The organism is Nostoc sp. FACHB-152, assembly GCF_014697475.1.
Classification (GTDB): Bacteria; Cyanobacteriota; Cyanobacteriia; order Cyanobacteriales; family Nostocaceae; genus Nostoc_B.
The window spans coordinates 1-53,730 of record NZ_JACJRV010000049.1 but is presented as its reverse complement, the minus strand read 5'-3'; the positions used below and the strand labels follow the sequence as shown (position 1 = coordinate 53,730).

At 46.6% G+C, this 53,730-nt stretch carries 42 protein-coding genes and 1 pseudogene; 28 read left to right on the top strand and 15 right to left on the bottom strand.

Going from position 1 to position 53,730, the window contains the following annotated elements; genetic code table 11:
• Nucleotides 1-102: 102 nt before the first annotated feature.
• The 22 genes and pseudogenes from H6G76_RS24580 to H6G76_RS24475 form a co-directional block, all read left to right on the top strand.
• A pseudogene (locus H6G76_RS24580) lies at nucleotides 103-5,865 on the top strand (AAA family ATPase); the annotation flags it as partial.
• A gap of 8 nt (nucleotides 5,866-5,873) precedes the next feature.
• A complete protein-coding gene (locus H6G76_RS24575) occupies nucleotides 5,874-6,503 on the top strand; it encodes a response regulator transcription factor (protein ID WP_190706887.1) in 630 nt (209 codons plus the stop codon).
• A gap of 203 nt (nucleotides 6,504-6,706) precedes the next feature.
• On the top strand, nucleotides 6,707-7,273 hold the full coding sequence (locus H6G76_RS24570; protein ID WP_190706884.1) for a thioredoxin domain-containing protein: 567 nt from the start codon (nucleotides 6,707-6,709) through the stop codon (nucleotides 7,271-7,273).
• Between the two features lie 241 nt (nucleotides 7,274-7,514).
• Nucleotides 7,515-7,982, top strand: coding sequence for a VOC family protein (locus tag H6G76_RS24565; RefSeq protein ID WP_190706881.1), 468 nt, complete (start codon nucleotides 7,515-7,517; stop codon nucleotides 7,980-7,982).
• A 183-nt stretch (nucleotides 7,983-8,165) separates the two neighbouring features.
• Nucleotides 8,166-9,101 (top strand): NAD(P)-dependent oxidoreductase, encoded by a 936-nt coding sequence (locus H6G76_RS24560; protein WP_190706878.1) that lies wholly within the window; start codon nucleotides 8,166-8,168, stop codon nucleotides 9,099-9,101.
• A gap of 124 nt (nucleotides 9,102-9,225) precedes the next feature.
• Nucleotides 9,226-9,540 (top strand): hypothetical protein, encoded by a 315-nt coding sequence (locus tag H6G76_RS24555; protein ID WP_242056504.1) that lies wholly within the window; start codon nucleotides 9,226-9,228, stop codon nucleotides 9,538-9,540.
• A 53-nt stretch (nucleotides 9,541-9,593) separates the two neighbouring features.
• Nucleotides 9,594-10,364: an SDR family oxidoreductase gene (locus H6G76_RS24550; RefSeq protein ID WP_190706876.1), complete on the top strand. Its 771-nt coding sequence runs from the start codon at nucleotides 9,594-9,596 to the stop codon at nucleotides 10,362-10,364.
• 248 nt (nucleotides 10,365-10,612) lie between these two features.
• Nucleotides 10,613-11,056 carry a cupin domain-containing protein gene (locus tag H6G76_RS24545; RefSeq protein WP_190706872.1) on the top strand — a complete coding sequence of 148 codons (444 nt, stop codon included), beginning with the start codon at nucleotides 10,613-10,615 and terminating at the stop codon, nucleotides 11,054-11,056.
• Nucleotides 11,057-11,596: 540 nt separating this feature from the next.
• Complete coding sequence (locus H6G76_RS24540; protein WP_190706869.1) at nucleotides 11,597-12,463, top strand: oxidoreductase; 867 nt, start codon at nucleotides 11,597-11,599, stop codon at nucleotides 12,461-12,463.
• Nucleotides 12,464-12,651: 188 nt separating this feature from the next.
• Nucleotides 12,652-14,346 carry a GMC family oxidoreductase gene (locus H6G76_RS24535; RefSeq protein ID WP_190706866.1) on the top strand — a complete coding sequence of 565 codons (1,695 nt, stop codon included), beginning with the start codon at nucleotides 12,652-12,654 and terminating at the stop codon, nucleotides 14,344-14,346.
• A gap of 152 nt (nucleotides 14,347-14,498) precedes the next feature.
• Nucleotides 14,499-15,209 (top strand): SDR family NAD(P)-dependent oxidoreductase, encoded by a 711-nt coding sequence (locus tag H6G76_RS24530; protein ID WP_190706863.1) that lies wholly within the window; start codon nucleotides 14,499-14,501, stop codon nucleotides 15,207-15,209.
• Nucleotides 15,210-15,290: 81 nt separating this feature from the next.
• A complete protein-coding gene (locus H6G76_RS24525; RefSeq protein WP_190706861.1) occupies nucleotides 15,291-15,620 on the top strand; it encodes an NIPSNAP family protein in 330 nt (109 codons plus the stop codon).
• 138 nt (nucleotides 15,621-15,758) lie between these two features.
• Nucleotides 15,759-16,829: a nitronate monooxygenase family protein gene (locus H6G76_RS24520; RefSeq protein WP_190706858.1), complete on the top strand. Its 1,071-nt coding sequence runs from the start codon at nucleotides 15,759-15,761 to the stop codon at nucleotides 16,827-16,829.
• Nucleotides 16,830-17,145: 316 nt separating this feature from the next.
• Nucleotides 17,146-17,835: a VOC family protein gene (locus H6G76_RS24515; RefSeq protein ID WP_190706855.1), complete on the top strand. Its 690-nt coding sequence runs from the start codon at nucleotides 17,146-17,148 to the stop codon at nucleotides 17,833-17,835.
• 243 nt (nucleotides 17,836-18,078) lie between these two features.
• Nucleotides 18,079-19,068, top strand: coding sequence for a nitrilase-related carbon-nitrogen hydrolase (locus H6G76_RS24510; protein ID WP_199337516.1), 990 nt, complete (start codon nucleotides 18,079-18,081; stop codon nucleotides 19,066-19,068).
• Nucleotides 19,069-19,111: 43 nt separating this feature from the next.
• The gene (locus H6G76_RS24505) at nucleotides 19,112-20,203 is read left to right on the top strand and encodes a thioredoxin family protein (protein ID WP_199337515.1); all 1,092 of its coding nucleotides are present in this window, start codon (nucleotides 19,112-19,114) and stop codon (nucleotides 20,201-20,203) included.
• Nucleotides 20,204-20,252: 49 nt separating this feature from the next.
• Complete coding sequence (locus H6G76_RS24500; RefSeq protein WP_242056503.1) at nucleotides 20,253-21,020, top strand: NmrA family NAD(P)-binding protein; 768 nt, start codon at nucleotides 20,253-20,255, stop codon at nucleotides 21,018-21,020.
• Nucleotides 21,021-21,137: 117 nt separating this feature from the next.
• Entirely contained in the window at nucleotides 21,138-22,169 is a 1,032-nt protein-coding gene (locus H6G76_RS24495) for a transposase (RefSeq protein WP_190706893.1), read from the top strand.
• 46 nt (nucleotides 22,170-22,215) lie between these two features.
• Nucleotides 22,216-22,389 carry a hypothetical protein gene (locus H6G76_RS24490; RefSeq protein ID WP_199337513.1) on the top strand — a complete coding sequence of 58 codons (174 nt, stop codon included), beginning with the start codon at nucleotides 22,216-22,218 and terminating at the stop codon, nucleotides 22,387-22,389.
• Between the two features lie 6 nt (nucleotides 22,390-22,395).
• Nucleotides 22,396-23,448 carry an alpha/beta fold hydrolase gene (locus H6G76_RS24485; RefSeq protein ID WP_190706850.1) on the top strand — a complete coding sequence of 351 codons (1,053 nt, stop codon included), beginning with the start codon at nucleotides 22,396-22,398 and terminating at the stop codon, nucleotides 23,446-23,448.
• Between the two features lie 32 nt (nucleotides 23,449-23,480).
• Complete coding sequence (locus H6G76_RS24480) at nucleotides 23,481-24,875, top strand: epoxide hydrolase family protein (protein ID WP_199337512.1); 1,395 nt, start codon at nucleotides 23,481-23,483, stop codon at nucleotides 24,873-24,875.
• Between the two features lie 142 nt (nucleotides 24,876-25,017).
• The gene (locus H6G76_RS24475) at nucleotides 25,018-26,367 is read left to right on the top strand and encodes an NAD(P)/FAD-dependent oxidoreductase (RefSeq protein ID WP_190706847.1); all 1,350 of its coding nucleotides are present in this window, start codon (nucleotides 25,018-25,020) and stop codon (nucleotides 26,365-26,367) included.
• A 237-nt stretch (nucleotides 26,368-26,604) separates the two neighbouring features.
• Here H6G76_RS24475 and H6G76_RS24470 read toward each other — a convergent pair whose 3' ends face one another.
• The 3 genes from H6G76_RS24470 to H6G76_RS24460 all read right to left on the bottom strand — a co-directional run bounded on the left by H6G76_RS24470 (nucleotide 26,605) and on the right by H6G76_RS24460 (nucleotide 29,107).
• On the bottom strand, nucleotides 26,605-27,819 hold the full coding sequence (locus H6G76_RS24470) for an acyl-CoA dehydrogenase family protein (RefSeq protein ID WP_190706843.1): 1,215 nt from the start codon (nucleotides 27,817-27,819) through the stop codon (nucleotides 26,605-26,607).
• A gap of 33 nt (nucleotides 27,820-27,852) precedes the next feature.
• Nucleotides 27,853-28,290, bottom strand: a complete 438-nt coding sequence (locus tag H6G76_RS24465) for a cupin domain-containing protein (protein ID WP_190706840.1) — start codon at nucleotides 28,288-28,290, stop codon at nucleotides 27,853-27,855.
• A gap of 145 nt (nucleotides 28,291-28,435) precedes the next feature.
• The gene (locus tag H6G76_RS24460) at nucleotides 28,436-29,107 is read right to left on the bottom strand and encodes a DUF2808 domain-containing protein (RefSeq protein ID WP_190706826.1); all 672 of its coding nucleotides are present in this window, start codon (nucleotides 29,105-29,107) and stop codon (nucleotides 28,436-28,438) included.
• Nucleotides 29,108-29,467: 360 nt separating this feature from the next.
• Here H6G76_RS24460 and H6G76_RS24455 point away from each other — a divergent pair, with 360 nt between their 5' ends.
• Nucleotides 29,468-33,130, top strand: a complete 3,663-nt coding sequence (locus tag H6G76_RS24455; RefSeq protein WP_190706823.1) for an NB-ARC domain-containing protein — start codon at nucleotides 29,468-29,470, stop codon at nucleotides 33,128-33,130.
• 18 nt (nucleotides 33,131-33,148) lie between these two features.
• Here H6G76_RS24455 and H6G76_RS24450 read toward each other — a convergent pair whose 3' ends face one another.
• The 9 genes from H6G76_RS24450 to H6G76_RS24410 all read right to left on the bottom strand — a co-directional run bounded on the left by H6G76_RS24450 (nucleotide 33,149) and on the right by H6G76_RS24410 (nucleotide 43,929).
• Nucleotides 33,149-33,310: a hypothetical protein gene (locus tag H6G76_RS24450; protein WP_190706820.1), complete on the bottom strand. Its 162-nt coding sequence runs from the start codon at nucleotides 33,308-33,310 to the stop codon at nucleotides 33,149-33,151.
• A gap of 83 nt (nucleotides 33,311-33,393) precedes the next feature.
• Nucleotides 33,394-33,546, bottom strand: a complete 153-nt coding sequence (locus tag H6G76_RS24445; protein ID WP_190706817.1) for a hypothetical protein — start codon at nucleotides 33,544-33,546, stop codon at nucleotides 33,394-33,396.
• Nucleotides 33,547-33,647: 101 nt separating this feature from the next.
• Nucleotides 33,648-35,114 carry an ATP-binding protein gene (locus H6G76_RS24440; protein ID WP_190706814.1) on the bottom strand — a complete coding sequence of 489 codons (1,467 nt, stop codon included), beginning with the start codon at nucleotides 35,112-35,114 and terminating at the stop codon, nucleotides 33,648-33,650.
• A complete protein-coding gene (locus H6G76_RS24435; RefSeq protein WP_190706812.1) occupies nucleotides 35,114-37,831 on the bottom strand; it encodes a TnsA endonuclease N-terminal domain-containing protein in 2,718 nt (905 codons plus the stop codon). Before H6G76_RS24435 ends, H6G76_RS24440 begins: the two co-directional genes overlap by 1 nt.
• A gap of 287 nt (nucleotides 37,832-38,118) precedes the next feature.
• Complete coding sequence (locus tag H6G76_RS24430) at nucleotides 38,119-39,108, bottom strand: transaldolase family protein (RefSeq protein WP_190706809.1); 990 nt, start codon at nucleotides 39,106-39,108, stop codon at nucleotides 38,119-38,121.
• A 186-nt stretch (nucleotides 39,109-39,294) separates the two neighbouring features.
• On the bottom strand, nucleotides 39,295-40,605 hold the full coding sequence (locus H6G76_RS24425) for an IS701 family transposase (RefSeq protein ID WP_190706806.1): 1,311 nt from the start codon (nucleotides 40,603-40,605) through the stop codon (nucleotides 39,295-39,297).
• Nucleotides 40,606-40,817: 212 nt separating this feature from the next.
• Nucleotides 40,818-41,324 carry a cupin domain-containing protein gene (locus H6G76_RS24420; protein ID WP_190706804.1) on the bottom strand — a complete coding sequence of 169 codons (507 nt, stop codon included), beginning with the start codon at nucleotides 41,322-41,324 and terminating at the stop codon, nucleotides 40,818-40,820.
• Nucleotides 41,325-41,346: 22 nt separating this feature from the next.
• On the bottom strand, nucleotides 41,347-42,843 hold the full coding sequence (locus H6G76_RS24415) for an FAD-binding oxidoreductase (RefSeq protein ID WP_190706800.1): 1,497 nt from the start codon (nucleotides 42,841-42,843) through the stop codon (nucleotides 41,347-41,349).
• A gap of 78 nt (nucleotides 42,844-42,921) precedes the next feature.
• The gene (locus H6G76_RS24410) at nucleotides 42,922-43,929 is read right to left on the bottom strand and encodes an alpha/beta hydrolase (protein WP_190706797.1); all 1,008 of its coding nucleotides are present in this window, start codon (nucleotides 43,927-43,929) and stop codon (nucleotides 42,922-42,924) included.
• 215 nt (nucleotides 43,930-44,144) lie between these two features.
• Here H6G76_RS24410 and H6G76_RS24405 point away from each other — a divergent pair, with 215 nt between their 5' ends.
• On the top strand, nucleotides 44,145-45,065 hold the full coding sequence (locus tag H6G76_RS24405; RefSeq protein ID WP_190706794.1) for an AraC family transcriptional regulator: 921 nt from the start codon (nucleotides 44,145-44,147) through the stop codon (nucleotides 45,063-45,065).
• Nucleotides 45,066-45,348: 283 nt separating this feature from the next.
• Here H6G76_RS24405 and H6G76_RS24400 read toward each other — a convergent pair whose 3' ends face one another.
• Complete coding sequence (locus H6G76_RS24400) at nucleotides 45,349-46,524, bottom strand: hypothetical protein (protein ID WP_190706791.1); 1,176 nt, start codon at nucleotides 46,522-46,524, stop codon at nucleotides 45,349-45,351.
• Between the two features lie 235 nt (nucleotides 46,525-46,759).
• On the opposite strand from H6G76_RS24400, the gene ssb reads away from it, so the two are divergent.
• The 4 genes from ssb to H6G76_RS24380 all read left to right on the top strand — a co-directional run bounded on the left by ssb (nucleotide 46,760) and on the right by H6G76_RS24380 (nucleotide 49,765).
• Nucleotides 46,760-47,143, top strand: coding sequence for a single-stranded DNA-binding protein (gene ssb, locus H6G76_RS24395; protein ID WP_190706789.1), 384 nt, complete (start codon nucleotides 46,760-46,762; stop codon nucleotides 47,141-47,143).
• Nucleotides 47,144-47,216: 73 nt separating this feature from the next.
• On the top strand, nucleotides 47,217-47,636 hold the full coding sequence (locus H6G76_RS24390) for a hypothetical protein (protein ID WP_190706786.1): 420 nt from the start codon (nucleotides 47,217-47,219) through the stop codon (nucleotides 47,634-47,636).
• Between the two features lie 138 nt (nucleotides 47,637-47,774).
• A complete protein-coding gene (locus tag H6G76_RS24385) occupies nucleotides 47,775-48,569 on the top strand; it encodes a ParA family protein (protein ID WP_190570473.1) in 795 nt (264 codons plus the stop codon).
• Nucleotides 48,570-48,778: 209 nt separating this feature from the next.
• Nucleotides 48,779-49,765, top strand: a complete 987-nt coding sequence (locus H6G76_RS24380; protein ID WP_190706783.1) for a ParB/RepB/Spo0J family partition protein — start codon at nucleotides 48,779-48,781, stop codon at nucleotides 49,763-49,765.
• A 56-nt stretch (nucleotides 49,766-49,821) separates the two neighbouring features.
• Here the strand turns inward: H6G76_RS24380 and ppsA are convergent, their stop codons facing one another.
• Both ppsA and H6G76_RS24370 read right to left on the bottom strand, forming a co-directional pair.
• On the bottom strand, nucleotides 49,822-52,440 hold the full coding sequence (gene ppsA / locus H6G76_RS24375; RefSeq protein ID WP_190706780.1) for a phosphoenolpyruvate synthase: 2,619 nt from the start codon (nucleotides 52,438-52,440) through the stop codon (nucleotides 49,822-49,824).
• A gap of 103 nt (nucleotides 52,441-52,543) precedes the next feature.
• Nucleotides 52,544-53,116: a dihydrofolate reductase family protein gene (locus H6G76_RS24370; RefSeq protein ID WP_190706778.1), complete on the bottom strand. Its 573-nt coding sequence runs from the start codon at nucleotides 53,114-53,116 to the stop codon at nucleotides 52,544-52,546.
• Nucleotides 53,117-53,730: the final 614 nt, after the last annotated feature.

The following is a 53,730-nucleotide window of genomic DNA, read 5'->3' as shown; positions in this document are numbered from 1 at the left end:
TTAAATAGAGCTTATTGCGAATAAATGCTCTTTTTCTTTTACCACAAATTGCTACACTCTTTGTAAGATAAGCATTCTAGACCATTTTGTCCCCCCGCAAGTATCAAGGCATACAGCCAGCAGGACTATCAACGCACTCTGGTGATTATCTTAGAAGATTTTGGAGGAGAGTCCCTAGAGCAATGGATGCACAAGCGCCCAGATATCTTCTGCCCCATGCCTTTATCCACTTTTCTAAGTCTGGCGATCGCCCTCACCGAAATTCTAGGCAGAATCCATGCAGCCAATATCATTCATAAAGATATCAACCCTGGAAACATAGTCCTCAATCTGGATACTGGCGTTGTCAAAATTATTGACTTCGGAATTGCCACCCAATTTAACCGCACGAATCCGACTTTTAAGAACCCTCATGTTTTAGAAGGCACACTCGCCTACTTATCTCCAGAGCAAACAGGGCGGATGAACCGTTTGCTCGATTACCGCACCGATTTTTACTCTCTTGGTGTGACGTTCTACGAACTGCTAACCGGACACCTGCCATTTCCAACAACAGACATCCTTGAGCTAGTCCATTGTCATATTGCTAAACAGCCACTTCCACCTCACCAACTGAATGCAGCGATCCCTAAAGCCGTTTCAGATATCATTTTGAAATTGATGGCGAAAAACGCAGAGGATCGTTATCAGAGTGCCTGGGGCATCAAAGCAGATTTAGAAATCGGTCTTCACCAGTTCGCACAAACCGATAAAATCGATAGCATTCAACTGGGTCTTCAAGACATTTCGGATCGGTTTCAAATTCCTCAAAAATTGTATGGACGCGAAGCAGAGATTGAAGCATTACTAGCAGCGTTTGACAGAGTAGCAGCAACGGGGAATGAAGAATTGAGAGTGAAGAATCAAGAAAATTCTCAATTCCAGGTTGAGATGATGTTGGTATCTGGCTACGCTGGGGTTGGCAAATCAGCGTTAGTACAAGAACTCTACAAGCCCATCACTGCAAAGCGTGGTTATTTCGTCTCTGGTAAATTCGATCAATTTGGGCGCAATATTCCCTATAGCGCGATCGCAGATGCTCTGCAAAAATTGATACAACAGTTGCTCGGTGAACCAGACGAGCAAGTGCAAAAATGGCGATCGCGCTTGCTAACGGCTTTGGGAACCAACGGACAAATTATCATTGATATCATCCCGGAAGTTGAATTAATTATCGGCAAGCAGCCGCCTGTATCAGAAGTTGGAGCAACTGAAGCTCAAAATCGCTTCAATCTAATTTTTCAGAAGTTTGTGCGGGTGTTTTGTTCAGAATCACACCCGCTTGTGATTTTTTTAGATGATTTGCAATGGATAGACTCAGCAACCCTGAAGTTAATCGAGCTGATGTTGCTTGATGAACAAACCCAATTCCTATTTTTAATTGGAGCCTATCGAGATAATGAGGTAAATCCAACTCATCCGTTGATGTTAACGCTAGAGAGACTGCGAAAACAAAGGGCAGTGCTTCAGGAGATCATCCTCTCTCCATTAACGCATGAGCCACTGAGCCAATTGATTGCCGAGACGCTACATGAGAATGCAGACACCGTTTGTTCCTTAGCTGGTTTAGTACTGCGTAAAACCGAGGGCAATCCTTTCTTTGTCGGTGAATTTTTGAGAATGCTGCATAGCGAAAATCTGCTGACATTTGATGCTGAACACTTATGCTGGGAATGGAACATTGCTGATATTCAAGCCCAGGATATTACCGATAATGTGGTGGAGTTGCTACTGAACCAGTTAAATAAATTACCAGAAAACACACAGCAAATTCTTCAGTTAGCAGCTTGTATCGGCGCTGAATTTAATTTAAATACGTTAGCGATCGTTTCCGAAAAATCTCCTCAAGCAATTTCTCTAGATTTACTAGTAGCCATTCAAGGTGGATTAATTCAACCTATATCTGAATTAGACGAAAACCTATTAGTTCAAGAATATAAGTTTTTGCACGATCGCGTACAGCAAGCTGCATACACCTTAATCGATGAGTCGCAAAAACTTGGGGTACATCTGCAAATCGGCCGCAATTTACTCGAAAAGACTTCACCAGAGCAGATAGCAGAGCGGTTGTTTGAAATTGTTGACCACCTGAATTATGGAACCGAGTTAATCACTGAGCAATCCCAACGGAATGAGATTGCCAAACTGAATTTGCAAGCAGGTCAGAAAGCTCTAGCAGCGATGGCTTATGAAGCAGCATTCAAGTATTTTAATACAGGGCTTAAACTCCTTGATGTGGAAAGTTGGCAGGGTGAGTATGACCTAACATTGGCGTTGCATTCCGGGGCAGCAGAGGCAGCATACCTCAGTGGTCACTTTGATGAAATGGAGCAGCTTGTAGAAGAAGTACTCAACCGTGCGAAGACGGTACTCGATAAAGTGAAAGCTTACGATAGCAGAATTCAAGCATGGCTGGCACGAGGAAACCCTAAAGAAGCGCTAAAAGCTGGTTTGGAAGTGCTGCAACTCTTGGGAATTAGTTTAGTAGAAGCCCCAAGTCACTTAGACGTTCAAGCAGGATTGGAGGAAACAGCTTCACGATTGGCTGGGCAAAAAATCGAAAATTTGATCGATCTGCCAGAGATGACTGAACCTGTGCCACTGGCAGCAATCCACATTTTAGTAAGCACAATAGGCGCGGCTTTTAATGTGTCACCGCCTCTGATGGTGCTGATTGTCTGCAAAATGGTAAATTTATCGATCGCTCATGGAAACTCTATCTGGTCGCTTCTCGGTTATGCTGCTTATGGCATGATGCTATGTGGTGTTGTACAAGACCTTGAATTAGGCTATCGATTTGGCAAACTATCCTTAAATTTAGCGAAAAGATTAAATAACAAGAGAGGTAACTGCAAAGCATTGCTGATGGTGAATTTCCATATCATTCACTGGAAAGCCCACCTTAAAGAAACGTTCCCCGCTTTAGCAGATGCTTATCAAAGCGGGATAGAAAGTGGAGAGTTTGAATTTGCAGGTTATTGTGCATTTAGCTTATGTTACTGCCCCTTTTTTGCAGGACAAGAACTGAGCCAACTGGAACAACAAACAGCGATTTATCGTAAAGCCACCAATCAAATTAGACGAGAGACTGTTTCCACTTGGCTCGCAATGTTGCAGCAAACGATCCTTAACCTGCGAGGTCAATCTGAAAATCCAAGTCGCTTAGTAGGTTGTCTCTATGACGAAGAGCAAGCACTATCACAGGCGATCGCAGTCAACGATGGAACTAGCCTTCACTACTTTTACTTAAATAAGCTGATCTTATACTATCTGTTCGGGGAGTATGAGCAAGCTGCAAAAACGGCTACTTTATCAGAACAGTATTTAGGCGCAGCCACAGCAATAATCTCTGTACCTCAATTTTATTTCTATGACTCTCTAATATTTCTGAGCTTGTTGGCGGATGCTTCAAACTCTGAAAAAGCAGCTTGGTTGAATCGCGTTAACGCCAACCAGGAAAAAATGCAGAAATGGGCACACCATGCCCCCATGAATTTTTTGCATAAGTTTCATCTAGTTGAGGCAGAGAAAGCACGAGTTTTGGGTCACTTTTTTGAGGCAGAGGAGTTTTACGAACAAGCAATTCAAGGTGCTAAAGAAAACGAGTACCTTCAAGAAGAAGCCTTAGGCTATGAGTTAGCTGCTAAACATTACTTGGCTCGTGGTCGAGAAAAATTTGCTCAACTTTATATGAAGGAAGCCCATTACTGCTATGAGCGGTGGGGAGCAACCGCAAAAGCCAAAGATTTAGAAACTCGCTATCCACAGTTTTTTCCTGAGTCGCTGAATGTGCCTCCTACACAAGTTCACACCACTGCTGGAACTACTTCTAACACCTCACATATTGCTTTCGATTTAGCAGCAGTAATGAAAGCATCTCAAGCAATTTTAAGTGAGATTGAGCTAGAACAGTTACTTCATTCTTTAATGCAGATCCTAATTGAAAATGCTGGGGCACAAACTGGATGTCTGCTTTTAGAAAATGCAGGTGAGTGGACTATTGAGGCAGCTTGCGAACTTTGTGATGGGGAAAGCGTTTGTGCTACGCAAGTGCTGCAATCGACTCCGATGACAAATCGCTTATCTGAATCCATTGTTCAATATGTCATTCGGACTCATGAGCCAATCATCTTAAATGATGCAATTAGCGAAGGTAATTTTATTAACGATCCCTATATTCAACACCATCAAACTCAATCGGTTTTGTGTTTGCCACTACTGAATCAAAGCAAGCTTGTCGCTGTGTTGTACCTAGAAAATCAATTAGCAACTGGAGCATTTACACCGGAGCGATCGCAACTTCTAAATCTACTATCTACTCAAGCAGCAATTGCGATCGAAAATGCCAAACTCTACTCAAAGCTACGCACTAGCGAAAGTCAGATGGCTCAATTTCTAGAAGCGATTCCAGTGGGAATTGGCATAATCGATGCGCTGGGTCGCCCTTATTACGCCAATCAACGGGGTATCCAGCTAATGGGCAAAGCGATTGATCCTTCCGTACCACCCGATCAAATCGCTGAGGTTTATCAGTTCTATGTGACCGGAACAAATCAAATCTATCCAACAGAGAGACTGCCAGCCATCCGGGCGTTGAGCGGCGAACGTACCAAAATTGATGATGTAGATATCCGGCAGAACAATACAACCATTCCCATTGAGGTATGGGGTACTCCTGTGTTTGATGAACAGGGCAATGTAGTTTATGGAATCGTTGCCTTTCAAGACATTACCGAACGCAAGAAAGCTGAACAACTACTTGCTGATTATAATCGCACCTTAGAACAACAGGTTGCAGCACGGACAGCAGCTTTACAGCAAAGCGAAGCAGAACTGCGCGAGCGAGAACAGGAATTACGAGTGATTACGGATGCTCTACCTGTTTGTATCACTTATGTAGATGCCAACCAGCGTTATCGGTTTGCCAACCGCACTTACGAGGAATGGTTTCACCGTAGCCCAGGTGAAATTCTGGGCAAGCATGTTTGCGAAAACTTGGGTGAAGCGTCTTATCAAGTTGTACAACCATACATCAATCAAGCATTGGCAGGGCAAATCACAACCTATGAGGCAGAAATTCCTTGTGTATTTGGCAAGAAATATATCAGTAATTCCCTCATCCCTGATTTCGATGGCAATGGTCAAGTGAAAGGATACTATGGTCTAATTGCAGATATCAGCGATCGCAAACGTGCTGAGGAAGCTTCAATTTTGGAAGAACGCAACCGTATGGCACGAGAAATTCACGATACATTGGCGCAGGCTTTTACAGGCGTTTTGCTCCATGTAGGATCTGTAACACAAATGCTGGTAGATGATTCGGGTTCTGCTCAGATATATCTGGAAAGGCTAGAAAAGATTGATGAATTAGCTCGAACTGGACTTGCTGAAGCTCGTCGTTCAGTGGTAGCGCTCCGTCCCCAGTTGTTAGAAGAGAATACTTTACAGAGCGCTCTGCATCGCCTTGTGACTCAAATGCGGTCAACTACCAAGACCACCTTAATCTACGAAAGCAAGGGTATAGTTTACTCTCTGCCAACTGAAGTGGAAAATCATTTACTACGGATTGGGCAGGAAGCTTTAACAAACGCCATCAGATACGCCAATGCTAGTACAATTCTGGTTGAGCTAGTGTACAACGATGCTCAATGTCTTTTGCGCGTTAAAGATGATGGGCAGGGCTTTGGGCTTGGTAGTATTTCATCACCTAATGGCTTTGGTTTGCTGGGAATGAGCGAGCGAGCAGAACGAATTGGCGCACACCTGGCGATTCAAAGCCAACCTGGACAAGGAACAGAAATTGTTGTTATTGTCAACTGGGAGTAAAAATAACCATGAGTCAATCCACCAAAATTCGGGTTCTGATTGTTGACGATCACTCCCTCGTTACAGAAGGATTGGCAAACATCATTAACTATGATCCAGAAATGACAGTGGTTGCTCAAGCGGAGGACGGACAACAGGCGATCGACCGTTATCGTGAACATCAGCCTGATGTCACCCTCATGGATTTAAGAATGCCGAAAATGGCAGGGGTTGAAGCCATCACTGCGATTTGTGCTGAATTTAAGTCAGCTCGAATTATTGTGCTAACAACCTATGATGGCGATGAAGATATTTATCGAGGATTGCGAGCAGGCGCTCAGGGCTATCTGCTTAAAGATGCAAAACCAAATGAACTTTTGAATGCGATCCGCATCGTTCATAATGGTCAACAGTATGTTTCTCCGACTGTGGGAAGAAAATTGGTAGAACGGATGAACAGCCCAGTACTCAGTGAGCGAGAGCTAGAAGTACTCCGTTTAATGGCGCAGGGATTGAGTAATCAAGACATTGGAACTGCTTTAAATATTGGTGAAAGCACTGTTAAATCCCATGTGACTCGTATTTTGAGCAAACTGGGAGTTAGCGATCGCACGCAAGCCGTCATTGTTGCTGTTAAACGTGGGCTTGTTAATTTATAGGTTTCATGTTAGTTGAGGCTTGGATTCCGACTTTAGTTGGAGTCAAGCTACTGCTTTTGACGGATTACTTCGTCCATCCTTATAATGTGCCAAATTATGGACTTTCAGTGGATGACATGTAGGAGTCAATTACCTATATTAAATTCATGCAAACGCTAACCAACTTAGTTGCAGGGTTTAAGTTTGCTTGACAGGTCTGAAAGATGGTTGACGATCGCGAGCATCATTCCTTGTTTGTCCCGCCTTTAATTCAAGATCACATTCAAGGTGTGCTAAGTGCCAGTGTTGTACTCATCATGTATGGAGATTATGAATGTTTTCAAAGTGCAAACGCCTATAGGTTGATTAAAGCCGCGCAACAGCAGTTAAGTCCTTCTTTTGCGGAGAATGATGTGTGTTTTATCTTTCGTCATTTTCCCCAGAAACAGATTCATCCTCATGCTCAACGGGCAGCAGAAGCAGCAGAAGCAGCAGCAATGCAAGGTCAGTTTTGGCAGATGCATGAGATGCTCTTTATCTATCAACAAGCGTTAGAGAACGGATACCTTGTGGAATATGCAAATCATTTGGGACTTGACATCCCTCGATTTTTGCAAGACTTATCCAAAGGAGTTTATATCGATCACATCATTGCAGACATTCAAGGTGGATATCGAAGTGGGGTAAAAGCTGCACCAGCTTTGTTTGTGAATGAGATTCGTTATCGCGAACGTTGGACTATTGAGCAATTAATAGTAACCATTATGGCAGCAATTAACGAACGTTTTTGATGTTTATCGCAACAAAGGTTTTCATAGAGAGCGTGCCGCTTAATCGGCGAATGATGCGATCTTTCACTGAAGCATATTAAATCTAACTTCTTCCGGCTGATTTCCTGCTACTTACTTCCAATGTCGAACGATTAAATTACGTTTTAACTCAAAGAACTTGAGTGGTGTAAATTGGGCGATCGCAGAACAATAAAAAGTAACCAATCTGAATATCAAATCTACCAACCCAAAGGAGAACAAGATGACTACCAATCAAGTAAACAGTCAAAATATGAAACTCGAAGTTGTGGTGATACCCGTTGCCGATGTCGATCGCTCCAAAGACTTCTATAAAAATTTGGGATGGCGACTCGATGCCGATTTTGTCACCGATGAAAACTTCCGGGTAGTGCAATTCACTCCTCCTGGATCGGAAGCCTCAATCATCTTTGGTAAAGGAGTGTCGTTAGCCGAGCCTGGTTCAGTTCAAGGTTTATATCTAATTGTTTACGACATTGAGGCAGCCCATGCCGAACTTGTGGATCGGGGTGTCGAGGTGAGTGAAATATTTCACGACATCGGCGGGATCTTCCACCACGCCGGAACTGAGGGACGGGTTCCGGGCCCCGATCCGAAACGTCGAGACTATGCCTCCTATGCCTCGTTCAGCGACCCAGATGGCAATGGTTGGATACTCCAAGAAGTCAGGGTGCGGCTTCCCGGACGGTAACAGGATATCGATCGCTTAAGGACAGAAGCGAATTTCACAACAGAGAGTATGACAACCAAATGGGTGGAGAAGTAAAGAAGTGGAGGACTAGAGGAGCTACTATCATTCCCTCTACCCCCTTCCCCTTCCGCCATCAACGCAATGTAGTACCGTACTAACCAACAAGTTTTGGAGGAGTCACAAATGAAGATTTTTGTTGCCGGGGGAACAGGAGCGATCGGTCGCCCGCTACTCGACCAATTGCTTGCCAAAGGACACAACGTTGTAGCGATGACTCGCTCCCAAGAAACAGCACAGTCATTAACGGCACAGGGAATCGAACCGGCGATCGCCGATGTATTCGACCCAGATTCAGTCAAAGTAGCGATCGCCCACGCTCAACCGGAAGTGGTGATCGAACAACTGACCGCCCTACCCAGGACTTACAGCCGCGAATCCATGAGTGCAGCAGCACCTCTGAATACGCGCATTCGGTTAGAAGGCGGAGCAAATGTGCTGGCGGCAGCACAGGCAGCAGGGGTGCGCCGTTACCTGAGACAGTCGATCGCCTTCTGGGGAATTCCTGGTGCTGGATTGGCAGATGAAGAAACACCGTTATCGCTTGATGCCTCGCCCGCCGTTGCCGCAGATGCTCGCCTCGTGACTGAGATTGAACACCGTTTATCGGAATCCAATCTCGAAGGAATTGCCTTACGCTATGGCTTCTTCTACGGGTCCGGCACCTGGTTCAATCCAGATGGCGATGTAGCACAACAGTTGCGGCAGCAACAGTTTCCCATTGTGGGCAATGGGGAGGGCGTATGGTCGTGGTTACACATTGAGGATGCAGCGATCGCCACTGTTGCAGCCGCAGAGCAGGGCAATCCTGGTGTTTATCTAATTGTGGATGATCAGCCTTTAGCGGTGCGCGACTGGCTGCCTGCGTTTGCTCGATCGCTGAATGCTCCACCCCCACCGCAAGTATCCGTTGAAGATGCTCTGAAAATGGAGGGCGGTACGGACATTGTTTACTACCAGACTCAGATGCGAGGCGCATCGAATGCCAAAGCAAAACGCGAACTGAATTTTCAGCCGCGATCGTTGGAATGGATCGTTAATACCACCGTTGCTCTTGGTTAAAAGGAAACCTGCCACCTGCCTGAGCAGCATAGTTCCATCGCAACTTGGCTGCGTCTGGGTATGAAAAAGTTTGACTAATAGATTTCAACAACACAGTACATTTCAACAACATTGGAGAACAATTATGTCTCAAGCAAATACGGCTGAAGCAACTATGTCTCAAGCAAAGCCTCCTGCTGATCCCACCCCTGCCACCCTGGAAGGAAAACTGGCTCTGTTACGGAAGTTAAGGGATGAGTTGGGCAGTGGTGATACGATTCGTCGTCTCTTCTTTGGCGACCTGGAACCCATTGCCCTGCAACCCGGAGGAGCGAATACCGTAGTTCATCTTTACAACAAAGCCAATGATGTCACGATCGCCTATTGCACTTCCTACGATGTCTTTCTGGCTGCCCGTCCGGGACGAGTGACCGAGTTTGACCCGGCTGAGATCAAATAAGCGACTGGCTCAAAACTCAACAACCTGTTCTTTAAATTATCAGAGGTTTTGTCATGAAAATTGTTGTTGTTGGTGCCAGTGGGCGGCTTGGTAAGAAGCTTGTCAGCAAGCTACGTGAACATGGACATGAGGTGGTGGCAGCGTCCCGTTCTTCAGGTGTCGATGCTGTCACAGGTGAGGGACTGGCTGAGGCGTTAGTGGGCGCTCAAGTTGTTGTCGATGTAACGAGTTCACCCTCCTTTGAGGATGCGGCGGTGTTGGAGTTCTTCGAGAAGTCAACCCAGAACCTGCTGGCGGCGGAGGTAGATGCGGGTGTAGGTCATCACATTGCAGTATCAATTGTTGGTGCCGATCGCATTCCTGATAGCGGCTATATGCGTGCGAAAGTCGCTCAGGAAAAGTTGATCCAGTCCGCAGCAGTACCCTATACAATCGTTCGCGCTACGCAGTTTTTTGAGTTCATCGAGACGATCATCGCTCAATTCCCCAGCAATGGACAAACGGTTCACTTGCCCCCTGCCTTTATCCAGCCCATCCTCACAGATGACGTTGCAGATGCGTTAGTCGATATCACACTGGGAGCGCCAGTCAACGGCATTATCGATTTAGCAGGCCCAGATCGGTTCCGTTTCGAGGAAATCATCCGCCAATTCCTGAGCGCAACTCACGACTCACGTCAGGTAGTTGTAGACAGTCACGCCCGTTACTTTGGTGCAGCGTTGAACGATCAGCTCGTTCCACAGGGCAACTCGCTCATTGGCTCGACCCGTTTCGAGGACTGGCTCAACCGCTCGATCGCTCAAAGATCAGTAATGAGAATTTAGTGCTGACATCGGTTGAGGAGCCAGTGCGTTGCGGAGCCAGTCGCGTGGGCGGGCTTCCCCCCGTTATAGTAACTGGCGTTTGAGAACACAAAGTTCAACATCCCGCAACTGCTGAGTTTTGCAACACTCAACTCAACCTACCCCTGTCTAATCTGCGATCGGCTTGATTCAGCATGAGAACACATCGAACGGATGATTTTTATTCACCAATTCGTGTTCACTTTTGTATTCACGCAAGGAGAACCCAAATGTTTACTAGATTTCTTCGCGGATTTGCATTCGCAGCACTCTCCATATTCGCAGCTTTTTCCGTATTCACAGCACTCCCCGTATTGCCAGCTTCAGCCAGTGTGTTGGGTGAAAAGGTAACGTTGGTCTTTGATCGTGCCCTTCCCAATGTGCCCGGCAAGAGCATGAAAGTTCAGCTGGTCGAATATGCGCCAGGTGTCTCGTCGATCCCTCACACCCATCCAGACTCGGCTTTCATCTATGCAACAGTCCTGGAAGGTGCGGTTCGTAGCAAAATCAATGATAATCCGGAGCAGGTGTATCACGCGGGTGAGAACTTTTTTGAATTACCTGGCGATCATCATCGTGTCAGCGCCAATGCCAGTGATACTGAACCTGCACGCCTGCTAGCAGTGCTTATCGCCAATACCAATGAACAGAACCTGGTCATAAACGAAGAGTAAGACCCAAAATTGCAAGGATTTTCATGTATCGACACTACCGAAGTTTGAACCGGAGACACTGTAGAGCTAGTGAGTTGGGATGATAACAACATCACCGTTGCCGATATCACTCAACTTTATGTTCGTGAGTAGGACAATCCAGAATTACTTCATCACGCAGCTCACAGCCAAGCATATCAGGTGTGAAGAAGGCAGAAGGCAGAAGGCAGAGGGCAGAGGGCAGAGGGCAGAAGGACTGCAATGCAGTGTAGGCTTCAGACCTACACTGATTGCAAGACACCAAATTAAAAATTTTGGTGTGGGGCTTAAACCCTTACTCCCTTTGGTCGTAGTAGAAGACAGGAACCAGAATTTCCTTTTGCCTTCTGCCTCCTGCCCTCTGCCTTTCTTGCTAACAACTTCCCTTGCTGCTTTCCTCCAATCCAAATGATTAAGTCGCGTTTTAACTCAACTAACTTGAGTGGTGTGGATTGGGCGATCGCAGAACAATGAAGTTAATCGAGGTGGGCAGCAAGCTTATCAATACTAAAGGAGAACAAAATGAAAACGCAGAAAGTATGGTTTATTACCGGAGCTTCCAGAGGTTTTGGATTAGAAATTGCTAGAGCAGCCCTGGCAGTGGGTGATCAAGTAGTGGCAACGGTTCGCCAAGAGGCCACACAACTCGCCACATCCCTGCAAAACCACCCGAATCTGTACGTTGTGCAGATGGATGTCACCCAGGAAGACCAAGTACAAGCAGCTGTTAAACAAGGCATTGCCCATTTCGGTCGGATTGATGTCTTAGTTAATAATGCCGGGTTTGGCATGGTTACTGCAATCGAAGAAGCTACGGATGCCGAAGTTCGCAAACAGTATGACACCAACGTATTTGGTTTACTCAACGTGACTCGTGCCGTGTTACCGTACCTGCGCCAGCAAAAGTCCGGGCGCGTGATCAATATCTCGTCGCTGTTTGGCTACGATGCAATTCCGGGCTGGGGATTATATGGATCTACTAAATTTGCGGTTGAGGGTCTCTCGAAAGGGTTAGCGGTGGAACTAGCACCGCTCGGCATCCACGTTACAGTAGTGGCTCCCGGCCTTTTTAGTACCGACTTCCTCAGCGCTGAATCCTATGTGGCCGCTAAGACCATCATCGACGATTATCAGGAAACGGTAGGGCCGATGCGGAGCGGAGCCGATGCGCTACACGGACAGCAACCGGGTGATCCGAAAAAGTTTGCTCAGGTGATTCTTCAACTCGCTAATACAGAACGCCCTCCAGTACATTTGCCCGTTGGCAAGGACACGATCAACCTGTACCAGAGCAACGCCGCGAAAATGGCACAGGAAATTGAAGCATGGCTGCCAGTCGCTACCAGCACCGACCATGACCACCGCATCATGGCTTCGAGCATAGCCTGAACAGCAACCACATAATCTCCTTTGGAGATTGTGATGAAACTAGAAGATAAGAAGGCACTGATTACTGGCATTAGCTTGGCGATCGCTTGATTCATCTTCGTTAACGCTGGTATTGGCGGGGCTACACCTATAGGAAACACTGACGAAGCAACCTACGCTAATTCGATTTTGAAAGTGAGGTAGGCACAATGAAGACGAACTTTGAGAACAAGTCCTTTGAGGATGGTGACAACTATCAACGTGGCAATGATAGCCACGATATCTTCGCCGAGCTTGTCCGCAGCAACCAGCACAACCTCACTTCCCAGCTAAGGCACCAGTACGATTTTATTGTTTGCGGATCTGGATCTTCTGGTTCGGTGGTTGCCCGCAGACTCGCTGAGAATCCGGATGTCAGCGTTCTGTTACTGGAAGCTGGAGGCACTGATGATGTGCCAAGTGTCATGGAAGCAAATCAATGGCCGATAAATCTTGGAACCGATCGCGACTGGAGCTTCGCAGGTCAGCCGAATCGATATGTGAACGGTCGTTCGATTCCGTTCTCTATGGGCAAGGTACTAGGTGGTGGATCGAGCATCAACGTCATGGTTTGGGCGCGCGGACACAAGCATGATTGGGATTTCTTCGCATCCGTTGCCAACGATCCGGCCTGGAGTTATGAATCCGTCTTGAAGATTTATCGCCGTCTGGAAGATTGGCATGGCGTACCAGACCCAATGTATCGCGGAACGGGAGGGCCAGTATTTGTCCAGCCCGCGCCAGAGCCAAACCCGATCGCACCCGCAACGGTTGAAGGAGCGCGGCTGGTGGGTATTCCTACTTTTGAAAATCCCAACGGACGGATGATGGAAGCAGCTAAGGGCGCTTCTATCACCGATGTGCGAGTCCGCAATGGCAGGCGTGAATCAATATTCCGTTCCTATGTCTTTCCTTATATGGATCGCCCAAACCTGACGGTTCTTAGTCATGCACTGGTCACACGGCTGACGTTCCAGGGGAAGCGGGTCACTGGTGTGGAGATATCTTATCGGGACGCGATCTATCGCATTGGTGCAGCAGTCGAAGTCGTGCTGTCGCTCGGTGCGATCCATACGCCGAAAGTGCTGATGCAATCTGGTATCGGCGATGAGGCAGAGTTACGGCGATTTGGAATTCCTGTCGTGCAGCACCTTCCCGGTGTGGGGCAAAATTTTCAAGACCACGTTGCATTCGATTGTGTCTGGGAATATGAAGACGCTCTCGAACCAAGAAACAATATGTCCGAGGCAATCTTTTTCTCGACAAGCCAGTCCGGGCTTGACAGTCCAGACTTATTTGTCTGTCAGGCTGAGGTGTCAAAATCCAGCGCCGAGAATGCCATCCGCTTTGGGCTGCCTAATGCAGGCTGGACGTTATTTGGGGCGATCGCCCATCCTAAAAGCCGAGGTCGCCTGCGCCTGACGGGAGCCGATCCATCCGACCCAATTCTGATTGATGCCAACACGCTGTCTGACCCAGATGATCTCAAAACCGCGATCGCCTGCGTAGAACTCTGCCGCGAAGTCGGGAACTCTGCTCCGCTTCGTCCGTTCGTTAAGCGCGAAGTGATGCCAGGTAATTTGAAAGGAGCCGAACTCGAAAGCTTTATTCGGGATGCTGCAACAAGTTTCTGGCACGAAACCTGTACCGCGAAGATGGGTCGGGATGAGATGTCGGTGGTGGATAGCAACCTAAGAGTGTATGGAATCGACAATCTCCGGATCGCTGATGGATCGATTATGCCGCGAGTAACGGCTGGTAACACGATGGCTCCCTGCGTGATCATCGGGGAGCGGGCGGCGGAAATTCTACATCTCGAACATCAGCTGCAAACTACTGTAAAAACAGACTCAGGCAGGCAATAGACCACCACACTTTTCATTAGTTGGTTCAAATATCTTATTTTTCACAGCTTTTATCACGCAAATACAGTTTTGTCAATTGCAATTGCACTGTGCCGTTCAATAGATTCGTCCGTCGTTTCACCAACCCCTCAAAAGCATAAAGGAGTTTTATTATGGGCATTGAACAGAAAGTCGCTATTATTACCGGCGCATCACAGGGCATCGGCGCAGCCCTCGTCAAGGCGTACCGCGATCGCAACTATCGGGTAATTGCCACCTCGCGCTCGATCGAGCCGTCAGACGATGAGGCAATTCTCACTGTACCTGGTGACATTGCCGATCGCAAAACTGCCGAGCGTGCTATTTTTGAAGGCGTGTCCCGGTTCGGGCGCATCGACACACTCATCAACAACGCGGGTATCTTCATCGCCAAGCCATTTACCGAATACACCGAGGCTGACTATGAGGTATATTTGGGTACTAACATCACTGGCTTCTTTCATATCACGCAACTGGCGATCGCCCAGATGGAAAAGCAGGGTAGTGGTCATATCGTGCAGATATCGACGAGCCTGGTTGACAACCCGATTGCTGGCGTACCCTCCGTACTCGCGTCGCTGACAAAGGGCGGACTGAATGCCGCAACCAAATCACTAGCGATTGAGTATGCCAAACGCGGTATCCGGGTGAATGCGATCGCGCTAGGTAACATCAAGACACCAATGCACTCTGCCGAGACCCATGCACAGCTCGCTGCCATGCACCCAATTGATCGTATGGGCGAAATATCCGATGTTGTTGATGCGGCTCTCTATCTCGAATCAGCCAACTTTGTCACGGGCGAAATCCTTCACGTCGATGGTGGCCAGAGTGCAGGTCACTGACACCACCTCGCGCTAAGAAGAATGACTCTGACGCTCTCAACCAGAATTGCTCAACCGCTTAACTTTTAAAGGAACACAGGCATGATCTACGAATTACGCATTTATCACGCCATGCCCGGACGACTACCCGCGCTGCTCGCGCGCTTCGAGAACCACACGCTGCGGATTTGGGACAAGCATGGCATCCGCCAAGCTGGATTCTGGACAACGCTAATCGGCGAGAGCGAGAGTAACCAGCTTACCTACCTGCTTGCTTGGGACAGCTTATTTGAGCGTGAGAAGAACTGGAGTGCATTCCTCGCAGACCCTGAATGGATCGCAACCAAGACCGAAACTGAGAAGGACGGCCCACTTGTGCAGAACATCCGCAACGAGTTGCTGACACCGACCGCCTTTTCCTCGGTGAAATGAGCGGTGGGGCGACCTACGGAACTCAAATCTGTAGCATCCGTCCTACAGGCTCCTCCCCACCATCACAAGTGAATCATGCGGAAAGTAATCACTTCAAGTCATATATCTTGCTTCTATTAGCAAGCGTGGGAGATACTTATGTGGCCTAAAACAGAACTGACAGATTTGCTCAAAATCACGCATCCAATAATTCAGGCTCCGATGGTTGGTGCTTCCACACCTGAGTTAGTTGCGGCTGTTTCTAATGCAGGAGGTCTTGGCTCTTATGGTGGAGCGGCCACCGCACCAGCCAAACTTCGCTCCATTATCAGGCAAATTCGAGAACTGACAGATCAACCCTTTGGAGTTAATTTGTTTGCCCCAGCAGTTGAAGCGTATCAACTTACGCCTGAGCAGCAAACACCGATGTCTGAGCTATTAACAAAATGGCACAACGAACTTGACGCTGGGCCTGTACCCGAACCGATACCATTAGTAGGGCCATTCCAAGAGCAATTTACTGTCCTGCTTGAGGAGAAAGTACCTGTTTTTAGTTTCCACTTTGGGCCTGCGCCAATCGAGGCAATTCGGGAGATACACGCTATAGGCTCAATTGTATTAGCAACCGCCACGACCGTCCGGGAAGCAAAAGTTCTAGTCGTTGCAGGAGTTGATGTCATCATCGCCCAGGGCTTTGAAGCCGGAGGTCATCGCGGAACTTTTGCAGTACCTTATGAACAGGGATTGATTGGCACAGCAGCGTTAGTGCCGCAAATAGCTGATGCGGTATCAGTTCCGGTCGTGGCGGCGGGTGGAATCATGGATGCTCGTGGAATAGTTGCTGCATTTGCACTTGGGGCAAGCGGGGTACAGATGGGAACTGCCTTTCTCGCCTGCCCTGAGAACAATATTCCAGAAGTCTATAGGCAGGCGGTACTCAACTCTCAGGATGAAGACACGGTTATTACTGAAGTATTTTCCGGCAAACCCGCCAGAGCAATCCGAAATCGATTTATACGTGAAATGGAGAATCACCGGGATAAAGTACTGCCCTTCCCGGCTCAGATATCTATAGGGCGGATTCTATATCAGACTTCTGCTCAACAATCAAATCCAGATTTTGTCAGTATGTGGGCAGGACAAGCAGCAGCATTAACCGAAGCTCTCCCGGCAGGTGAGTTAATCGAAAAACTCATACAAGAATTTCTTGCCGTAACTGCTTCTTTATAACTCAAATAATAAGTTAAGAGTTCAGAGCAAAGTCTATCTCTGAACAACCGCTCGCAGTGAACCGCCAATTATAAAGCTCAGTGAAACAGGTTTGGCTCCTGAAATGAAACTGTTTCACGGAGGATGGCATCAGTGAATTACTACCTGCTCGCCAACTGATTCTAGGAATGAAATAAATTGAATGCTAAAAGCCCAGGAAGACATTCATCTAAGTTGCGGTTTAACTCAACGAACTTGAGTGGTGTGGATGGGGCGATCGCAGAATAATCAAAAGTAACCGAAGTAGATACAACTCACGAATCTAAAGGAGAACAAGATGAGTAGCAATCACGTAAACAGTCCAAACATGAAACTCGAAGTTGTGGTGTTCAGCGTTTCCGACGTGGAACGTACTAAGGCATTTTACCAGAATCTTGGCTGGCGGCTAGACATCGACATAGCGGAAGGCGACTACCGCAACGTGCATATTACACCACCTAACTCGGAAGCCTCGATCCTCTTCGGCAAAGGAGTAACTCCAAATAATTCTGGTTCAGTGCAGAACCTGGTTCTCGCTGTGGACGACCTCGACGCTGCCCGCGAAGACTTGATCGCTCGCGGTGTCAACGTGAGCGAGATATTCCACTACGCTGGCGGCCCCTTTAACAACGCCGTAGAGAACCCACGCGTCAGTGGGCGCGACCCGCAAGGCCGTTCTTACTTCTCATTTGCCTCGTTTGAAGACCCGGACGGAAACCTCTGGTTGCTTCAGGAAATCACAACGCGGCTTCCTGGTCGTCTGTGGGAGTCGAAGCGAGTAGGAGACCTAGACGTTCCAACCCTGGCAAACCTTCTCCGTGAGACGGCAGAGTACCACGACCATTACGAGAAGACTCACGCCGAGCATCACTGGTGGGATTGGTACGCGCCTTATTTGAGTGCGCGTCAGAATGGCAGTAACCCAGAAGAAGCCGCCGCCATTGCTGACCGTTACATGGAGAAAATTTTTCCTGTTCTTTCCACATGATGCGGTCAGAATAGCAGTTGCCAGGTTGGGTTCTGGACAACCTTTTTCTTGCTGAATTGAGCGATAGGGCGAACACAGAACTTGAACCTATCGCTCGCCCCACCATTACTCAGTTGTGATGCAAATAATACTTAACCTCAGTTAAATCCAAAATGTTAAAAAGTTCCGATCGCTGCGCTGAACCCCATATCAGATTCGGCTGTTACCGAAGATCGTTTTATTACCTGAGATGAACAGTAAATTATGAAAGTTAAAGCAGCAGCCGTGCAGATCAGCCCCGTGCTGTACAGCCGGCAGGGTACCGTCGAGAAGGTCGTGAAGAAAATCCGCGAGCTGGGTCAACAGGGCGTTCAGTTCGCAACCTTCCCCGAAACCATCATTCCCTATTACCCCTACTTCTCATACGTGTTAGCCCCGTTCGCGTTGGCAAAGGAACATCTGCGGTTGCTTGAAGAGTCGGTTACAGTGCCGTCTGCTGAAACCCAGGCGATCGCCGAAGCCGCGAAGGAAGCAAACATGGTTGTTTCGATCGGCGTTAATGAGCGCGACGGCGGGTCTATCTACAATACGCAACTTCTCTTTGACGCAGACGGGACGCTGATCCAGCGCCGTCGCAAGCTGACACCGACTTATAACGAGCGGATACTCTGGGGCCAGGGTGACGGCTCAGGACTGCGCGCCATCAATAGTGCCGTTGGGCGCATCGGACAACTTGCCTGCTGGGAGCATAACAATCCTTTGATACGGTACGCTCTGATCGCCGATGGTGAGCAAATCCACTCGGCGATGTATCCCGGATCGTTCGCTGGTCAGATGTTCGCAGAGCAAGCGGAAATTAACGTCCGCCAGCACGCCCTTGAATCCGCCTGCTTTGTCGTCTGCGCGACCGCGTGGCTGGATGCAGATCAGCAGGCTCAGATTATGCAAGACACGGGTTGCGCGATCGAGCCGATTTCTGGCGGCTGCTTCACCGCCATTGTGAATCCGCACGGACAGATCATCGGCCAACCTCTCAAAGCGGGCGAAGGCGAAGTGATTGCTGATCTTGACTTTGCCCAGATCGATGCCCGTAAGCGGCTGATGGACGCGCGCGGTCACTACAACCGCCCCGAACTTCTCAGCCTGCTGATTGATCGAACACCCACGTCGCACGTCCATGAGCGCACCGCATACCCCAAGGTCGAGTCGATACGTGCGGCTGTCCCAGAGGAGAAGACCTTCGAGGTACTCTAATTCCATTGTACCTATCGGAACGCAGCTACAAGGAGGTCAGTGCGTGTCCAAAACAATCAATCGTAATCGCCGCTACTTTTTAATAACCATGTTTAAAACTATTGCTGCCACCCAGATCGGTATACTCGCCTGCACCAAACAGTCTGCTACGTCGGCAACGGCTGAGTTACCGATTGAAGGTGAACTGCCTTCTCTTGTCGGCGCGATCGCGTGGCTCAATTCACAGCCATTAACGGTTGACGAACTGCGTGGAAAAGTCGTGCTGATCAACTTCTGGACTTATACCTGCATCAATTGGCTGCGCCAACTCCCTTATGTCCGCGCGTGGGCTGAGAAGTATAAGGATCAGGGACTAGTAGTAATTGGTATACATACACCGGAGTTTGAATTCGAGAAGAATATTGATAATGTCCGCCGAGCCTCAACAGAAATGAAAATTGACTATCCGATCGCCGTAGATAACGATTATGCGGTGTGGCGTGCTTTCGGGAACCATTATTGGCCAGCCCTTTATTTTATAGACACGCAAGGACGCATTCGTCATCACCAATTCGGCGAGGGCGAATACGAGCAATCGGAAAGAGTAATTCAACGGCTACTGTCTGAGTTCGGAAATGGTCGTGTCGGTCAGGAAATGGTCGAAGTCGATGCTCGTGGTTTTGAGGCTGCTGCTGATTGGAACAACCTAAAATCGCCTGAAAACTACCTCGGCTACGAAAGAACGGAGAATTTTGCGTCTCCCAACGGCGCGGTGTTAAACAAGCCTCGCTTATATAGCGTCCCCGCGCAATTGCAACTTAATCAATGGGCGCTTTCGGGCGATTGGACAATCACAAGACAAGCCATTGTACTGAACAAGTCCGGCGGGCGGATCGCGTACCGCTTCCATGCACGCGACCTTCATCTCGTCATGGGGCCAGCCGAGCGAGGAAGACCCGTGCGGTTTCGCGTGCTTCTAGATGGACAGCCGATAGTTGCAGCTCGCGGACTTGATGTCGATGTGCGAGGCGAAGGCACGGCTACCGAACAGCGATTGTACCAACTGGTTCGACAGCCGAAGCCTATCAGCGCTCAACAGTTCGAGATCGAGTTTCTAGATTCAGGGGTGGAGGCTTTTGCGTTCACGTTCGGCTGATAACGCAAACAAATACGCTTTCGCAACAAGCGACAAGAAGGTAAATGATATGACGATGAAATCCATACATGATAGCCCAATCCTCGTGACCGGAGCAGCTGGCGATCTCGGTGCGATCGGTCGCAACCTTACCGCAATGTTGCTCGCTAAAGGGCATAAGGTGCGTGCTTTGGTTCGGCGGGAGGATGAACGCGCTCTTGGCCTGCGCCAGCTGGGGGCCGAGGTTGTGCAGGGCGATCTGACCGATCTTGCCTCGATGCACAGGGCGATCAAAGGGGTTACACGCATCTATTTTGGAATGTCTGTCTCGCCGACTTATCTCGAAGCCACGGTCAACGTCGCCGCAGTGGCGCGCCACCACGGGGTCGAGGTCTTCGTGAATATGTCGCAGATGACGGTGACGCAAATGAGCATTACTGAAACTACCCCAAGTCCGCAGCACAAGCTGCACTGGCTGGCAGAACAGGCATTGGCGTGGTCGGGGCTGCCTGTAGTCACGGTGAGGCCGACGGTCTTCCTCGAAGGCTTTTTCCTGCGTCTGGCTGCTGCTGGCATCCGCGACAGCGATGAACTGGCGCTGCCGCTAGGTAACGGCAAGACCTCGCCGATCTCGTCCGTTGATGTGGCACACGCCGTTTCCGTGATCCTCGACGACCCTGCCTCGCACATTGGTCATGTTTACAATCTGACCGGATTTGAGTCAGCCGATCTGAACCACTACGCGCGCGTCTTTTCCGAGGCACTTGGCAGAACTATCCGCTATCGTAACGTGCCGCTCTCTGGGTGGACTGATAAGCTTCTAGAACTTACGCATTGACAAAAGTGGCTAAATGTGTGGAAACTAACGGACGAAATTGAAAATGCGATCGCGAATCAGTAGCGGCAATAAAATGGCAGATAATACTTAATGTTGGGTAGATTTAGGGTTGGGACTATCAGAGCTATTAGTAAGCCATCCACCGCAAAGTGTAACCTCGATACTTACACTCTGTTTTTGTTGGCAGAATCAAAATACCCAGGCTGCACAAGGTTGGCAGAAATAATGGAAGATTTGTCTCATGATAGTGTGAATAGATTTTTGCTGCGTGAGCGGTATGAACCTAAAGATTTATTTGATGAGGTTAAATTAAATATCAACTTGATAGGCGGGACACTTAGTGGAGACGATACGGTAGTTGATAAACCTCATAGCGAGCCAAAAATCACAGAATTAATTGGTTACTATTATTCAGGAAGACATCATCGTGCCGTCAAAGGAATTCAGTTAATCACCTTGTATTATACGGACTTATCAGGTAAGTCTGTACCGATAAATTATCGCATTTATAACAAGCAAGAAGGGAAAACTAAAAATGAATATTTACGAGAAATGATTGCCGAGGTTTTGACTTGGGGTTTAAGTCCAAAAACCATAACTACTGATACTTGGTATTCAAGCCAAAAAAATCTAAAGTTCTTTAAAGACAAAGGATTGGAGTTTTTAACGGGAATAGCTAAAAATCGCTCATGTGCGGTAGATGGACAAAATTTTACTCAAGTCCAAAATATAGAAATTCCCGAATCTGGTTTAATAGTGTATCTAAAAAATTTCGGGCAAGTAAAGGTATTTCGCAGAAGTTTCAAAAACGAGACTTACAGATATTACATTATGTATGTTTCCGAAAAAGATACATTACACTCAATCTCTAGAGCAGAATTCAAGGAATTACATTCAATACATTGGGGAATTGAGTGTTACCACAGAGCTATTAAACAAGTATGTGGTATCGGTCAATTTATGGTCAGAACAACTGAAGCAATTAAAACTCATTTTTTTAGTGCCATACGAGCCTTTACACAATTAGAATTAATGCGGGCAGAAGAGTTAATTGAAAATTGGTATGAACTCCAAAGAAATTTATCTCTTCAAGTAGCTCGTGACTTTATTTTAGAACACCTATCACAGAAGTTGGGCTTGACTGCATAATCTCAATTTTCTGACAATGCGTAAGTTCTAGCTTCGTGAATTTGGGGTGTCAACCCACCTTCTCAACCACCTCGCGGTGATGGCAGAACTTCACGCACAGGGGCGGTATGACCGCATGACAGATGACCTGTTCAAGCTGACTGGCGAGACACCAATGAGCTTGTACGACTTTGTAAAATTGCACGCTGCTGAATTCACACCCAGTAAAGCCACAGTTTGAAGATAAATGTCCGAAAAAATCAACTATCAACGCCGCCGGTTTTTGGGTACTGCGGCCATGACCATTGCGACTACACAGCTAGGCATATTCGGTTCTGCGATCGCACAATCGAGCAAAATAAAACCAGCAGTTCTGTCCACGACTAAGCCGGGGACAAACAAGTCGTTCGGCTCACTCAAGCAGATCGATGCTGGTGTGCTGAATGTTGGATACGCTGAGGCGGGTTCCGCGAATGGCCATCCAGTAATTCTCCTGCATGGATGGCCCTACGACATTCACAGCTATGTCGATGTCGCTCCTTTGTTAGCGTCGGCAGGGTATCGGGTGATCGTTCCATATCTGCGCGGCTATGGCATGACGCGCTTTCTTTCCAGCAAGACGTTCCGCAATGGGCAGCAATCGGCGATCGCTGTCGATATTATTGCACTGATGGATGCGCTCAAGATCGAGAAGGCGATCCTCGCTGGTTATGATTGGGGGGCGCGAACAGCCAACATTATCGCGGCACTGTGGCCAGAACGCTGCAAGGCACTCGTCTCCGTGAGTGGTTATTTGATCGGCAGCCTTGAAGCCAACAAGACACCGCTACCACCGCAGTCCGAACTCGAATGGTGGTATCAATTTTATTTTGCGACGGAGCGGGGCCGCGCTGGCTACGAAAAATATCGGCATGACTTTAACAAGCTTATCTGGCAGCTTGCTTCGCCGCAATGGCACTTCGATGACGCGACGTTTGAACGTAGTGCCGCATCCTTTAACAATCCAGATCACGTCGGTATCGTCATCCATAACTACCGTTGGCGGCTGGGACTAGCCAAAGGCGAGTCGAAGTATGACGAGATTGAGAAGCGGCTTGCCGCAGCCCCGGCGATCGCCGTACCCACCATCACTCTTGAAGGTGATGCCAACGGCGCGCCACATCCAGATGCCAGTACCTACGCAAGGAAATTCTTAGGCAAATACGCACACCGGGTCATCAACGGCGGTGTCGGTCACAACCTGCCTCAGGAAGCGCCACGGGAGTTTGCCAAGGCTGTCATCGAAGTTGACGGTTACTGATTGGGTTTAGCCTAAATTGTGAAACGGGCAATTTGCAGCAAAGAGAAAACACCATGATCATAAAAAAAGTACATTACAAAACCAAAGCCCGCACTGCAAGAGCCTTCGTCCTGTTGCGACTCCTCGTTGCGCTGTTGGCGGCAACGGTGTTTCTAGCATCGCCCGCTCGTGTGCTTGCCCAGCAATTTGCCCAAATCGGCGCACAAGCCCAGGTGGCAGCCAAGGCAAAAGCGACCGAAGACAACACCATCCGTCCTTTCCGCGTCCACGTCCCGCAAGAGGCGATCGTCGATCTCCGCAGGCGCATTGCGGCGACTCGCTGGCCTGACAAGGAGACTGTCGCCGACCAGTCGCAGGGCGTACAACTGGCGACAATGAAGGAACTTGTTCGTTACTGGGGAACGAAGTACGACTGGCGCAAAGCCGAGGCGAAGCTGAATGCCTTACCGCAGTTTGTAACGAACATCGATGGCTTGGAAATTCACTTTATCCACGTCCGCTCCAAAAATTCTAACGCTTTGCCGTTGCTCGTCACGCACGGATGGCCCGGCTCGGTATTTGAACAGCTAAAGATCATCGGCCCCCTGACCGACCCAACGGCCTACGGGGGGCGTGCAGAGGATGCGTTCGACCTGGTTATCCCGTCAATTCCCGGCTATGGCTTTTCTGGGAAGCCGACGGGCATCGGTTGGAACCCCGACCACATCGCGCGAGCCTGGGCCGATCTGATGAAGCGCCTCGGCTACACCCGCTACGTCGCTCAGGGCGGCGATTGGGGGTCTCCCATCTCTAGCGCGATGGCGCGTCAAGCACCAGCAGGATTACTCGGCATCCACATCAACTTGCCGGCGACGATACCGCCCGACGTGGCCGCAGTGCTTGCCGTCGGCGGGCCTGCGCCGGACGGACTCTCCGAGAAAGAACGCGCGGCGTTCGACTCACTCGACAGGTTCAATAAGAAGGAACGAGCCTACGCCGTGATGATGGGTACGCGACCGCAGACGGTCGGGTATGGTCTGACGGACTCGCCGACCGGACTCGCGGCGTGGATGCTTGGGCATCCAGGCTTCGCGCAGTGGACGTACAGAGGCGGCGATTCTCAAAAGTCCCCGACAAAAGACGAGGTGCTGGACGACATCACGCTGTACTGGCTGACGAACAGCGCGGTTTCGTCAGCGCGGCTGTACTGGGAGAACAACAACAGTATCTTGAACGCGGTCGCGCAGAAGACCGCCGATATCTCGCTCCCGGTAGCCGTCACGGTATTTCCCAGGGAGATATATGCAGCGCCACAGACTTGGACACGGCGTGCCTATCGCCACCTGATTTACTTCCATGAGGCTGACAAGGGCGGACACTTCGCAGCGTGGGAGGAGCCGGAGCTATTCTCTGAGGAGATCCGCGCGGCGTTCAGGTCACTGCGTTAGTTTAAAACCAATCGATTCACACCACAAACAGCAGACAAGGAGAATCGGTTGACTCAATTATGATTGGCGAAAAAGCAGCCGATTTAATTAAAGTCCGTCGTACTCAACAAACTGTAATCACCAGCTATCAACAGAGGTAACAATGGAAACAGCAGATGTAATCGTGATTGGAAGTGGTCAGGGCGGAGTTCCGCTTGCGGCTGACTTTGCATCATCAGGTCGAAATGTCGTTTTATTTGAGCGCGATGCTTTAGGCGGCAGTTGTGTAAACTATGGCTGTACTCCTTCTAAAGCCTTTTTAGCGGCTGCCCATGCCGCAGGTCGCGCTCGACAAGCCGCAAAGCTAGGCATACATACACAGGTTGAAGTCAATTTTTCTACGGTGATGGAGCGTGTGCGTGGTATTCGCAGCCAGTTTAACCAGGGTACTAAGCGGCGATTAGAAAGTGCAGGGGTGAGAGTTGTCTGTGCTGAAGCTGCTTTCACCGGAGAGCGAACTGTAAGCGGAGGAGGGGTGACTGTGCAGGCTGCGATCGTAGTCATCAATACAGGAACATCCTCTAATATTCCTAACATTCCCGGTTTAGCTGGAACTCCTTATCTCACCAACCGAAATTTCTTTGATTTGCAGCAGATTCCGCCCCGATTGCTCGTGGTCGGTGGTGGCTATATTGCCTTAGAGTTAGGACAAGGAATGGCGCGCTTAGGAAGCCAGATCGAATTAATTGTCCGGGGCGATCGCCTGCTGGCTCAAGAAGAATCTGATGTCAGTGCTGTGCTTGCTGATGCCTTTGCACAAGATGGAATTGGGCTGCATTTTAACGTGACGGTTCAGCAGGTTGCTTACAGTAACGGTGTGTTTACCCTAACGCTGAATAATGGTAAAGTCCTTGATGGAGAAGCATTGCTGATTGCAACTGGACGCAAACCGAATACTCAGGTATTAAATTCTGCGGTGACAGGGATTGAATTAGATGCACAGGGTTTTATTAAAATCGACGATCAGTTTCAAACGACTTGCCCTGGAATTTATGCGATCGGAGATGTTGCCAAGCAGCCTGCTTTTACTCATGTTTCTTGGGAAGACTATCGGCGCTTGAAAGCAATTTTGTCTGGCGAACACCGGACACGCAACGATCGCGTGTTAGGCTATGCCGTCTACACAGAGCCGCAAGTGGGTCGAGTGGGGATGACACTAGAACAGGCTCAGAAACAAGGTATTGCTGCCCGCGAAGTCACCCTGCCAATGGCTTACATCGCCCGTAGCATTGAGTGGGGACACGATCTGGGGTTCTATCGTATGGTCATTGACACCGACACAAATCTGATTTTAGGAGCAACGCTGGTTGGGTACGAAACGGCTGAACTTGTCCATGTCTTTTTGTCGCTGATGGAAGCTAAAGCAACGTGGCAGCTACTTGAACAATCGGTTCACATTCATCCAACTTACGGTGAGGCATTGCCCAGTCTCGCAAGACTACTCTTTGAATGATAGTATGCCAATCTGTCTCAATATATAAGAAATATCTGAATCGAAAGCTGAAAACAACACACCAATTCACAACAAAATCGTAAGTAATTAGCCGTACTTGATATTACGGCTTTTAAAGCTATTGAACAGTGCCAGGATGGGTCAGGCAATTGTCTTCGATGCAGTTTTATGGAAGCAATCGCCTATAAAGTTCATTGCCAAGAGCGATCGCTGTGCAGAGAAACAAAGATCATTTTATCAAGAGTAAGGTGTGATAGTTGGCACTGTGCCTGTCAATGCCCAGTTGCCGACTTCCCGAATTTTGTAGTCCACAGGATCGTGGAGCGTTGCTGTACGAAGATTTCGCCAGTAGCGATCAAAGTCATAACTCTGTGCTGTGGCGCTTGCACCCATCACATCAAACATTTGTGTTGTAATTGCTAAACCAATTTTGGTGACAAATGCTTTTGCTGTGTAAACAGCGATTGCCGCTTCTCCTCTTTGTTGGGCTGTTAAATTAATGCCCTTTTCGATGGCGGCTTGCAATACTTGGGCTGCTCGATCAGTAAGTAAGGTTGCCGCTTCTAAGTCCATCCAAAATTCACCGTAATGATGCAGAATGTAAGGGTCTTGAATCGCTTGTTCTACCCCTGATGTAATCCAAGGGCGAGTTCTGGTTGTGGTGTAGTTCCGTGCAGTTGCAAACGCACCTTGAACAATGCCTAGATAAATGTTCACTTGATTGAGTTGTTTGAAGACATTGATTAGGGTGGCGATCGGGCTGTCACTTGGATAAATAGAAGTTAGAATTTCATCTGGTGTCACCAAAACTTGCTCAAACGTGACGCTACCTGAGTCAGTTTGGCGTTGTCCCATGTTGTCCCAATCTCCATTAAAGTGAATGCCAGGGCGATCGCTGGGAATAATTGCAATTACGGGCTGTTTAGAATCAGCACTTAAGGCACTGACAATCATCCTGTCTGAAAGGCTTGCTCCTGTAGCAAATCGCTTGATGCCATCGAACTGCCAGCCATGTTTAGTCGGAGTTGCCACCAATCTTGGATCAAGGGCATTGGCTGCATTTGCCCAAAACCAGTTGTGCTGCACTGTATCTAAATAAAGTTGTTCTACTTGTGTTGGATTGCTGATTGAGAGTGAGCTGATAATCGTGGTGTGATTGCCAAACAGTTGACCGATAGAGCCATCAGCTTTGGCGAACTCGCGGATCAAGCCGAAGATTTTGACCCAGGAAGTTTCTCCTAATCCCCCATAAATCGTAGGAATCACCAGATTGAGTAAACCGCTTTGGCGCAACTGCTCAATCTCATGGATAGGACGGTTGCCACCATTGCGATCGCCTTCGGCGCAGCGAAGCTGATCTCGTTCTGCGGCAGTTTTAGTAAATTCCTGGGCAAGTTGATAACCGATAGCAAGGAAATTAAGCGGTTTTGTTGTTTCTAGTAATTGCTGCATATTTAGTTCTCCTTTTTTATTTTTCTCGCTGCCTCATTTGCTTGGTAGATCATCAGGTGATCCCAAAATTTCGTCGCCAATTTCAGCAGAAATACGTTGAGCTAACTCCATATCTGGTATTTCGTTTTCGTTCTGCGTTCCTACCTCTGCAATTAGTCGTGCAAAGGCACTAGGAGAAGCAACCATCAACCCGCGAGCTGGCTTGTCGCTCAAAACGCCGATCGCGTGGGCTGTACCAGGAGGAATCAGGAAGGTTTCGCCAGCTTTCAACACAACCTTGTTTTCATCTGCCCAGACTGTGAACTCTCCTTCTAAGACATAAAGTTGTTCAGAGTAGCGCGTGTGGCGATGAAGAGGAGTTTGTGAGCCTGGTGGAAAATAACCTTCGATCAGATCGTATTTACCTTCGGTTGCAGTGTGGTCTGCAATGATATCCAGGCGAGAGCCAAACAGCCAGAAAGATTGGGTCATGAGATTGCTCCGATTAATGCGTAAGTTATTTTCAGCATTCAACTGAATTTAGCTTTGGTGTACCAAAGGGTGAGATGAATTTAACTGATACCTCTAATCCATTCGATGTCTAATTCATTCATGGAATCAGCTAATGAAAATCTACTTAGTTTGAGTTGCCGTAGAAGTTGATGCGTCCATAGCCTAAGAACTGCCCCAGGCTGTTCTCCCCATCTGGATAAGCAGTAACACCAAACTGATAAACACCACTTCCGATTGGATTTCTTCGAGCTGCAAGTGCTATCGTCACAGTGTTACCAGGCAAAATAGGTTGATCAAACACGATCGTTGCTTCACCGGCGTTAGAAGGCTGATTACCGCCAACACTAGCTAACTGGATTTCAGTACCAGCAGCACGTCGACTGTTAAAGGCTTTACTGTGAGTGACATCAAATTGGACAGTTTCTACGTTAGTTGCTTGCGTGATTGTTACTGCTTTCAAAGGTTGCCCAGCATCTTTAGGAATGGTTAGCGTGAATTCATAGGTAGAAGGTACATACCCTCCATCTGGGAAGGCAGCAGACCGAAGCAGATGTAGCGGCTGTCTAAAGAAGGTTTGCCCAGCTTGATCAGTTGAAATGCTTTTTTGTGACTGGAACTGTGTTGGAGACGAGATTGCTTGAGACTGGGTTGTTTTTAATCCAAGCTGTTGAAGGATGACTTCATACTTAGTTGAAGCATGAGATGCTGATGGCGGGTTAGCAGTAGCTACGTGCTGCTGTGCAGATACGGCAAGGGTCGCCAAGGTTATGCTCATGGTAAATTTTTGGAATTGCATGGTTAATCTCCTTAAGATGTATTCGAGTTTCATGTTTTGAGTGTTAACGTGATTGCTGCTCATCTTGTTCTCTTTTAGATTGGTGAAGCTTCCTGCCCACCTCGATTAACTTCATTCTTCCGTGAGAGTCCAATTTACACCACTCAAGTTCTGTGAGTTAAAACGCGATTTAATTGTTCTTTAGTTGAGTAACGCCACAGCAAATGAGCTAGAAGCAATTAAACCTGGTATACTCTAACCAAAATGGAATCATTTGCCTGTCAATCTGTGTTGCTCAAACTCCTCGTGAGTCATTGATTAAAGAAACGCCCGATATCTTAAAAAAAGATTCGCTCATTCCTTTGCACCATCGGCTGATCTATGGATTCCAACTCATCAAAAACTAAACGAGGTCGCTCCACTTCTGGGCGAGTGCGAGGAGCCATCCTATCGCCTCAAGGGTGGCAAAAGTTTCAGACGGCAAAACAGCAGGTGGAATCCGACGAAACCTGGGGTAAACGCTTCAGCCAGGAAGATCTCAGCGATCGCACCGGACTGTCCCTCAACACCCTCGCTCGCATTTTCAAGCGCGAACTGGGGGTTGATCGCCAGTCATTAGAGTATCTCTTTCGGGCATTTGGGCTGGAATTGACGCAGGCAGACCTGACATCCCCTGCTTCATCCCAAGAGACGGAGAGCCGATGGACAAATCCCCAACAGGACTGGGATACTGCCGTCGATGCCTCGGTGTTTTATGGGCGTGACGTAGAACTGACACAACTTTGGCAGTGGATTGTATCTGAGCGCTGCCGCATAGTCGGACTATTGGGCATTGGCGGCATTGGCAAAAGTACGATCGCTGTCAAAGCGGCGCTGCAAATGCAAGCAGAATTTGAGATTATTGTCTGGCGCTCCTTGGCTAATGCACCACCACTGAATGAACTCCTGTCGAGCCTGCTGAAGTTTCTCATGCCGCTTTTTGGGGAAGATCCCATTCTTCCTACCACGCTCGATCAACAAATATCTAAACTGATGCAATATCTGCGATCGCGTCGGTGTTTATTAATTTTGGATAATACTGAAACCATTTTGCAGCGTGAGCCTGTGGGACAATGGATATCAGGCTACGAAGGTTACGGACAATTGCTCAGAGCCATTGGCGAAGCTTCCCACCAAAGTTGTTTGTTGCTCACTAGTCGAGAAAAGCCACGGGAAATGGTACTGATGGAAGGCGCACAGGCGCTAGTGCGATCGCTGGTCTTGAGTGGACTAACCCCTGATGACGGACGCGCCATCTTTCGGCAAAAAGGAGCGTTTACAGGTTCAGAAGCCGAATGGGAGACTTTGATCCGTCACTACGGCGGCAATCCTCTGGCATTGAAACTGTTGGCAGCCGCAATTGGGGATTTATTTAACGGCAGCATTACTGAGGTGTTGCCCTATCTGAGTCAAGGATTGGCAGTTTTTGAAGACATCCGCGATTTGCTAGACCGTCAGTTCGCTCGCCTATCCGAAGCCGAACAGAAAACACTGTTCTGGTTTGCAATTCATCGGGAGCCAGTCTCAATCTCAGATATTCGAGAGAATGTGGTTGATCCTGCGGCTCAACAAAGTGTACCTAATTTAATCAACTCACTACTGAGGCGATCGCTCATCGAGAAGGCAAAGCCTACGCTCATTGAAAAAAACGATGGGTTATTCCTCTTGCAACCCGTGGTGATGGAATATGTTACAGAACGCTTTGTACAGCAGGTCTGTATCGAATTTGAGACGCAGCAACTTAACGTTTGGCAAACGCACTCCTTACTGCGAGTACAAGCAAAAGATTACATTCGAGAGATTCAGACGCGCTTGATTGTGCAACCTGTGATGGAACAGTTGCTGTCTTGCTTTGGCAGTGTGGCAGCGATCGAGGCGCAAGCAAGACACCTATTAAGGCAACAGGGAAAGAAACCAGGATACACCGCAGGCAACCTAATTAACCTGCTGGTGCAGCTTCAAGTGGACTTACGCGGCTGGGATTTTTCTGGCTTAGTAGTACAGCAAGCCGACCTGCGACAGGTCGATTTAGCAGGAGTCAATTTTCAGAATGCTGACTTAGCGAAATCAATCTTTTCAGAAACCCACAATCTTGGGAGGTCGATCGATTTGAGTCCAGATGGACAGACCATTGCCGTTGGCGATTCTAATGGCAACATCTATCTCTGGAACATTAGCACAGCCCAACTTCTGGACACCTTTTCAGGACACAAAGGCTGGGTTTGGTCGGTTGCCTTTAGTTCCGATGGCAAAACGTTAGCCAGTGGCAGTAGTGATAGTTCCGTGCGCTTGTGGGATATCGAGAGTGGACGATGCTTGCAGGTGCTTACAGACCATGAAGGTTGTGTTTGGTCAGTGAGTTTTAGTGCCGATAGCCAGCAATTAGCAAGTTGCAGCGATGACACAACGGTGCGTTTATGGAATTTGCAAGGGCAGTGTCTCCGTGTCTTGACAGGACATACCCGGAGTGTTTATTCCGTCCACTTTGCGACCGATCAGCAAACCCTGGTCAGTAGCAGCAATGATGCAACCATTCGGATCTGGGATGTACGCGATGGCAACTGCTTGCGTGTTCTGGAGGGACATACCACCGGAGTTCAGTGTGTACGCTACAGCCCGGATGGACAACTGCTTGCTAGCGGTTGTCGTGATGGATCAATTCGACTGTGGCGCGGTCATCACCCTGGCGATCGCTCATCAAAACTTACTTTCACATTGCTGCAAGGACATACTGGTTGGGTCTGGAAAGTTGTGTTTAGTCCGGACGGTCGTTGGCTGGTTAGCGCCAGTCTCGATAGTACGCTGCGCCTTTGGAGTGTTGAAGACGGGCAACTCATCTGTGTACTTGAGGGTCATACCCACGATGTTTATGGACTTGCCATCAGTGCCGACAGTCAACTGTTGGTCAGTGCTGGAAAAGACCATACGGTGCGGCTGTGGCATTTACAGAGCGGACGAAACCTGAAAACGTTGCGTGGATATACTGGCGGGATTCATTCCCTGAGCCTCAGTTCGGATGACCAGATACTCGCTAGTAGTGGTCAGAATGAAATGATTCAGCTGTGGCGTTTACAACCAGGTGGCGATCTGTCATCGTTTCAGCCCTACAAAGCTTTTCCCAGTCGGTTGCGTCAGATTTCATCATTAAGCAACGTCAGCTTCAGTCCCGATAATCAAACTCTCGCGATCAATCGACACGATGAGTCGATCGCTTTATGGAATATCCAAACCGGACACCTTGATCGCTGGTCAGCACACAACGCAGCCGTGTGGACAGTTCTGTTTAGTCCAGGGGGACAAATTCTGGCAAGCAGTAGTTATGATTGCACCGTGCGACTGTGGGATGTGCAAACGCATCACTGTTTGCACGTGTTGCGCGGACATGAGGGCGGTGTTCCCGCGATTACGTTTGACAAGAGTGGTCAATCGTTGGTAAGTGGCAGTTTCGATCACACCATCCGGTTCTGGGATGTGCAAACTGGAGTATGTTTGAAGGTTTTACAGGGACACACAGACGCAGTTTTCGCACTGGCATTTGATGCCAGTGGTCGCCGACTGGCAAGTGGCAGTCTTGACCAAACCGTTCGATTGTGGGATGTAGAAACTGGAGCCTGTCTGAAAGTTTTGCAGGGGCATACAGGAACTGTCTGGACAGTTGCCTATGCACCAAGCGCAGGCTCCGCCAACAGTCCCGACAGTCGATTCTTGGCAAGTGGCGGTGATGACCAAACGATTCGAGTGTGGGATTTGCAAACAGGGCATTGCCTTCACATTTTGGATGAACATAGCGGTTGGGTTCGGTCAGTTGTCTTTAGCTCTAACGGTCAAATCCTATTCAGTGGGAGTGACGATCGCACAATCAAGCTCTGGGATGTGCAGACAGGACGTTGTATCGAAACGTTGACGGTTGATCGTCTGTATGAAGGCATGAATATTCAAGGAGCAACTGGGTTGACAGTAGCTCAAAGAACGACTCTTAAAGCGTTAGGAGCAATTGACCATTGAGGCGATAGGCAGCCAGATTCAGCGTCTTCGCTTGTGTTCAATGGTGTCTAGCAACTGTTGATAGGCGTTGAGCGATCGCGCCATTTCCTCGTTCACGAGTTGGTCAATCTGCTCATCCGAGAGAATTGTGCTTTTACCTAAAACTTGGACAAAGAGGACATGATATAGTTCACAACCCAAGTGGACAAGATATAGTTCAAACCTATAATTCGAGTTTAAAAAACCTAAAACTTAGCTACAGCAGGTAATTTAGCTCAAAAATTTTAACGCCTGCCCCGTTTTTGGGTAGCGTTGCCATTGCAGTTGCTAACAGCAAAACATATCTGCATGAGTACGGCGATGCTCCGCCCCACCTTCAAGCGATCGCTTGAACACCAAATCTCTAACTGAAGTAATAAAGAATCACCTTTTACCAAGTATTACACGGGTGATGTAGTGAAAAAGAGACAGAAACTCCATGTATTACACGGTAGAAGAGGATTGTATAGCTCTGTTTAATACTTAGTTTTTTGATGTTCTACTGTTGTCCTACAGCATCACGTTTAGGTTTGCGTTGACCAACACGCCCCGAAGACTTTTTAGGCGTTTGCGGTTGCTCCGGTGTTTCATCTGTCTTCTGTGCATCCGTGGGAGATGGGGTAATATTTGTTTCCAGTGGTGTCTCACTAAGGTCAGAATCACCTGGTTTTGTCTTCTTACGAGTTTGTTTTTTCTTAGGTGCTGGTTCTATAGAAGTTTCGCTTGGTGTCGTAGAAGCCGTTTCATCATTGCTCTGGGGTGCAGACTTTTTACGAGTCCGTTTTGCTTTTGACGTTGGTTTGTCAGATTTAGAGGGCGATGCAGTTGCAGTCGCCGCGCCCTTGGATAAATCCACCGCCGCTTTTGGTACAGAGGTCGAACCCATACCCATCTGTAGCAAATGCCACAAATGTTCACGGCGACTTTCCATGTACGAGAGTTTTTGTTCTCCCTCAGTCGTATCCAAAGCCATGCGTTCACATTGGGCTAGTGTGAGGGTATGTTCATGCAGTCGTTCTAAACTCAGGGTATCGTGACCATCATGCAATGCCGCCGCCACAGCCCGGATGAGCCAGTCTTTGAGTACCCCAACACAACCAATGGAACGTTCATAAAAATAAAGCCAATGCTGCATTAGCTCTTTTACATCCACATTCATAGGTACTTGCATCAACAGTGCCAGTAATGCGGCTTGAAAATCCTGGCGGTCAAGTTCATTTTGATATAAATAACGCGGAAAATGAATATCCAGTCCCCGCCGAGATGCTTGACCACTTAAATTGCGGAAATTGAGCAGTTCATAAGTCCCAATCAGAATGTGTAGCACTCCCGTAACATTAGTCATGGACTTAATCCAGTCCAACTGGTCTAAAAGCTTACCAGCACTTGCGCCAGTCCCAATCTTCATTAAGTGCTGTGCTTCATCCAAAATCACCGCCCGTACACCACGTTTGGTCATCGCTTCTTCTAATGCGTGACGCAGTTCAGGCGAATCATTAAACTGGGCTGTTTTAGTCCGCCCACGCCCTTTCTTCTCCCAAGTTTGTTCAGCGTCAATATCTATCAGCATCCGCCGCTCATAGAATGGTTCTCCCAAAAGTTTCAGTGCAGTGCGGTAATAATCTGCTCGATTAAACACCCCACCATCCGGTGGTCGTGTTTCTAAGAGCAATAACGGCATTGGGGGCCCAGAGCCGTTACGATAGCTTAAGGAATTAGATACACCCGGTAACTGTTCGGCTACATTTTCATTTAACCTTTTAGCAATCTGCCGTATCATCGTTGTCTTGCCCACACCGCTTGGCCCATACACTAACACATGAGCAAATCCGGCAGGTTCTCGAATCGCACGCATTAACAACATATCTACCCGTGCTAACTGGGGATGTAAAACTGCATACTCCTTAAACTGGGTAAGTCTAGACTGTATTTCGCCGTTTTGATTGCCGGTTAAAAAGTTGTCCATTAACGGTATTCCCCTAGTATCGGCAGTCGTGTGAGATCCAACAGTTCAACGTTGTTTTGCAGTGGTGGCAATGGTTCGTCATCTTGATTATGTGCTTCTATCTCCGGCTCAAGAGTGCTGACTCTTGGGAACTGGGGTACACCTTGGGTATTGGGTGTGACATTCTCTAGCACTCCAACCGCTTCCAAATCTCGTAACCGTTGCAAGAGCAAGGTTTCATGCTCTTGCACCGCCGCGATGAAGTCGGCAAGGCGTTTAGCAGAGATATTTGTACTCACAGCATTACGCTTATCTTGTTGCCTAATTTCTTGGGCAGCTAATAGCACTTCTTTCTCCGTGCGTCCGGCAAAGGTGCTGTAATACTGGGAGATACATTTGACCCATCTTCCCTCTAAGTACGCATAAGCTACACCCATATCAAAAGGGTCATAGCGCACACTGACTTTGGTTTTTTCGACAACCGGATTGCGGAAAGCATCGTTCCAGTAATAAAGATAATTGACTTTTATTCCCTGTCCCGGCTGGACTTTAGCGTTGCCTTTGGGTGTACTAGGGCGTGTTGCCATGAGGAAGTCTTCGTTGTATGCAATGCGGCGGTGTTCCCTTTCCCCTGTGGCAGCGATAGCGTCGGTATAAACTTGTAATGGTGTCTCACCCAAGGAATCATGTACGCTCGTGTCATAAATGTTATATGCCCACTCACACAGGTAGGTATATAAATCTGCCAATGTCCAAACGGCAAGTTGTTTGGGGTCAACAACTTTGGTCAATTGACGCGGTTGTTTACTGGCTTGGGTGTTGCCCAGTAAGTTAAAGATAAATTCTGTATTGGTTGTGCCGAATAATCGCTCAACTACTGAGCCAAAACGGGGTTTAGCACCAGGACGAGTCTTTTTAATGCAGTGGTAACGTGCTAATAAGGTATCAAAGTAAACGCTATGAAATTCCTTACCACCATCTACAACTACAGATTGAGGAAAACGACCCTCACGCTGAACACACAACCGTAGTGCCATCATGCAAGACCTGTAAGAAGGTGGGTCAAAGGTGAGATAAACTGCTAAGATTCGTCGGGAGTAGGCATCAATCAGTAATGTTAGCCAAGGTCGTCCTAAATTACGACCAGAAACTTGAGAGCGTAATTCAATGTCGAGTTGGGTGTGGTCAAGATGGCAGATAGCAAAGGGTCTGTCTCCATGCCTGGGTGTTGTTTTAGCTAGTTCTAAAACAATCGGTTCGGTTGCGTATGCGGCTTTTGCTCCCTGACGTTTTAAAGTCTGCTCATGGATGGGACGCTTTTTTAGACGAGTATAAAATGTGCGTTGACTCAGTGGGGTAACGTTGGCAGCACAGCAGGCTCTTGTATAGGCGCGATAAACGGAAGCGGCGGGAGCTTGTCTTGGTGTCTCGAAGTGTTCGGTAATAAATTGATCTAATAATTTGCTTGCATCCGTTGGTGCTTTGGGTTGGCGATTTCCTCTACTAGCGGTACGCGGCAGCAACCCAACATAACCGCAACCAAAACTGGCTTCGGCTTCACGGAACTGTTGTACCCAACGTCGCAGGGTGCGCGGTTTGATGTTTTTGTAGATATCTGTCTGACCCTGAAAATATGCTTGTACTAGATGGAATCTGTAGTTTGCTTGTTGTAAGTCAGCAGAAGAAGCGGCATCCATCAATAAGCGTACAGTTTCGTTGGTGCTATCGAGTTTCTCTTGTGACTGGATGCTAATACTACCACTTTCTAGTAATTGGAAAAAAAATGCTGTTGGCAACTGTATTGGTTGCCCTGCACATGGTAATAGCGTGGTTGTAGTTTCACCCAAGTTGACTAAAGTCCACAGTCTTGAGTCCCACAAGAATGTTGTGTTAGGTAAGAGCAACGCTTTTGAGATGAACTCCTTTTTGGGTAAGGACTGTTCTACTGCTATTAGTCCATGTGCATCAGCAGTTTGTTGGTCTGGCCACAATTTTACCCGCCAATGTTCCACTAAACCAACCGCATACAAGTCCACGTAAACTTGTTGGGTAGCAATCATAGTGTATACATCGTTGGCTCTGACTCCGCTCACTGATGCCAGCATTGCTGCAATGGTTGTTCCTGGGTTAGTTTTTACCCATTGCTGTATTTTTTCGGTAACGATGGCGGGGATATTGGCGTTAAATCCGAAGTAATCTTCCAAAAACATCAAGTTTTGAGTGAAGACTGGATGCAATTGAGCATCTGTGCGGACACTATATTTTAGTCCCCATGAAGCGGCTACTGCCTCTCCTGGTGGGCAATACCAATCACCTGTTTCGGTTTTTTGGTAGCGTCCTGGGTATTTTTGGGCTAGTCGCTCTAATTCATGAACTGTTTTCCATTCTTCCCACATTGCTCCTGTGGAGCGCAACACGAAAAAGTCAGGGGTATGATAGTGACCTATGTTCCGTCCGGCTGCATTTTTGTACTGGATTTTGAAGGGTGGGGGTTGGTCGTAGAACTCTAAAACGTCTGGGTCGTGTTCCATTTGGTAAATTGCCCATAGTTCTACTGTGTGGCTCTCAAATTGGATGGTTTGACCCATTTTGCGGCTAGGGTAAACTCCACTGACATTCTTGGCACGTCCTTGTACACGACGTGAGGGTGGGGCAGCGCGAATACTGGCAATCAAATCAATAGTTTGTGCCTTTAGTTGTTGCCGTCTACACCAATACTCAAACTCTTGTGAGTTCATTGACTTGCACCATTGAGAGTGCCAATAATCAGAGTTTTCAGCCTGACAGCAATCCACAAACACTACTCATCAAAGCTTTTTTGAACCATATTTTAGTCATTTTGAACCACTTTTTGGTCGGAAAGTTGATGAAAGAGCTAATTGTTTTGTGGAATTTTAAAGTTTTCCGGCTAAAAAACTTCTGGCTTTATTATGATTCATTTTTTCAACACGCGGCCATGAATTGATACAAAATTTTATTTGCCTGTTGCCTGTAAGCTCTGTAATTTCGTTAACTTTTGGTCAAGTTATGGTTCATAATTTGGCCATTTTTTGGGTAAAACCATAAGAATTTCTGTTGCGCTTGTTATCATCTGTTCATCGCTTTCATCGTCAATCAGCTTTAGAGGCAGCAGAGAAACCTTACGATACATCTCTAAAAGCGATGGCGGCAACATCACTGTTTCAGGAACCCTTAGAGCCTGAATATAATGCCATGCGAATTTAGGTGGAATATCTGTGCAATCCCACACCAATCGCAGTGGCTTTGCCCCTTTAGGAAGCGATCTCCAGCTTTCACTTTGACAGAGCATTTGATAATGTTCATAGAGCAGCCTAGATTGGATCATGCCAAAAGATATCTCTGAGTGAGCCATGAGTGGATTAATCGCCGCATCCAACCGATCAATGGCAAAACTGACAAAGCAAATACCGTTACTCACGGACTTTCCTAGCTGAATCTGCTTCTCTAATCCTCTGAGATAACAGTCAAAAACCTGGTTGTATACGTTTAGAGAAAACACTAACGTAGCATTCACGTTCATGCCTTGGCGAAGCAGTTGTTCAATCACTGGCAGCATTAATCGAGTCGCTGGGATTCTCAGCAATAAATTACTCCACCCTACAGCCCGCCAGATTTTTTGAGCGGCAGCGATCGCAGTTTCAGGTTCAAATAGCGTATCAGGTGGCAGATCGACTTGAACATAACCATCTCGTCCTTGTGTATGAGCATGAACTTGTTTCAACCGATCAGCTGCTAATTGCAGATCTCGCACAAGCAAATATTCATAATCTGCTTGAGCGCTCCGGCTCATCCCTTGCTGTGCCAGCGTAGTGAAGTCGCGATCATAAGCATGTCCCTGGATGGCAAGGTTCAACGCGTTAAAGTTTGATCGTGCGCCCCTTAACCCATCCTCTTCAATGGCTTGTTGCAACTGACCACTGCTCACCCAGCTTCGCTCAAACCCATCAAGCCAAATGGATTGTCCAGAGTGACGGAGTGACTGCAAAAGGTTCATAGTTTATAAACTTTATGCTCAAAGATTCAAACGTTCAATAAAATAGTTTGGCAACTTTCTTCAAATTTCCCCACTCAAGATCCATGAGTTAAGCGTCAACTTAAGTAGGGGTGAAATACAAGGGTTGGCATTATTCCGAACAATGTGTTCTAAATAGTCAGCCCTGGTTAACCCTCTTGTGTCACTTTAGGCAGAAGAAAAATAGAATTCAGGATGAGCCAGGAAGAAAAAAATTGGGGAAGTGAGCCTATAAACGATGGCTTGAAGCGTAGAAAAACCCAAAGACAGTTGAGGAATAGGAAAAACTGTCAACCAGGAATATATGAGGTTAAATAGGACAAAAGGTTGAATAACTAAACGCAGATTGTTGAGAATATTCTTCCAACCTTTACCATTATCCCACCAGGGGTGAGAAGCAAATGTTGATTGAGGATCTGGGGGAGAAAGATGTAGAGATTCTGAATGAAGGCTAACCATCAAGTAGGCACTACAAATAATCTCCCACCACCGCTCGATATCTTCATAGCGAGTAAAACGATAATCTGCCCAACCTAATTCATTTTTACTTTGTTTTAAGCCATATTCAACCCAAGTTCTTAACCCATAAAAATTACCAACCTCTCTAGGTGTAATGTCGGGATATTTGCTCATGACATACCAGGTAGAGTTTCCAGGTAAGGTTTTAGTGTCTGTAGTAATTTGCCAATACCTATGTTCTCCACGTTTTCCGTGAATTATTTCTCGAATAAACCGATTCTCACTGCTTAAGTTAGAGAACACTCTTTTAAACCTTTGCCACTTTAAGTATTGAGTGTACTGCCCTTTAAGTAAGTCTACAGAATGGTTTGAGCGAATTGCCATTAAATAATTTAAATCAAGTTCATCTAGCACTGATATGAAATTCGTTCCACTCTCTCCATATAAACTATCTGCCAGCACCAAGTTGAATTTGAAACCCATTAACTGTAGTTTTTTGATTAGCATTGCCCCGATTTGAGGCTTGGTAAGATATTTATCTCCTGGCTTTAATTTTTCCCGTGGCTTATATACTTCAAATAGTAGGGGAAAAGTCATCCCGCAGAATACACCATACGCGGTGACTGCTACAACTCCATTCTCAATCTTTCCCAAATTTCCGATGTACTGCCGTTTCACATAATCTGTTGTATTTCCTTTCTTCTTATCTCCTGTTTCATCAATAATTAAAATGATTGGTCTTCCTTTTAGTACCTCTAAGATTAGTTTAAATCGCAAAGCTCTTAACTGTTCTACTTCCCAAGATGATGTAGTTAAGAAATGATGTAGTCCTTGATAATTATCTAGCCCGACAATTTTCGCTATTTCTGGTAGACTTTTTCGTTTTAAATCAGAAATACATCCTATATGTAGATATTTGAAAGCTTCAAAATTCCTAACATCTGAAAACAGGTTTTTATACCACAAGCAATATTCATCCACAAACTTGACGGTTTTAATGGGTGAACGAGGCTCTACCATGCTCTGTGTCTTCGTTCTAGGTTTTGTACATTATTATGCTACCGCGATAGTGACACAAGAGGGTTAAACCCAAGCATTCAGAGGCTATCCCTAAGCTTTTCCATATCAACCGATCATCTATGTTGCGACATAGGGATGGGGTGGTTAGATGGGTTGAGAAGTAAGTACTTTCTAAGGGTATCTGTTCCACCCCTCCCTATCCCAAACTCACGTTAATTCAGTGCAGGTTCAGTAGCAGCGTTAGAAGATGGAGCTTGAACAGACAGAGGCGCTCCAACGATCCAAGTGTCGTACTGGCGTGCAAGCTCTGTCCAACCTTCGGGCGGCGTTTGACCGATTTGGGGGAAGAATTCGTCGATGCCACCGGGGACGTAAGTGCCGAGCAACCGGGCCCTTCCGGGTCCAAGATTCACCCATCCATGCACAGTGTTACGGGGTACCACAACCGATGTTCCTGGCCCAGCCTCAAACTCTTTACCAGCACAGTGGAAGCGAAATCTGCCTTCCAGGATTTCAAAGATCTCTTCCCTATCTTGGTGATAGTGGAGTGGTGGGCCTGAGAACGGCGGAACATCCACTTCAATAATTGTGAAAGCCCCATCGACATCTTTGCTATGGATGCGGATAGCCATCTGCTCGTCGAGCATTGTATCGAACCAGTCGAGGTTCTCGCTCTGTCCAACAATTGCAACTTTGCTTTGATTGAATTGAGTACTCATTGTTTCAGGGGTAAAGGTAGTGTTATGAACTTACTGAGGTAACAAGCATCGCTCTTGTAGCGGTGGGTTTGATATTCTGGTTGCGATGAAACAGATTGGTTGGGTCATACTGGTTCTTGATCGCCACGAGTCGCTCGTAGGTGGCAGTCGGATAAACCTCACGAATCCGCTGCTCTCCTTCATCTGCCAGGAAACCCACATAAGCACCGTTAGCGTAGGGTAAGAGCGCCCGAAAGACTCGCTGGGTAAGGGCATCGAGACTGGCAGCATCGGCAGATAATGGTGCGAAATGAGTGATCAACACCATGCCCTGTTTATCACGATGAGCAAAGGCGGTCGCATCAGGTGCGACCCGACTCATTGCGCCACCCAGGACACGCAGGGAAATTAACGTTTCAGGAGATATGACAGATTGAGCAGATTCAACTAATGCGTGTATCATCTCGTCTGAGAACGTCTCGAAAAACTGCGATCGCGAATGATGTTGAAAGCCAGGGATCTCACCAACTCCTGTAAGCGCAAAAATCTCTGAATAGGGCATGGGGGCGATCAGGTCGGCGATCGGGGTGGCAAGCTGACGCAGGGGAGCCACAACCCCCTCACCCTCGCTGATGTCACCGATGTAGCAGACCATAATCCCGACGACTGGGGTTCCCTGTTTGTCAGGGGGAATGAAGGGGGCAGGAGGTGCCAGCATGAACAAAACTTCAGTGGAAAGTGCATCGGGTGCTGCTGCTGCTAGACGAGTATACTCTCGCAAAATGCGCTCTGCCTCGGTTGCCTCATAAAAGACAGCACCACCCAAAACAGTTCCGCCTGGATGTAGATTTACCTCGAAAGCCGTTGCAATGCCAAAGTTGCCACCGCCACCGCGTAAGCCCCAAAACAGTTCGGGATGTTCATCAGCACTAGCACGCAGCAATTGTCCATCTGCCGTAACTAGTTCCACTGCTTGCAGGCGATCGATCGTTAAACCGTAGGCACGAACCATCCAACCGATGCCGCCGCCCAGCAGCAAGCCACCCACACCCACAGAAGCAACGTCGCCTGATGTCAATGCCAATCCAAAGGTTTGGAGCTTTTTGGCAACCTCACCCCAGGTAAGACCTGGTTCCAAACGCGCTGTGTGGTGTACTGGATCAATTGTTATCGTCTTCATGTAGGAGAGGTCGATCACCAGCCCACCGTTATTGGTGCCATGTCCGGCTGCACTATGTCCTCCACTCCGCACAGAGAGCGTCATTGCCTGCTCACGGGCAAAATTGACAGCGATTTTGACATCTTCCGCATCAATGCAGCGCACGATCGCAGCAGGATAGCCATCAGCGAGACCATTCCAGACTTTTCGTTCAGCTTCATACGCAGGGTTACTAGGCAGGATCAGTTCACCTCGGATCTTCGAGGCAAGTATCGCGATCGCTTCTTCGTAGTCATGCAGCTTCTCTTGTGAAGATGCTATTTGAACATGAGTTTGCCCATTTTGCTCGTATTGAGCAGTTCTTTGATGTTGTTCTGACATTATTTACTTCCTTTCATTGTTTAAAGACATAGAAATACTCCTGTTCATCAATACGCTGTGTCATGAACAGTAATGGATTTACACCAATACACTCCTCCATTCACCATCTTTTGTGATGGCGAAGTTAACGCCGCTATCAATGACGAGCGATTGTTCAGTAACTTCCAAGACAGGAGCCTCAACCTGTTTCAGATATTTCTCAAACCATTTCACGGCAGTTGTGCTGGCAATTTCAAAACCTTCTCCCTGGAAACCGTCGAAGTGTCCACCCTTCAAAATGGTGAAAGACTTCGGCTCCATTGCACCTGCATAGACAGAGGCAATTAAATCAGGAGGTGTGAGAAAATCCTTCTCGCCTGCAATCAGACATAGCGGAGTGGGAAAGATCGCCTCCAAGTGAGGAACGGGTTCGTAATAGAGAGAATGCTCGATCGATTCAAAGGTGATGCGATTCTCCCATCGTCCTTCACTGGCGCTTTTAGCAGATTCAACCCAGGTATATGCATCAGGTGTCGGCAGAAAGCTCGGTTGTCCGGGTGGGGCAACCAGAGGAAAGTAGCTCACTTCCCCAGTTTGATACCGTTTGATGCGGTCTTGTGAAAGCAACGTTGTGAGTTCATCGAGGTCAAGGGGTGAAGTCAGACGACGGGAGTTGAGAAAAAGATTCACTGTCGGCATCTGGGCTACGACGGCTTTCACGCGCCGATCAAATGCCGCTAGATGCAGCACATGACCACCGCTATAAGAGAAGCCCCAAACACCGATGCGATGGGGATCAACTTCACGTTGGAGTTGAGTCCAGGTGATAGCATTGCGGTAATCCTCGTGCTGCTCGGTCGGGAGCATTTGTCCACGAGGTTCTCCCTCACTGCCACCGATGTAGCGGTAATCGAACAGTGTGACAACGAATCCAGCTTGAGCGAAGCGTTCAGCAAACTGTGGTAGACCCATCTCTTTGGTCAAGCCAATGCCATTCGCCATGACAATGGCAGGACAACGTTGACCAGATGCGGCTTGATCTGGAGTGTAAAAGGTGACGGAACACTTTAACCCTTTACTGTCAAAACTGGCAGTTCTTTTGTGCATCGCTCTCCTTTATTGCCTTATTTTTTCATTGCTCTTCTGGCATGAGTTCATCTTATGCTTTGGAAAGAAGGTTCTGAATACATAAACTTTGCAGTTTATTGCCTGATTTTCTCAAACAGCGAAATGGTGTTTAAAAGAGTCCTCTATAATAGGTGCAGGAAAACGATGAGAGGGATGTCTCACGATACGTCGCTAAGTGTTGACGAGGGCTTGGTATGGCAGATGAATTTCTAAAGCGCGAGACCACGATTGATGCTTGTCAAGAATTGGCAAGATTAGTGACTCGCCACACGGATGGCAGAGGAAACGGTGTTCATTCAACGGCGATCGCTCAGTTGGAATTTATGCGAGAATCTGCGGCTCCGACAGAACTCTGCACGGTGTATGAACCGACGCTTTGCATTATTCTTCAAGGCAGAAAAGAAACCTTACTAGGACAGGAAACCTATCACTATGGTGCGGCTCAATATATTGTTGTCACGGTTGATCTGCCACTCAGCGGAAATATTGTCGAAGCAACACCGGATCAGCCGTATCTCTGCTTTAAGCTAAGTCTGGACGCGACTGGGCTTTGGGACATTATTGACCAAATTCAGCGCCATCGAGATCAAAAAGAAAGTTCAGTCAGAGGCTTGTTCGTCAGCGATGCAAATGCTCCGTTGATTGATTGTGCTACCCGACTCACACGGCTTCTGGATACGCCCGAAGATATTCCATTCCTGGCACCGATGATGATTCGCGAAATCTATTACCGTCTTTTAATGGGCGACCAGAGCGAAGCGGTTTGGCAAATTGCGACCTCCGGCAGCCAGATGCAGCGCATTGCCGAGGTGATTAAACAGATCAAAGCAGAGTTTACAAAGCCACTGAGCATGGATGATTTGGCAAAGCAAGCGAGAATGTCTTCCGCATCATTTCATCGGCACTTCAAGGCAGTGACCTCAATGAGTCCGTTGCAATATCAAAAGCAGTTGAGGTTATTAGAAGCCCGTCGTTTGATGCTGGCTGAAAATGCAGATGCAACCCGTGCGGCGTATCAGGTTGGTTATGAGAGTCCTTCACAGTTCAGCCGTGAATATTCCCGCATGTTTGGTGCGCCACCTATAAAGGATATTGAGCGTTTACGAATTGCCTGAGTATTGACTGTTCAGCAATCGCTGAGATGAACGTTAAACTTAGTGGCTTAGTACATAAACCCCAATGCATACGATACCTTAGCCAATTTACGAGGGTGAGTTGATGTACAAACTGCCATTTCTCCGAAGCTGGGCAAAAACAATCAGTCCTAAAAATTCCTTCCAGGTTTCTCGCAAGGCTTTTTTAATTTTTGTAGACTCTTATTTTGGCAAAGGTATTGTATAAATAAGTATTTTTTCATAAAAATAAATTTGTCTTTATTAACTAACAGCAGAATATTAATTATTGTTTTCCATTCAAACGACCTGTTTGATAAAAATCAAGCAGGTTAGGAAAAGCTTTTTGTAGCAACCAGTTCCGCCCAATTTCTGATTCGGGAATATTTGAAGCAGCCATGTAATAACCACTTCTGTAAGCAGCTACACCTAAACAAGCTTGTAGGCTGGATATAGCCCGTGAAGAAACTGGAATAGGCATCAAATCTTGTATATGACTAGGATGATAATTTTGTCCTACCAGTAAAAAATGAACTAAAGTATGAACCAACCGGGGTAAGACAACTGTTCGGTCTTGCCAACGTTCTAAACGGGTCTTGATACGGAAGTAATCAGGTAAATCAGCTGCTTGAGATTCATCAAGGAACAAATCGCTTTGGCTTTCGATAAAACTGGAATCCAGACCTATAAACTGTTTAAGAAAAACAAGCGTTTTGCCCCAACGTTCGTGTTCCTTAGTTTCAGGAGAGAACGCACCTTCTGAATACTGTGAACCATACTTTTCTTGAAGCTGTACAACCGCTTCTTGATTGATATCACCTTGCCAGTCAGATTCAACAAAAAACTCTTTTAAAATATCTTGCAAGTAGATGGATGAAAACTCACAAATATTTGGTGCTTCATCATCAAAATCGTCTTCATAAGTATCAATAAGAAATTTCTCTAACTCGATTTCTAGCTCTTGCTTTCTATTAACTGGCAGTAATGATTTAGCGTCTTCTAAAGATAGAGGAAAATCTAAATAAGGATGTCCTTTAGCTAAGTAAGAATCACCTAAATCAGCTAAACTTTCAAGCGCAATAGTCCGGGCAAAATACTCATCTTGTGGGTGTACGCATATCCCCTCTAATTCCTTATCCACCAACATCATAGTAATTGCCAGTAGAGCAAACCATGAAGCATCGTGCAAACAAGTTGGTAAATCAGCAATTAAATCTACTAACTTCAGTTCTAGAATTTCTCCCCAAACGCCTATCCTAGCGGTATTAGAAACATCACAAAAATGCTCGACCTCTTCTCCAACAGATGTTTCTCCTAACCAAGTAAGATTTTCTACTTGCAAAGGTGAAGAGTAGTCAGGAGTTAGCTGATTTTGGCTGTCTTCATCGAACTGTATCCACATCAAAGCCAAGAGCATCAGCTTACAAATACTTACTCGCTTTAGGAGAAGATATTCAAGCATAAGTCATTACTTATAATTTTTAGATACATACCACGACATTTGCGATACCACCATAGCACAGGATAATTAGCCGTTCCTTAGTAAAAACCGCAATGCAATGAGAAACAGGGATAAAAAATAACTCACAAGTATGAATCAAAAAGTGTGCTTTAAAGAAAACAATTCGTCAAAATGATAGATATTAAAAGAACTAATGCTGACGCAGCAATAAAAGAAATATATCAATTCTCGCGTTATGAACTATATCAACAAAGTCATGCTAGTTGGCAGATGCGGACAAGAACCTGATCTTAAATTTTTCGAGTCCGGTGCAGTTAAGGCTTCAATCTCTATTGCAGTAAGACCACCCTACAGAAGTGAACAAGCTCTTTGGTTTGATTTAGTCGCTTGGGGAAATCAAGCAGAAGTGATTGGAAATTACATTCGTAAAGGAACTCAGATTGCAATTACTGGTGAGTTTGGATTTGATCGTTGGGCTGATAAAAATTCTGGCACTATGCGGCAAAAACCCGTAATTACAATCAATGCAATCGAATTATTAGGTTCACCCCGTAAGGAAGAATCTACATCTACTTCTGTATCAAACGAAACACAGGCTGTAGCTAACGCAAATTTCTAGAAAGTTACAAATCGCTTATGCAGTATAAATCATAGGCGATTAACCATCTAATCAATCTACAAACCAAACGACCATGATTCATAATACTGCAACTATTAATTTTAAATCAGTGAACACAACCCACGACAAAGAAGGTTCCTTGATTGCTTTTGGAATTGCTGAATTCTACTACCGTTCCAAGGAAGGAGTCGTTACTGACGAGATACCATTCCGTTCCAAAGGCGCACCTGCTGTCGTTATCAACGAACAGGGGGAAGGCGTACATGGTACAGCAGAAGGATATCTTGATTTAGTAGTAGATAACAGGGGTGAGTACAAAGAAAAGATTGCCACATTCGTAATTAGAAACTTTATCTCAGCACAACCGATTAACGAACTCACCCAAGTTAGCAAAAATTCTCACTCGCCTGAAACTCCCGATTTTGCTAAGGAACTACTCGAAGATAACGTTACTTCGACAAATGAAGACCTAGACGAAGAACCCCCATTTTAGAACCAACTAACTGAATAATGCTAGTCCAGACAGGTTTACTGGTTTGAACTAGCGTTATTTTTTTTCAAAAATCCAGAATAAAAATCCACTGTTTGGTAGAATCGCTGACATGGGTTCACAAAATCGCTTCATTAATATATGTCATCAACCAAAATAATTGCCACTTTCAATCAGTCAGGCGGTGCAGCTAAGACAACTATTACACACAATCTTGGATACCACCTTGCTAAAAAACACCGTGTACTGCTTGTGGATATGGACCCACAAGCATCACTAACAGCTTTTATGGGATTAGGGGAAGTCAAGCTGCAAACTGAACAAACTATCTATGGTGCGATCGCTGAAGAAACTCCCCTGTATATATGGGAAAAACCTATTCACGGGATGCACATTGTACCAACAAATATCCAATTGGCAGGTACGGAGCAAAAAATTTTTCATGACTTGACCATCGACAACCGCCAACGGCTCAAGTTTGTGCTATCAAATGTACTTGACCAGTATGATTATATTTTGATTGATTGCCCGCCTTCTTTAGGAATCCTAAGCATTATGAGCTTAGTCGCTGCTTCACACGTTATTATTCCTGTTGAAACGCAATATAAGTGCTATCTTGGCACCAACCAACTGCTAGAAACAATTGCCCGACTCAAAAAAGGAGGACACCAGAAATTACAAATTGCCTGTATAATTCCAACCAAATACGATAATCGTAATCTTCAAGACACAGGAATACTGGAAGAAATTAAACAACAGGTTGAAGGACGGATACACGTTACTGCCCCCATTCCTAAATCAACAGCTTTTCCTGACGCAACCCAAGCACATCTACCACTTGCACTCCACAAGAAAAACCACCCCGCAGTTAGCATACTCGAAGAAATTACAAAATATATTACTCAACTGTCAGTAACTCAGGGACAAAGCCACTGAGCTTGTAAGAGAAATCAAGCAAGCTGTACTGACCAGTCTAAGTCTAGAGAGGATTGATTCAAGGAATAAACTATAAGTTCTGTAAATCAATTCACAAAAAAGATGGTTACAGTTATTCAAGTTAAAAAGACTTCAGCGAATAAATTCGCTCCCGTCGCTTCCCTCTCAGGGCTAAAGCCTCTGAGTTTCCCGCTTACCGAGGATTTTGTATGAGCCAAAAACGCGAACTAGAAAAACTTACTGGACTGGATAATTTATTTGGAGATGAAGACGAACAATCTTTATCTGATTCCACTTTACCTTTATCTCAAATCATCCTTCCGCCGAGTCAGCCTCGTCGCTATTTTGACCCTGTAAAACTCAAATCGCTCGCTGACAGCATTAAGGAAGTAGGGTTACTAGAACCCATTGTTGTTAGAAAGATTCAGGAAGATAAGTATGAGTTGATCGCTGGTGAACGCCGTCTCAAAGCTTGTGAAATTGCAGGACTTGAGGAAATCCTTGTAGTCATTATTGAATGCGACGAAAAAAAAGCTCGTAAACTCCGCTTAGTTGAAAACCTCCAAAGGGAAGACCTCAATGCTTACGAGGAAACTATCGGAATTCTCGAATTACTAGCCGAAGAACTCGATGTTGACCAAGAGACAGTGGTCAAACTGCTCTATGACATGAATAACGAAAGCAAAGGTAATTCTAACCATAACGTTATGGTTAGTGATGAAGGACGAATCATACAAGATGTATTCTTGAGATTAGGAAAAATTACTTGGCAGTCATTTGTAGCCAATCGTCTTCCTTTACTCAAACTCCATTTAGATATCCAAACCGCACTGCAAAAAGGTGAAATTGAATATACAAAAGCTAAGGAAATCAACCGGATAAAAAATGATGATGAAAGACAGAAAGTTTTAAATAAAGCGATCGCAGAAGGTTTATCACTATCTGAAATTAGGATTCTAGTAGGAAATATTCTGACCTCACAGTCAGAAAGTAAGCCATCATCTCATAACCAAGAGCAAAAAGAAAAAGTTGACAAAATATACAAAGCACTTAGAAAAAGTAAAATTTGGAATGATGAGAAAAAGCTAAAAAAAATTAATAAGCTTTTTACTCAAATTGAAGCACTTCTAGAAGAAGAAAACAAAGATGATCCTTCTTTACAGCAAGGTAGTCTAGTCTCGGACAACTCTCTGTAAAAGGTACTGGATGGCTAGAAGTCAACTCATAGATTAAGTCATCATTACAGAGTATATTAACTGAGGATTTCTACATAGCCATCCGTTCCATTAACCCGAATTCTCTGTCCGTCATCGATCAGTTTGGTAGCATTATCCACTCCAACAACTGCACTTATGCCATATTCACGTGCGATAACTGCTCCATGTGTCATTAGACCACCAACTTCGGTAACTAAACCTTTTATGGATACAAACAATGGTGTCCAGCTAGGGTCAGTAAAGGAGGTGACTAATATATCTCCATCTTCTAGATCGGCATCTTCCATGTTTAAGATGACACGCGCTCGTCCCTCTATAACTCCAGAGGAAACAGGTAGACCTACAATAGCTTCGGTAGGGAGATTTTCTCGTTTGTACCGACCTGCAATGATTTCACCGTCAGATGTGATAACACGTGGCGGAGTTAGCTTTTCATAGTGTTTGTACTCGTCTTTTCGTTTGTTGATGAGCTGGTAATCCAGTTTATTTGTACGTACAACTGAGCGAAGTTCTTCAAAAGTGAGATAATATATATCTTCTTTTTCATGAATAACGCCCGCTTGTAAGAGTTGTTCGGCTTCTTTGAGTAAAGCTTTCTTATAAACAAAGTAGCGATTAATCATGCCGTATTTTGGATATTCACGATAACCGATGAAATTCCGGATTAAGCCGATCATTCGTTTGGTCTGTTCGGCCTTTTGTTCACCATCCGGTAATTGCTGCAATCGCTCTAATAACTCTTGTTCTTTTTTCAAAGCTGACTGTCGCCCTTGCTCAAATTTGCGATCGCCTGCACCAGGCTCAAAGTTTTTGATGTGACTGAGAATCATGGGGACAAGTGTAGTTGGTTTTTCACTCCAACGAGGTCTTGTAATATCGATTTCTCCGGCACATCGCATTCCGTATTTGTTGAGATAAGCATAGATAGCGTCTTGGGTTTCCTTTTCGCCATTAAACTTAACCAATTCATCCAAAAAGCTATCATCTTTTACTTGTTGTAAATAATCAATTACTTCAGGATAAGGACGAATCACATCTGCGACATCCAATAGTTCCAGACCCATTTCAGAAGTAATATTGTTGGGTACAGATTGAGAAAGCGTGTCTGCTACGTTTTTTTCATCTAACCACTCCTGCATTTTTTCATTGATCCACGATGAAGCATTCATAGCAGTCATAATCACGCCAAAACTTTGTGGATCGGATAAACTCTTCTTTAATTTCTGGATATCTTCTTGAATAAAATCAATCAGATCCGCTCCTGATTTCGTCTGGATGTTCTGTTTTAAATCTTCTATCGATGTTTGACTACGCCCAATCAAATCAGAAACGATCGCCGGATCGTATTCGGTCAGCGTTTGAAAATCCAAAGACGATGCACCCTTATTGCTGTTACCGGAACTTTGTTCTTGCTTGTCATCTGGTAACAATTTTATGAAATCTCCCCGATCTAGTATGGTCATAAGTGCGTCCCTTATAAGCGGATCGGATTTTCCCAAAACATCTACCAGAATTGTTCTTCTCACAGGTGAAGCTAAATCATGGGTGATATCAACAAACAAACGTCCACCCGCTTTATACATGGGTCGAGCAGCTGTTAACTGGAATAAAGATAATCCCAATGGTTTGATGGGATCAGTCATCATTTGTTGATGACCGACAGATACATAAACGTGATTTTGGCGATCGTTTGCTTCCGGAATGGGATATAAAGTAGTGATGGGGCGACTCTGGACAATATGAAATGTATCATCAGCCAAACACCATTCGATGTCCTGGGGGTGTCCGAAATGTTCTTCAATCTTCCTACCGATGCGCTCAAGCTGCAAAATCTGCTCGTCTGTCAGCGCTTGCCTATTCTGCCGTTTAGGCTCAATCTCCTGTTCTTTTGTACCGCCATCTTTTAAGGCATAAATAGCCAGTTTCTTAGTAGATATCTTTTTATTGATCGCTTTGCCGTTACACACTTTATAGATATCAGCATTCACCAGACCTCTGACCAAGGCTTCACCAAGTCCGAAGCCTGCATCAATGGATAACACCTTCCGATTAAAAGTGACGGGATCGGCAGTAAACAAAATTCCTGCCACCTGCGGAAAGACCATCTTCTGAACAACCACAGACAGGTGGACTTTACGGTGGTCGAAGCCGTTTTGAAGGCGGTACATTACTGCTCTCTCAGTAAATAGCGATGCCCAGCACTTGCTGATATGCTGATAAATTGCTTCCTTCCCGATAATGTTCAAATACGTATCCTGCTGCCCTGCAAAAGAGGCTGTCGGTAAATCCTCAGCAGTTGCGCTGGATCGTACTGCATAGGCATTTTTTTCTCCAAGCTTGGAGAGAAGGCGAACGATCTCTTCATTAATGTCTTGAGGGATGGTTATCCCTTCAATGAAAGAGCGAATCTCACCGCTAAGTTCACTGATTTTATCCCTGTCTTCCACCAATAGATGCGATAACTGTTCGAGTAATTCGTTAATCGACGGCGTTTCCCCAATGATTCTTTTAAAGGGTTCAGTAGAAATACAGAAGCCATCCGGTACAAGTATTCCTTCTATCTTGGTAAGTTCCCCCAGGTTTGCGCCTTTACCCCCAACAACGTTGAGTTTTGTTTTGTCAATATCTTGAAAACAAAGGACAAATGAACTCATCAGTTTTCCTCCTTTGGCAATTGATACTACGGTTGCAATCAGCCGCGGCAAACAGCCTTTGCATTACAATCAGGAGCTTCAAAAGTCCGCTACATTGCAATTGTTAGGCGGCTCCACTCACACCGCCTTTGTGTACTTCATAGCGCAACTCAGCCATGCCAGCACCCATCTGATGAACAGACACTAGGCGCAGAACTGGGCTTAGTACTCTGCGAGGGAATAGCGGCTTACCCTTGCCGAGGGTGGCCGAGCCAACCTGGATGATCAGCTCATCCAGTAAACCAGCATCGTAGAACTGACCAGCCAAATCTCCGCCTCCAACTATCCAGATGTTTTTGGTGCCGGCAGCAGCTCGCATTTCAGTGTGGGCGTGGTGTACATCTCCATTGACGAATCGGATGTTCGCACCTTCGATTATTGTCAGCTTGCGACTAGAGAATATCCAGGCAGGCTGAGTGTATGGCCACGCAAAGCCAGTCTCAGTGGCAACCTTTTGGGCGTTGCGTACCATCCACTCGTAAGTTGCTGATCCCATTGCCAACGCACCCACATCTGAAATGAACTCTGGATAGCTGGAGTCATTCAGGTCGCCAAGCCCAAACAGCCAATCTAGTGAGTCATTCTCAGTCGCAATGAAGCCATCAAGACTTGTCGCTGTAAAGTACTGAGTTTTCATTTTTGTATGCAACTCCTAAATATGACTTCAAGTGCATAACGGTGTCCATCACCTGCCGCAGATCGCCTTTGTATCATAACCGATCGCTCTCGGCGGTCGGTGTGCATGGGCGTTGTTATACGGCGTTCACGTTGGCGTAGCCTCTCGTAGAGAAGTGTGCCGTACCCCTGCGGGGAAGCAAGCTACGCGGAGCGTCTTTGACAGGAGAAGGTATAGCTCACTAGCTGCCGCTACCGCGATAGTGACACAACAGGGCTATTTGAAAATTTTTGAAAACAGGATAGTAGCGGAGGCGTTAGCATTCATTTGCAATTTAAGATTGTTATTTTTTACACGGACTTACGTCCAAATAAAGAAGAGAAAGCACTATAGCTAACGCTCAAATCCTTAAAAAGTAACTCTCACATAGGAGATAAAAATTATGGCTACTAGAACCAAAAAAGTTAGTTTAATTGATGACAACGCAATGGGTATTTACAAAATTGCTGACTACAACGAGCGTAAGTTTAAAGCCTTGCGGGGGGACAAAATGGTCTAGAATGCTTATCTTACAAAGAGTGTAGCAATTTGTGGTAAAAGAAAAAGAGCATTTATTCGCAATAAGCTCTATTTAA

What these genes read in the sequence shown, in the direction of transcription:
- H6G76_RS24575 (WP_190706887.1), top strand. Translation starts at nt 5,874, where the DNA reads ATGAGTCAATCCACCAAAATTCGGGTTCTGATTGTTGACGATCACTCC.
- H6G76_RS24570 (WP_190706884.1), top strand. Translation starts at nt 6,707, where the DNA reads ATGGTTGACGATCGCGAGCATCATTCCTTGTTTGTCCCGCCTTTAATT.
- H6G76_RS24565 (WP_190706881.1), top strand. Translation starts at nt 7,515, where the DNA reads ATGACTACCAATCAAGTAAACAGTCAAAATATGAAACTCGAAGTTGTG.
- H6G76_RS24560 (WP_190706878.1), top strand. Translation starts at nt 8,166, where the DNA reads ATGAAGATTTTTGTTGCCGGGGGAACAGGAGCGATCGGTCGCCCGCTA.
- H6G76_RS24555 (WP_242056504.1), top strand. Translation starts at nt 9,226, where the DNA reads ATGTCTCAAGCAAATACGGCTGAAGCAACTATGTCTCAAGCAAAGCCT.
- H6G76_RS24550 (WP_190706876.1), top strand. Translation starts at nt 9,594, where the DNA reads ATGAAAATTGTTGTTGTTGGTGCCAGTGGGCGGCTTGGTAAGAAGCTT.
- H6G76_RS24545 (WP_190706872.1), top strand. Translation starts at nt 10,613, where the DNA reads ATGTTTACTAGATTTCTTCGCGGATTTGCATTCGCAGCACTCTCCATA.
- H6G76_RS24540 (WP_190706869.1), top strand. Translation starts at nt 11,597, where the DNA reads ATGAAAACGCAGAAAGTATGGTTTATTACCGGAGCTTCCAGAGGTTTT.
- H6G76_RS24535 (WP_190706866.1), top strand. Translation starts at nt 12,652, where the DNA reads ATGAAGACGAACTTTGAGAACAAGTCCTTTGAGGATGGTGACAACTAT.
- H6G76_RS24530 (WP_190706863.1), top strand. Translation starts at nt 14,499, where the DNA reads ATGGGCATTGAACAGAAAGTCGCTATTATTACCGGCGCATCACAGGGC.
- H6G76_RS24525 (WP_190706861.1), top strand. Translation starts at nt 15,291, where the DNA reads ATGATCTACGAATTACGCATTTATCACGCCATGCCCGGACGACTACCC.
- H6G76_RS24520 (WP_190706858.1), top strand. Translation starts at nt 15,759, where the DNA reads ATGTGGCCTAAAACAGAACTGACAGATTTGCTCAAAATCACGCATCCA.
- H6G76_RS24515 (WP_190706855.1), top strand. Translation starts at nt 17,146, where the DNA reads ATGAGTAGCAATCACGTAAACAGTCCAAACATGAAACTCGAAGTTGTG.
- H6G76_RS24510 (WP_199337516.1), top strand. Translation starts at nt 18,079, where the DNA reads ATGAAAGTTAAAGCAGCAGCCGTGCAGATCAGCCCCGTGCTGTACAGC.
- H6G76_RS24500 (WP_242056503.1), top strand. Translation starts at nt 20,253, where the DNA reads ATGACGATGAAATCCATACATGATAGCCCAATCCTCGTGACCGGAGCA.
- H6G76_RS24485 (WP_190706850.1), top strand. Translation starts at nt 22,396, where the DNA reads ATGTCCGAAAAAATCAACTATCAACGCCGCCGGTTTTTGGGTACTGCG.
- H6G76_RS24475 (WP_190706847.1), top strand. Translation starts at nt 25,018, where the DNA reads ATGGAAACAGCAGATGTAATCGTGATTGGAAGTGGTCAGGGCGGAGTT.
- H6G76_RS24470 (WP_190706843.1), bottom strand. Translation starts at nt 27,819, where the DNA reads ATGCAGCAATTACTAGAAACAACAAAACCGCTTAATTTCCTTGCTATC.
- H6G76_RS24465 (WP_190706840.1), bottom strand. Translation starts at nt 28,290, where the DNA reads ATGACCCAATCTTTCTGGCTGTTTGGCTCTCGCCTGGATATCATTGCA.
- H6G76_RS24460 (WP_190706826.1), bottom strand. Translation starts at nt 29,107, where the DNA reads ATGCAATTCCAAAAATTTACCATGAGCATAACCTTGGCGACCCTTGCC.
- H6G76_RS24455 (WP_190706823.1), top strand. Translation starts at nt 29,468, where the DNA reads ATGGATTCCAACTCATCAAAAACTAAACGAGGTCGCTCCACTTCTGGG.
- H6G76_RS24440 (WP_190706814.1), bottom strand. Translation starts at nt 35,114, where the DNA reads ATGGACAACTTTTTAACCGGCAATCAAAACGGCGAAATACAGTCTAGA.
- H6G76_RS24435 (WP_190706812.1), bottom strand. Translation starts at nt 37,831, where the DNA reads ATGAACTCACAAGAGTTTGAGTATTGGTGTAGACGGCAACAACTAAAG.
- H6G76_RS24430 (WP_190706809.1), bottom strand. Translation starts at nt 39,108, where the DNA reads ATGAACCTTTTGCAGTCACTCCGTCACTCTGGACAATCCATTTGGCTT.
- H6G76_RS24425 (WP_190706806.1), bottom strand. Translation starts at nt 40,605, where the DNA reads ATGGTAGAGCCTCGTTCACCCATTAAAACCGTCAAGTTTGTGGATGAA.
- H6G76_RS24420 (WP_190706804.1), bottom strand. Translation starts at nt 41,324, where the DNA reads ATGAGTACTCAATTCAATCAAAGCAAAGTTGCAATTGTTGGACAGAGC.
- H6G76_RS24415 (WP_190706800.1), bottom strand. Translation starts at nt 42,843, where the DNA reads ATGTCAGAACAACATCAAAGAACTGCTCAATACGAGCAAAATGGGCAA.
- H6G76_RS24410 (WP_190706797.1), bottom strand. Translation starts at nt 43,929, where the DNA reads ATGCACAAAAGAACTGCCAGTTTTGACAGTAAAGGGTTAAAGTGTTCC.
- H6G76_RS24405 (WP_190706794.1), top strand. Translation starts at nt 44,145, where the DNA reads ATGGCAGATGAATTTCTAAAGCGCGAGACCACGATTGATGCTTGTCAA.
- H6G76_RS24400 (WP_190706791.1), bottom strand. Translation starts at nt 46,524, where the DNA reads ATGCTTGAATATCTTCTCCTAAAGCGAGTAAGTATTTGTAAGCTGATG.
- ssb (WP_190706789.1), top strand. Translation starts at nt 46,760, where the DNA reads ATGAACTATATCAACAAAGTCATGCTAGTTGGCAGATGCGGACAAGAA.
- H6G76_RS24390 (WP_190706786.1), top strand. Translation starts at nt 47,217, where the DNA reads ATGATTCATAATACTGCAACTATTAATTTTAAATCAGTGAACACAACC.
- H6G76_RS24385 (WP_190570473.1), top strand. Translation starts at nt 47,775, where the DNA reads ATGTCATCAACCAAAATAATTGCCACTTTCAATCAGTCAGGCGGTGCA.
- H6G76_RS24380 (WP_190706783.1), top strand. Translation starts at nt 48,779, where the DNA reads ATGAGCCAAAAACGCGAACTAGAAAAACTTACTGGACTGGATAATTTA.
- ppsA (WP_190706780.1), bottom strand. Translation starts at nt 52,440, where the DNA reads ATGAGTTCATTTGTCCTTTGTTTTCAAGATATTGACAAAACAAAACTC.
- H6G76_RS24370 (WP_190706778.1), bottom strand. Translation starts at nt 53,116, where the DNA reads ATGAAAACTCAGTACTTTACAGCGACAAGTCTTGATGGCTTCATTGCG.